This is a genomic window from Amycolatopsis sp. NPDC051061, from assembly GCF_040682935.1.
Classification (GTDB): Bacteria; Actinomycetota; Actinomycetes; order Mycobacteriales; family Pseudonocardiaceae; genus Amycolatopsis.
This window is the reverse complement of the sequence record NZ_JBFBBZ010000042.1, coordinates 1-56,656: the sequence shown is the minus strand read 5'-3', so window position 1 is coordinate 56,656 and position 56,656 is coordinate 1. Positions and strand designations below refer to the sequence as shown.

Annotated in this window: 52 protein-coding genes and 1 pseudogene (1 of these 53 cut by a window edge); 32 read left to right on the top strand and 21 right to left on the bottom strand. The window is 70.7% G+C overall.

Annotated features, from left to right (window positions below; all coding sequences use genetic code 11):
• The 3 genes from AB0N03_RS39675 to AB0N03_RS39665 all read right to left on the bottom strand — a co-directional run.
• Positions 1-1,968, bottom strand: the 5' portion of a protein-coding gene (locus tag AB0N03_RS39675) for a PQQ-dependent sugar dehydrogenase (protein WP_364383513.1). The gene continues 600 nt to the left of window position 1, outside the view; the window shows 1,968 of its 2,568 coding nt (coding positions 1-1,968); it begins with the start codon at positions 1,966-1,968; its stop codon lies beyond the left edge, outside the window.
• Between the two features lie 308 nt (positions 1,969-2,276).
• Complete coding sequence (locus AB0N03_RS39670) at positions 2,277-3,116, bottom strand: coproporphyrinogen III oxidase (protein WP_364383511.1); 840 nt, start codon at positions 3,114-3,116, stop codon at positions 2,277-2,279.
• A 40-nt stretch (positions 3,117-3,156) separates the two neighbouring features.
• A complete protein-coding gene (locus AB0N03_RS39665) occupies positions 3,157-3,594 on the bottom strand; it encodes a PPOX class F420-dependent oxidoreductase (protein WP_364383508.1) in 438 nt (145 codons plus the stop codon).
• A 62-nt stretch (positions 3,595-3,656) separates the two neighbouring features.
• Here AB0N03_RS39665 and AB0N03_RS39660 point away from each other — a divergent pair, with 62 nt between their 5' ends.
• The 5 genes from AB0N03_RS39660 (at position 3,657) to AB0N03_RS39640 (ending at position 11,547) form a co-directional block, all read left to right on the top strand.
• On the top strand, positions 3,657-5,126 hold the full coding sequence (locus AB0N03_RS39660; protein ID WP_364383505.1) for a hypothetical protein: 1,470 nt from the start codon (positions 3,657-3,659) through the stop codon (positions 5,124-5,126).
• Complete coding sequence (locus AB0N03_RS39655) at positions 5,126-5,926, top strand: hypothetical protein (protein ID WP_086860823.1); 801 nt, start codon at positions 5,126-5,128, stop codon at positions 5,924-5,926. Before AB0N03_RS39660 ends, AB0N03_RS39655 begins: the two co-directional genes overlap by 1 nt.
• 10 nt (positions 5,927-5,936) lie before the next feature.
• Positions 5,937-10,397, top strand: coding sequence for a hypothetical protein (locus tag AB0N03_RS39650; protein ID WP_364383503.1), 4,461 nt, complete (start codon positions 5,937-5,939; stop codon positions 10,395-10,397).
• Between the two features lie 413 nt (positions 10,398-10,810).
• Positions 10,811-11,224, top strand: a complete 414-nt coding sequence (locus AB0N03_RS39645) for a hypothetical protein (protein ID WP_364383500.1) — start codon at positions 10,811-10,813, stop codon at positions 11,222-11,224.
• Entirely contained in the window at positions 11,221-11,547 is a 327-nt protein-coding gene (locus AB0N03_RS39640) for a helix-turn-helix domain-containing protein (protein WP_364383497.1), read from the top strand. The genes AB0N03_RS39645 and AB0N03_RS39640 overlap by 4 nt, the downstream gene beginning before the upstream one ends.
• On the opposite strand, the gene AB0N03_RS39635 is transcribed toward AB0N03_RS39640, so the two are convergent.
• Positions 11,528-12,172: a LysE family translocator gene (locus AB0N03_RS39635; protein ID WP_364383494.1), complete on the bottom strand. Its 645-nt coding sequence runs from the start codon at positions 12,170-12,172 to the stop codon at positions 11,528-11,530. The two genes, AB0N03_RS39640 and AB0N03_RS39635, sit on opposite strands and share 20 nt — an antisense overlap.
• A gap of 72 nt (positions 12,173-12,244) precedes the next feature.
• Here AB0N03_RS39635 and AB0N03_RS39630 point away from each other — a divergent pair, with 72 nt between their 5' ends.
• From AB0N03_RS39630 to AB0N03_RS39605, 6 genes are all read left to right on the top strand, one after another.
• Entirely contained in the window at positions 12,245-13,432 is a 1,188-nt protein-coding gene (locus tag AB0N03_RS39630) for a winged helix DNA-binding domain-containing protein (RefSeq protein ID WP_364383491.1), read from the top strand.
• 397 nt (positions 13,433-13,829) lie between these two features.
• Positions 13,830-14,831 (top strand): type I glyceraldehyde-3-phosphate dehydrogenase, encoded by a 1,002-nt coding sequence (gap, locus tag AB0N03_RS39625; RefSeq protein ID WP_364383489.1) that lies wholly within the window; start codon positions 13,830-13,832, stop codon positions 14,829-14,831.
• Positions 14,832-14,836: 5 nt separating this feature from the next.
• Positions 14,837-16,051, top strand: a complete 1,215-nt coding sequence (locus tag AB0N03_RS39620) for a phosphoglycerate kinase (RefSeq protein ID WP_364383486.1) — start codon at positions 14,837-14,839, stop codon at positions 16,049-16,051.
• Positions 16,051-16,836 carry a triose-phosphate isomerase gene (gene tpiA, locus AB0N03_RS39615; RefSeq protein ID WP_364383483.1) on the top strand — a complete coding sequence of 262 codons (786 nt, stop codon included), beginning with the start codon at positions 16,051-16,053 and terminating at the stop codon, positions 16,834-16,836. Before AB0N03_RS39620 ends, tpiA begins: the two co-directional genes overlap by 1 nt.
• Before the next feature lie 127 nt (positions 16,837-16,963).
• The gene (gene secG / locus AB0N03_RS39610; RefSeq protein ID WP_086845181.1) at positions 16,964-17,194 is read left to right on the top strand and encodes a preprotein translocase subunit SecG; all 231 of its coding nucleotides are present in this window, start codon (positions 16,964-16,966) and stop codon (positions 17,192-17,194) included.
• Between the two features lie 107 nt (positions 17,195-17,301).
• Complete coding sequence (locus tag AB0N03_RS39605; RefSeq protein ID WP_364383481.1) at positions 17,302-17,646, top strand: RNA polymerase-binding protein RbpA; 345 nt, start codon at positions 17,302-17,304, stop codon at positions 17,644-17,646.
• A gap of 509 nt (positions 17,647-18,155) precedes the next feature.
• Here AB0N03_RS39605 and AB0N03_RS39600 read toward each other — a convergent pair.
• Positions 18,156-19,355 (bottom strand): histidine kinase, encoded by a 1,200-nt coding sequence (locus AB0N03_RS39600; protein WP_364383478.1) that lies wholly within the window; start codon positions 19,353-19,355, stop codon positions 18,156-18,158.
• A gap of 290 nt (positions 19,356-19,645) precedes the next feature.
• Entirely contained in the window at positions 19,646-20,734 is a 1,089-nt protein-coding gene (locus tag AB0N03_RS39595; RefSeq protein WP_364383475.1) for an NAD(P)/FAD-dependent oxidoreductase, read from the bottom strand.
• A gap of 125 nt (positions 20,735-20,859) precedes the next feature.
• Between AB0N03_RS39595 and AB0N03_RS39590 the strand changes: the two genes are divergently transcribed.
• Entirely contained in the window at positions 20,860-21,423 is a 564-nt protein-coding gene (locus AB0N03_RS39590) for a helix-turn-helix domain-containing protein (protein WP_364383472.1), read from the top strand.
• A 73-nt stretch (positions 21,424-21,496) separates the two neighbouring features.
• Here the strand turns inward: AB0N03_RS39590 and pgl are convergent, their stop codons facing one another.
• Genes pgl through tkt form a run of 6 tightly spaced genes read right to left on the bottom strand, consistent with a single transcriptional unit; the run spans position 21,497 to position 29,675 of the window.
• Positions 21,497-22,276, bottom strand: coding sequence for a 6-phosphogluconolactonase (gene pgl / locus AB0N03_RS39585; RefSeq protein ID WP_364383469.1), 780 nt, complete (start codon positions 22,274-22,276; stop codon positions 21,497-21,499).
• Positions 22,273-23,304 carry a glucose-6-phosphate dehydrogenase assembly protein OpcA gene (gene opcA / locus AB0N03_RS39580; RefSeq protein ID WP_364383466.1) on the bottom strand — a complete coding sequence of 344 codons (1,032 nt, stop codon included), beginning with the start codon at positions 23,302-23,304 and terminating at the stop codon, positions 22,273-22,275. The genes pgl and opcA overlap by 4 nt, the downstream gene beginning before the upstream one ends.
• A complete protein-coding gene (gene zwf / locus AB0N03_RS39575) occupies positions 23,301-24,824 on the bottom strand; it encodes a glucose-6-phosphate dehydrogenase (protein ID WP_364383463.1) in 1,524 nt (507 codons plus the stop codon). Before zwf ends, opcA begins: the two co-directional genes overlap by 4 nt.
• Positions 24,821-26,443: a glucose-6-phosphate isomerase gene (locus tag AB0N03_RS39570; protein WP_364383461.1), complete on the bottom strand. Its 1,623-nt coding sequence runs from the start codon at positions 26,441-26,443 to the stop codon at positions 24,821-24,823. Before AB0N03_RS39570 ends, zwf begins: the two co-directional genes overlap by 4 nt.
• Positions 26,444-26,451: 8 nt before the next feature.
• Positions 26,452-27,564, bottom strand: a complete 1,113-nt coding sequence (gene tal, locus AB0N03_RS39565) for a transaldolase (protein WP_364383458.1) — start codon at positions 27,562-27,564, stop codon at positions 26,452-26,454.
• An 11-nt stretch (positions 27,565-27,575) separates the two neighbouring features.
• Positions 27,576-29,675: a transketolase gene (gene tkt / locus AB0N03_RS39560; RefSeq protein ID WP_364383455.1), complete on the bottom strand. Its 2,100-nt coding sequence runs from the start codon at positions 29,673-29,675 to the stop codon at positions 27,576-27,578.
• Between the two features lie 295 nt (positions 29,676-29,970).
• Here tkt and AB0N03_RS39555 point away from each other — a divergent pair, with 295 nt between their 5' ends.
• From AB0N03_RS39555 to AB0N03_RS39540, 4 genes are all read left to right on the top strand, one after another.
• Positions 29,971-30,951 (top strand): heme o synthase, encoded by a 981-nt coding sequence (locus AB0N03_RS39555; RefSeq protein WP_364383452.1) that lies wholly within the window; start codon positions 29,971-29,973, stop codon positions 30,949-30,951.
• Positions 30,952-31,028: 77 nt separating this feature from the next.
• Positions 31,029-31,556 carry a hypothetical protein gene (locus AB0N03_RS39550; RefSeq protein WP_364383449.1) on the top strand — a complete coding sequence of 176 codons (528 nt, stop codon included), beginning with the start codon at positions 31,029-31,031 and terminating at the stop codon, positions 31,554-31,556.
• Positions 31,557-31,619: 63 nt separating this feature from the next.
• Positions 31,620-33,863 carry an AAA family ATPase gene (locus AB0N03_RS39545; protein WP_364383447.1) on the top strand — a complete coding sequence of 748 codons (2,244 nt, stop codon included), beginning with the start codon at positions 31,620-31,622 and terminating at the stop codon, positions 33,861-33,863.
• A 10-nt stretch (positions 33,864-33,873) separates the two neighbouring features.
• Positions 33,874-34,440: an FKBP-type peptidyl-prolyl cis-trans isomerase gene (locus tag AB0N03_RS39540; RefSeq protein WP_364383444.1), complete on the top strand. Its 567-nt coding sequence runs from the start codon at positions 33,874-33,876 to the stop codon at positions 34,438-34,440.
• A 97-nt stretch (positions 34,441-34,537) separates the two neighbouring features.
• Here the strand turns inward: AB0N03_RS39540 and AB0N03_RS39535 are convergent, their stop codons facing one another.
• Entirely contained in the window at positions 34,538-35,506 is a 969-nt protein-coding gene (locus AB0N03_RS39535; RefSeq protein ID WP_364383441.1) for a quinone oxidoreductase, read from the bottom strand.
• 93 nt (positions 35,507-35,599) lie between these two features.
• Between AB0N03_RS39535 and AB0N03_RS39530 the strand changes: the two genes are divergently transcribed.
• A complete protein-coding gene (locus tag AB0N03_RS39530) occupies positions 35,600-35,890 on the top strand; it encodes a hypothetical protein (RefSeq protein WP_364383438.1) in 291 nt (96 codons plus the stop codon).
• Positions 35,887-36,747, top strand: a complete 861-nt coding sequence (locus AB0N03_RS39525) for a hypothetical protein (protein WP_364383435.1) — start codon at positions 35,887-35,889, stop codon at positions 36,745-36,747. The genes AB0N03_RS39530 and AB0N03_RS39525 overlap by 4 nt, the downstream gene beginning before the upstream one ends.
• Here the strand turns inward: AB0N03_RS39525 and AB0N03_RS39520 are convergent, their stop codons facing one another.
• Complete coding sequence (locus AB0N03_RS39520) at positions 36,748-36,915, bottom strand: hypothetical protein (protein WP_364383432.1); 168 nt, start codon at positions 36,913-36,915, stop codon at positions 36,748-36,750.
• A 174-nt stretch (positions 36,916-37,089) separates the two neighbouring features.
• On the opposite strand from AB0N03_RS39520, the gene AB0N03_RS39515 reads away from it, so the two are divergent.
• The gene (locus tag AB0N03_RS39515) at positions 37,090-38,241 is read left to right on the top strand and encodes a hypothetical protein (protein WP_364383429.1); all 1,152 of its coding nucleotides are present in this window, start codon (positions 37,090-37,092) and stop codon (positions 38,239-38,241) included.
• Between the two features lie 39 nt (positions 38,242-38,280).
• Here the strand turns inward: AB0N03_RS39515 and AB0N03_RS39510 are convergent, their stop codons facing one another.
• The 6 genes and pseudogenes from AB0N03_RS39510 to mptB all read right to left on the bottom strand — a co-directional run bounded on the left by AB0N03_RS39510 (position 38,281) and on the right by mptB (position 43,945).
• Complete coding sequence (locus AB0N03_RS39510; protein WP_364383426.1) at positions 38,281-38,460, bottom strand: hypothetical protein; 180 nt, start codon at positions 38,458-38,460, stop codon at positions 38,281-38,283.
• A gap of 94 nt (positions 38,461-38,554) precedes the next feature.
• A pseudogene (locus AB0N03_RS39505) lies at positions 38,555-39,483 on the bottom strand (acyl-CoA desaturase).
• A gap of 48 nt (positions 39,484-39,531) precedes the next feature.
• Positions 39,532-40,497, bottom strand: a complete 966-nt coding sequence (locus tag AB0N03_RS39500; protein ID WP_364383423.1) for a COX15/CtaA family protein — start codon at positions 40,495-40,497, stop codon at positions 39,532-39,534.
• Positions 40,498-40,598: 101 nt separating this feature from the next.
• Entirely contained in the window at positions 40,599-41,384 is a 786-nt protein-coding gene (locus AB0N03_RS39495) for an ABC transporter permease (RefSeq protein WP_364383420.1), read from the bottom strand.
• Positions 41,381-42,307 carry an ABC transporter ATP-binding protein gene (locus AB0N03_RS39490; protein ID WP_364383417.1) on the bottom strand — a complete coding sequence of 309 codons (927 nt, stop codon included), beginning with the start codon at positions 42,305-42,307 and terminating at the stop codon, positions 41,381-41,383. Before AB0N03_RS39490 ends, AB0N03_RS39495 begins: the two co-directional genes overlap by 4 nt.
• Positions 42,308-42,313: 6 nt before the next feature.
• The gene (gene mptB / locus AB0N03_RS39485; RefSeq protein ID WP_364383576.1) at positions 42,314-43,945 is read right to left on the bottom strand and encodes a polyprenol phosphomannose-dependent alpha 1,6 mannosyltransferase MptB; all 1,632 of its coding nucleotides are present in this window, start codon (positions 43,943-43,945) and stop codon (positions 42,314-42,316) included.
• A 172-nt stretch (positions 43,946-44,117) separates the two neighbouring features.
• Here mptB and AB0N03_RS39480 point away from each other — a divergent pair, with 172 nt between their 5' ends.
• The 9 genes from AB0N03_RS39480 to lepB all read left to right on the top strand — a co-directional run bounded on the left by AB0N03_RS39480 (position 44,118) and on the right by lepB (position 51,425).
• Complete coding sequence (locus tag AB0N03_RS39480; RefSeq protein WP_364383573.1) at positions 44,118-44,918, top strand: metalloregulator ArsR/SmtB family transcription factor; 801 nt, start codon at positions 44,118-44,120, stop codon at positions 44,916-44,918.
• A complete protein-coding gene (sufB, locus tag AB0N03_RS39475) occupies positions 44,915-46,363 on the top strand; it encodes a Fe-S cluster assembly protein SufB (RefSeq protein WP_364383414.1) in 1,449 nt (482 codons plus the stop codon). Before AB0N03_RS39480 ends, sufB begins: the two co-directional genes overlap by 4 nt.
• A gap of 2 nt (positions 46,364-46,365) precedes the next feature.
• A complete protein-coding gene (gene sufD, locus AB0N03_RS39470; RefSeq protein ID WP_364383411.1) occupies positions 46,366-47,538 on the top strand; it encodes a Fe-S cluster assembly protein SufD in 1,173 nt (390 codons plus the stop codon).
• Positions 47,539-47,567: 29 nt separating this feature from the next.
• Positions 47,568-48,338 (top strand): Fe-S cluster assembly ATPase SufC, encoded by a 771-nt coding sequence (sufC, locus tag AB0N03_RS39465; protein ID WP_364383408.1) that lies wholly within the window; start codon positions 47,568-47,570, stop codon positions 48,336-48,338.
• 37 nt (positions 48,339-48,375) lie between these two features.
• Positions 48,376-49,704, top strand: coding sequence for a cysteine desulfurase (locus AB0N03_RS39460; protein WP_364383405.1), 1,329 nt, complete (start codon positions 48,376-48,378; stop codon positions 49,702-49,704).
• Positions 49,701-50,150, top strand: a complete 450-nt coding sequence (gene sufU, locus AB0N03_RS39455) for a Fe-S cluster assembly sulfur transfer protein SufU (RefSeq protein WP_364383403.1) — start codon at positions 49,701-49,703, stop codon at positions 50,148-50,150. Before AB0N03_RS39460 ends, sufU begins: the two co-directional genes overlap by 4 nt.
• Positions 50,147-50,548 carry a metal-sulfur cluster assembly factor gene (locus tag AB0N03_RS39450; protein ID WP_364383400.1) on the top strand — a complete coding sequence of 134 codons (402 nt, stop codon included), beginning with the start codon at positions 50,147-50,149 and terminating at the stop codon, positions 50,546-50,548. Before sufU ends, AB0N03_RS39450 begins: the two co-directional genes overlap by 4 nt.
• A gap of 178 nt (positions 50,549-50,726) precedes the next feature.
• Positions 50,727-51,059: a YnfA family protein gene (locus tag AB0N03_RS39445; protein ID WP_364383397.1), complete on the top strand. Its 333-nt coding sequence runs from the start codon at positions 50,727-50,729 to the stop codon at positions 51,057-51,059.
• A 39-nt stretch (positions 51,060-51,098) separates the two neighbouring features.
• Positions 51,099-51,425 carry a signal peptidase I gene (gene lepB, locus AB0N03_RS39440; RefSeq protein WP_364383394.1) on the top strand — a complete coding sequence of 109 codons (327 nt, stop codon included), beginning with the start codon at positions 51,099-51,101 and terminating at the stop codon, positions 51,423-51,425.
• Between the two features lie 51 nt (positions 51,426-51,476).
• Here the strand turns inward: lepB and AB0N03_RS39435 are convergent, their stop codons facing one another.
• A complete protein-coding gene (locus tag AB0N03_RS39435) occupies positions 51,477-53,411 on the bottom strand; it encodes an AarF/UbiB family protein (protein WP_364383391.1) in 1,935 nt (644 codons plus the stop codon).
• Positions 53,412-53,580: 169 nt separating this feature from the next.
• Here AB0N03_RS39435 and AB0N03_RS39430 point away from each other — a divergent pair, with 169 nt between their 5' ends.
• From AB0N03_RS39430 to AB0N03_RS39415, 4 genes are all read left to right on the top strand, one after another.
• A complete protein-coding gene (locus AB0N03_RS39430; protein WP_364383388.1) occupies positions 53,581-54,123 on the top strand; it encodes a snapalysin family zinc-dependent metalloprotease in 543 nt (180 codons plus the stop codon).
• A gap of 110 nt (positions 54,124-54,233) precedes the next feature.
• The gene (locus tag AB0N03_RS39425) at positions 54,234-55,460 is read left to right on the top strand and encodes a histidine kinase (RefSeq protein WP_364383385.1); all 1,227 of its coding nucleotides are present in this window, start codon (positions 54,234-54,236) and stop codon (positions 55,458-55,460) included.
• Positions 55,457-56,104 carry a response regulator transcription factor gene (locus AB0N03_RS39420; protein WP_364383382.1) on the top strand — a complete coding sequence of 216 codons (648 nt, stop codon included), beginning with the start codon at positions 55,457-55,459 and terminating at the stop codon, positions 56,102-56,104. The genes AB0N03_RS39425 and AB0N03_RS39420 overlap by 4 nt, the downstream gene beginning before the upstream one ends.
• Positions 56,105-56,217: 113 nt before the next feature.
• Complete coding sequence (locus AB0N03_RS39415; protein WP_364383379.1) at positions 56,218-56,565, top strand: hypothetical protein; 348 nt, start codon at positions 56,218-56,220, stop codon at positions 56,563-56,565.
• Positions 56,566-56,656: the final 91 nt, after the last annotated feature.

Below are 56,656 nucleotides of genomic sequence, written 5' to 3'. Positions count from 1 at the left end.
CGGGGTCTTCGTGACCGAGCGCAACCGGCCCCAGCGGCCGGAGAACAGCGTCGACACCGTGCCGATGCCGGTGCCCGCCGCGTTGATCTGCGTGGCGAACATCTGCTCGCCGGTGACGCCGGCGATGTAGATCCAGTCGTTGACGATCTCGAGCCCGGACGGCCCCGCCTGCGACGTCGGCCACGTCTTCTTCGGGGCGATGAAGCCGCTGCAGCTGCCCTGCGTGCCTTCGCAGCTCGGCCAGCCGAAGTTGCCGCCCTTCTGGATCAGGTTGAGCTCGTCCTGGCTGCTCTCGCCGAACTCCGCCGCCCATAGCTGGCCGCGCGAATCCCAGGCCAGCCCCTGCGGGTTGCGGTGGCCGTAGCTCCAGACGTACCGGGCGTTGCCGCCGGTGGCGTAGAACGGGTTGTCGCTCGGCGCGGAGCCGTCGGGGTCGAGCCGAAGGATCTTCCCGTTGAGCGAGCTCTTGTTCTGCGCGTTGTCACTGTTCTTCGCGTCGCCCACGGTGGCGTAGAGCTTGCCGTCCGGGCCGAACTTGATGCGTCCGCCGTTGTGGTAGCGGTTCTTCGCGATCCCGGTCAGCACCGGCGTCGACGTCGAGGACAGCGTGGTGCCGTCGTAGGTCATCTTCACGATCCGGTTGTCACCGGATGCGGTGTGGTAGACGTAAACCGCGTGGTCGCTCGCCCAGTTCGGCGAAATGGCCAGGCCGAGCAGGCCGCCTTCGCCGTTGGTGCCGACCGCGCCCGGCACCTTGCCCAGCGTGGTCTTCTGGCCGGACGGCGTCACCAGCAGGATCTCGAACCGGTCCCGCTCGGTCACCAGCGCGTTGCCGTTCGGCAGGAAGGCCACCGACCAGCCGAGGTCGACCTTCGCGATGTCCTTGTCGTACTCCGGGATGCCCCCGGCGCCGCCCGGAGCGCTCGTTTTGGCGGTGACCGCGTTGCTCGCGGCGGAGCTGTTGCCGTCGGGGTCGCGCGCCTTGACCGTGAAGGTGTACGAGGTGTTCGGGTTCAGGTTGGTGACGGTCGTCCCGAGCGACGTCGTGGTCGCGACCTTCGTGGTGCCCTGGAAGACGTCGTACCCGGCGACCGTGCCGCCGTTGTCGGTGGAAGCGTTCCACGCCAGGGAAACGCTGTTCGCGGTGACCCCGGTGGAGCGCAGGTTGCCCGGCACGGTGGGCGGGGTGGTGTCGTCGCTCGGCGGCGTGGTGAAGGTGACCACGTTGCTCTGCTGCGACGGGTTGCCCGCGGCGTCGAACGCGCCGATCGAGATGTCGTAGGCGGTGTTCGGGGTCAGGTTGTCGACGGTCGCGCTCGTCGTGGTCCCGTCGACGGTCTCGAGGATGTTGCCGCCGCGGTTGATCTCGTAACGCACGACACCGACGTTGTCGGTCGCGGCGGTCCAGGAGAACGTCGCCGCGGTCGGAAGGATGGTGCTCGCCTTGAGGTTCGACGGCGGCGACGGCGGTTCGCTGTCGCTCGGCGCGGTGAACGTGTCGGTGAGCTTGTCCGCGTTCGGGCCGCCGTTGGCGGTGGTCGCGGTGGTGCGGATCTTGTTGACCCCCGCCGTGAGCTGCACGCTGGCGGTGACGGTCTTCCACGTCGTCCACGCGCCGGTGCCGGGGAAGTCGATCGCGCCCTTGTCGCCGCCGTCGACGACGAGCTGCACCGGCCGGTTGTCGGCGGTTCCGTTGGCGTAGCGGAAGGTCAGGGTGTGCGTGCCCGCCTGCGCGGCGTTCACGGCGTATTCGACGTAGCTGCCGGCGACGTTGTCGAAGTTGACGAACCCGGTGCCGGAGTAGCCGGCGTGGTTCGACTCGACGACGCCATGGGAGATCACGGCGTTCTCGGACTCGTAATCCGTTGCGGCGGCCGCGAAAGCGCTTACCGGGCTGAGCGCGGTCAAGCCGAGCGCCGCGACGGCGGTACCGGCCAGGACCACGCGCCACGGGGGACGGGGTGCCACTGGGAGCCTCCTGCGTGGGTCGGGGGACAGGGGGTGACCGGGGCGGAACTGGTCGGCGGACCACCGGAACTGGACGTAATAGTTAGGAAAGTTTCCTATCTATAGGAGGGATCTCACACCCTTCGAGCGGGCCGTGTCAATACTCGACACGGGCGCTCACCCTTGGTGAAGAAGGGTTTCCCGCTCAGCGGTGCGTGCACCCGGCGCCAGACCCGAGCGCCCCAATGTGGCCTTCGGTGCGTTCAACGCACCCAAGGCGGCCTTCGGTGCGTTCAACGCACCCAATGTGGCCTTGGGGCGCTCGGGTCTCAGCCGACCGGGGCGGCGGTTTCGGCCGCCCAGTCGCGCGGCACGAGGAAGGACGCCAGGTCCGCTTCCGGGCTCCCCGGCTCCGGCGCGAAGCCGGACTCCCACCGGGCCGACGGCGGCAACGCCAGCAGGATCGCCTCGGCGTCGGCCCGCGTGGTGGACGCGGCGTGGAAGAGGGCGGCTTCGACGTACCGGCCGCGGCGGTGCAGCTGCCACTGCCGCTCGCGCTCGCCGTGCGGCAGGTCCCGTCGCCGTCGCACGATCGGGAGGTACGCCGGTGCGATCGTGGCGATGCCCGCCGCCGTGAACGCGGCCCCGCGCCGCCAGCCGTGCGGACCGGACGGGCGCAGGTGGTCGAACGCGATGCCGCCGAGCCCGTGCGCCTCGTCGCGGTGCGGCAGCCGGAACCGGTCGTCGGCGGTCCGCTTCGCCTGCGCGTGGAACGCCGGGTCGAGCGTGTCGCAGTGGTTCCTGAGCGCGCGGTGGAAGTGCGCCGCGTCCTCGGCGAAGCCGTAGCACGGGATGAGCTCCGCGGCGCCGCCGAACCACCAGGTGTCCCCGGCTTCGCCGTACCGGAAGTGGGCCTGGAAGGCCGGGACGCAGGGGTTGCGCGGGTGGACCACGACCGACAGCCCGCTGGTGAAGAACGCGCCGTCGTCCGCCGACGTCACGCAGACGGCGGCGCGTTCGAAGACGTCACCGTCCTCCAGCAGCCGCGCCCGGCCCCGCCCGAAACGGGCCCCACCGTCGAGCCGTTCCAGCTCGGCGACCAGCTCACGCTGGCCGGAATTCAGGATCGCCTTGACGGCGTCACGTCTGTCGTCCTCACCCGGAAGCATGTCCCCCACCCCCGTGGGCGAGGGTACCGTGAAACCGAGGTCAACCGGCGATTTCGGCCCGCGCGATGACCTTCGTGATCTTCGCCCGGACGAGCGACTCCTCGGGCACGGCGTTCCGCTTCCCGTACTCCTCGGCCCGCTCGGCGCCCATGTACCGCGCACCGAGGCGGGTCGCCCAGGCGAGCATGTCGTCGTAGTCGTGGGTCAGCCGCGCCTCGGCCGTGAACTGGACGTACGAGTACGGCGGCTCCTGGTCGTCGACGACCAGGGAGATCCGCGGGTCGCGGGCGATCGCCTTGCCCTTGAGGGTGTCGGTGCCGGTGGTGAAGACCAGCTCGTCGCCGTCGGAGGTCTCGTCCAGCACGAACCAGATCGGGGTGACGATCGCGGCGCCGTTGGCCCGGACCAGGCCGAGCTTGCCCGTCCGGGTCCCCTCCAAAGCGAACTTCCACCACTCTTCGCGGCTCATCTCACGCATGCGAGCGACGTTAACGTGTCACCCGCGCGTGCGCAGAGGGTGGCCGACTAGCCTGGCCTGCTGTGCGAGACGACGACACCGGGGGCTTGGCCGACGAGGGGCTGACGCGCCGCCTCAAGGCGCTGGCCTGCACCGCGCCGCTGCACGACCTCGACGCGCGGAAGGCGAAGCTCGACTGGGCCGACGCCACGATCTACCAGATGGCCGAGATCGCGCTGCACACGATCGACCAGGTCACCATCGCGATGGACTTCGACACCGGCGCCGGCCACGACGAGGTCATCGACCGGCTGCTGCCGTTCATCGCCGCGCAGGCGCCGTCGCGGATGCCGGACGAACACGTCCGGGTCGCGAAGTGGGTCCTCGACAACCTGATCAACGTCGGCACGACCGACCGCGGTTTCCGGCGCGTCTACGGCTCGATGGGCCCGGGCGGCTACCAGCGCCGCCAGTTCGACTTCAAGCTGCTCGTCGAGCTGGCCGCCCGCGACGGCGAGGTCTACCTCCGCGCCACCGACGAGGCGATCAACGTCCTGGTCGGCGCCCTCGACACGGATGTCGAGTCGGCGCAGATCGCGGCCGAGGTCAAGCTCGAGAACCTGATCGCGCGGGGTCGTCTGGCCGACGCGAAGCTGGCCGCCGAGCAGGCCCGCTACCGGACCGTCCAGTACGGCGAGACCCTGCGCGCCAAGCTCGACGCGACCCGCCGCGACGTGCGGTCGGTCGACTGGGAACGCGAGGTCCCGGAGCTGCTCGACAGCGCGCTGAGCCACATCGAAGCGCGGTTCCGCGCCGAGAACGCCATCCTCAAGAACATCACCACCGCCCGCGACGAGACCGAGGACCTCGGCCGCAAGCGCCGCGCCGCGGAGCTCGTCGACATCGTCGGCGACTGCATCGGCCGCCACACGCGCCTGCAGTCGCGGCTGGCCGACGCGGGCGCGGTCTTCCGCGCCGAGCAGGACCGCCAGCAGTTCTCCGGCCCGCCCCAGCGCGCGACGCTCGACCTGTTCGGCCAGCTCCTCGTGCCGACGCTCGGCCTGCCGCTGGCCGACGCCGTCGCGCCCGTCGAACACTTCTTCCACGCCGCCGCCGGCATCACCGCGCCGGTCGTGCCGTCGCTGTCGTCCCTGGTCTCGCTGCTGCTGCGGCCCGCGCCGGAACGCGACCACCTGGTCGGGGAAATCCCCGAGCCGGAGCTCATGCCTGCGGAAACAACCGATCGCTTCGGCGACGACGTCTGGCGCCGCGCCGACGAGCTGCTCGACCTGCCCGAGGTGCCGCGCCGGCTCTCCGGCCTGCTCGAAGAAGCCCGCCGCAGCCGCCAACCCGGCCTCGCCGCCCTGGTCGCGCTGCGCGCGGTCCACGCCTACAGTCCCGGGGTCGGCGCGGCCCGGCGCCAGGGCGACCGCTCGGTGCTGCTGGCCGTCGACGACGGCACGCTGCTCGACGACCCGGAGTTCGGCGGCGCCGACCTGCTCCTGTCCACCGCCGCCGTAGAGCGTGCCGACGAAGAAGAGGAAGTCGCGTAATGGCGCTGTCCCACAGCAGCGTGGACGCCGAAGCCGCGGCCCGGCTGGTCGCGTTCGGCATGCGGCCGAAGCAGCTTCCCGCGCGTGACGTCGTCTACGGCGACCTCGTGCGCCGCTACGGCGAGGACAACGCGTTCAAGGCGCTCACCCACGCCGTCGCCGCCGGGCTCGGCCTGATGGTCCTCGAGGTCAACCAGCAGGCCGGCGCGGTCCTCGCGGCCACCGACGAGTCCGTCTTCGAGATCAAGATGGACTCCTACGCCCGCCAGGCCAAGATCCGCGAGCGCCGCGAGACCGAGAAGGTCCTGCACGGCCTCATCCACCTCGCCACCGCGGCGCTCGGCTACCCGCGCCCGGACGACCTCGCCAACGACACCTACATCGGCCGAGTCAGCGTCGAGCAGGTCGACGCGATGGTCCGCGAAGCCGCCCGCATGCTCGACGAACGCGCCGCCGCGGCCGAGGCCAACAACGACCCGCTCGCCGACGCGCCCGAGCTGGAACAAGCCTGGCGCGCCTACGCCCGGCGTCCCGCCGCGGCCGCGACCAAGGACGGCCGCCTCGCCGCCGACACCACCCGCGGCATGGTCAGCCGCGCCCTGCGCTTCCTCGCCGACCAGGGGTTCCTGGTCCCGGTGAGCGACGAGCAGGGCGGCACCTACCGGACCACGCCGCGCTACCAGATCCAGGTGCGCGAACTCGCCGCCGACGCCGCCTTCGACGACCTGCTCGCGCTCGACGTCGTGGCCGTCGCGAACGCGGGGGGCACGCTGCGCGCGGCGTCCTCCGACACGCTGTAGAGGGGAATCGATGTACGAGCTTTCGCGGGTCCGCCTGCACTCGGTGGGCCCGGCGGGTGCCCGCTACCAGGACGTCGTGCTCGACTTCAGCGGCGTCGGCGCCAAGATCACCGCACCCCAGCAGGACGCCCTGTTCAGCGCCGGCATCCACGCGACCGGCCCGGCCGAGCTGCGCCGCCCCTCGCCGGCGAGCGTGCTGTTCCTCGAGAACGGCGGCGGCAAGTCCGTCCTCATCAAGCTGATCTTCTCGGTCATGCTGCCCGGCCGCCGCCAGGTCGTCGGCACCACCAGCACCAAGGTCCTCGAGAAGTTCGTCGCCGCCAAGGACGTCTCGCACGTCATCCTGGAGTGGCTGCACGTCGAGAGCGGGCACCGGATCATCACCGGCAAGGTCTCCGAATGGCGCGGGCACGTCGTGTCCGCCGACTCCGAAAACCTCGCCGACTCCTGGTACTGCTTCCGCCCGACCGCCGCGCTGGGGCTCGATTCCCTGCCGATGACCCAGGACGGCCGGCTGCTCACCATGTCCGGCTTCCACGACAAGCTCGCCGCCGCCCAGCTGGCCGAGCCCGAACTGGAGCTGTCCTGGACCCGCCGCCACCACGAGTGGACCGGCCGGCTCGACTCCCTCGGCCTCGACACCGAGCTGTTCCGGTATCAGCGCGCGATGAACGCGGGCGAGGGCGAAGCGGCGGACGCGTTCGCCTTCGGCACCGACGACGCGTTCGTCGACTTCCTGCTGCGCGCGGTGATGTCCGAGGACGAGCCGAAGGACCTCGCCGAGGTCGTCTCGACGTATGCGCACAACCTGGCGCAGCGCGGGGACCTGTTGTCCGAGCGCGACTTCGTGGCGGGTGCCCTGGATCTGCTCGGTCCGCTGGCCGCCGAGGAAGGCGTCGCCGCCGAGTCGCGGAAGATCGCCGAGTCGGCCAAGGCCGCCATGGCCGAGCTGGCCGGGCGCGTCGTCGCGCGCGACGAGCTGGAGAACGCGCGGCTGTCCGGGCTCGAAGAGCACGTCACCGAGGTCAAGTCCGCGGAGAAGCTCGCCGAGGGCGACCACCGGCGGCTCGCCGCGGCCGTCACGGAGCTGCGTCGCCTGGTCGCCGTGCTGCGCCTGGACGAGTCGCAGGAGGCTCGCAAGCGCGTCGACGCCGAGCTCGCTTCGGCGAAAACCGAGGCGGAGGCCTGGCGTGAGACCGCGCGGGTTCTCAACCAGCTGAACGCGGCCCGCAAGGCGAAGGACCTGCGCGAGCTCGTCGGCAGCCGCGAGGAGAAGGCGCGTCCCGCGTTGCAGGCGCGCAACGACGCCGCTTCGGCGCTCGCACGCGGGCTGCACTCGCTGGCGCAGGACGCCCAGCGTCAGGCCGACAAGGCCGAGGCGCACGCGGGTGCGTTGCGCGCCGAGGCGGAGAAGGCCCAGACCGAACGCGACGAGGCCGCCAACCTCGCGGCCGGGCGGCGAGCCGAGGCGCGCGGGCTGACCGCGCGGATCACCGAGCTGCGCGAAGAGGTCCAGAACGCCGTCCGCGCCGGGCTGCTGCCCTCGGGCACCGACGTCGCGGAGGCCTCGCGGGCGGCCCGGAGCGCGGCCGAAGCCGCCACTGCCGAACTCGCCCGGCGCGAGCAGGAGCTGGACCGCGTCGCGACGGATCTCCAAGCGGCGCAACGGGCCGTGAACGAGGCGCACCAGCTGGCGGGCACCACCCAGGACCGCTTCGAGCGCGCCACCGAGGACCTCGACCGCGCCCACCGCCGCACCGACGCGCTCGCCGCCGAGGGGCGCCTGGTCGAGCTGCTCGGCGCCGACGACGTCGCCCTCGAAAGCGACTTGCCGGTGCTGCTGGAACGGCTGCGCGAAGCGAGCGCGTCCGTCGAGAAGGAGCAGACCGCGCTGCGGATGGAGGAGTCCGCCGACGAACGGGCCCTGTCCGCCCTCGGTTCCGGCGGGTTGCTGCCGCCACCGGAGGACGTCCAAGCCGCGCTGGACGCCCTGGAGGAAGCCGGCATCACCGCGTGGTCCGGCTGGCGCTATCTGTCCAAACTGGACGCTTCCCGGCGCGCCGAGGTGCTGGAAAGCCTGCCGCAGCTGGTGTCCGGCGTCCTGCTCAACGACGCCGCGCACGTGGACCGCGCCCGCGAGGTGCTCACGAAGCGGCGGCTGCTGCCGTCCGCGACCATCGCCGTCGGCACCACCGAAGCGCTGCTGGCCGAGGTGCCCGCCGCGCCCGGCGTCGAGTTCCTCGTGCCGCCCAACCCCGCGATGTACGACGAAGAAGCCGCCGACGCCGAGCGCGAAGCCGTGGCCCGGCGGCACACCGAGCGGCAGCGGCGCCTGGAAGCCCTGTCCGCCAAGCTGTCCGCGGACGGCGCGTTGACGTGGAAGCTCACCACCTGGCGCGAGGACTACCCGCCCGGCGCCGTCGCGACTTTGGCCGAGCAGGCGCAGGCGGCCCGGACCGCGCGCGAGACCGCCCGCGCGGCCCTGGAACAGGCCGACGCGGAGTTCGCGCGGCTGAGCGAAAAGGCCGCGTCGTTGCGGGAACGCGTCCCGGAGCTGCGGGCGGCCGCGACCGAAGCCGAGGAGCGGGCCCGACGGCTCGGGGAGCTGGGCGCCCGCAGCGCGCGGATCGCCGAGTGGACCGAAGACGTCGAGCGCGCCACCGAGGTCGCCGAACGCGCCGACCTGCAGGCCGCCGACGCCGCGGGCAAGGCCGCGCGGCTGCGCGAGCAGGCGGGGGAGGAGCAGCGCACCGCCGACGGCCACCGCCGCACCGCGACCACCGCCCGCGCCGAACTGGCCGAGGTCCCGGGCGCGGCCGAAGCGGCGGACGGCCCGGTGCCGGCCGAGCCCGTCGACGCGCTGCGGCGGACCTACCTGTCGGCGTCCGAGTCGTACGCGAAGGTCGAGGTCGGCAGCGACCTGCGGGCCGAGCTGGAGCAGGCCGAGTCCGCCGAAGCCGCCGCCGGGTCGGCCGTCGAGTCCCTCGAGGAAGCTGTCCGGGTCCGCGCCGCCGAACTGCTGGAGACGCCGGACGGTTCCGACGCCTCGGCCCGCGCGGCCGCCTTGGCGCGCGCTCGCCGCGTCGTCGACGGCCTGGAAGACGAGCGCACCGAAGCCATCGGGCTCGTCTCGACGCGACGGGCCGAACTGGACGCGTTGCCGCTGCAGAACGGCGTCAACGGCGAGAAGCCGCGCGACATCGAGCACGGTCTCGAGCTGATCGACGCCGCCGGCTTGGAGGCGTCGGCAGCCGCGCGGAAGTGGGAAGAGCTGCAGGAACGCCGGGCCGCGGCGGAAGCGACGCTGGAATCGGCCCGCAGTTCCGCCTCGGGTTTCTCGCTGCTCGCCGAGTCGATGGCGCACCTGGTGACCGACACCGACGCGGCCGCCTACGACGGCGACGTCGACACCGCCCGCGCCCAGCACGGCCGCCTCAACGCCACCTTCGCCGAGGCGCAGGAGGCCGCCGACGCAGGGGACCGGCGGGTGCGCGCGGCCGCCGACCAGCTCGCGCAGTACGCGACGGAGAAGCGGTTCGAGAAGCTGAGCACGCCGGTGCGCCAGCAGGTCATCTCGGTCAAGCGCGACCAGCTGCCCGCGCACGCCGCCGAGTGGGCCGAGGCGCTGCGGCCGCGGCTGCGGTCGCTCACCGACGACCTCGCGCAGATCGACCGCCACCGCGGCGGCATCATCACGCGCCTGCAGGGCATGGTCGACGGCGCGCTGCGGACGTTGCGCTCGGCCCAGCGCGTCTCGCGGCTGCCCGACGGCCTCGGCGATTGGTCCGGGCAGGAGTTCCTCCGCATCCGCTTCACCGAGCTGGAGGACAACGCGCTCACCGAGAAGCTCGGCGAGGTCGTCGACGAGGCCGCCGTCGGCAAGACCGCGGACGGCCGGGACGTCAAGCGTGACGGGCTTTCCCTGGTGCTGCGCGGAGTCCGGGCCGCCGCGCCCAAGGGCTTCCGCGTCGACATGCTCAAGCCGGACTCGGTGCTGCGGACCGAACGCCAGCGCGTCTCGGAGATCCGGGACGTCTTCTCGGGTGGCCAGCAGCTGACCGCGGCGATCATCCTGTACTGCACCCTCGCCGCGCTGCGGGCCAACAACCGCGGCAAGGCCCGCAACCGGCACTCGGGCGTGCTCTTCCTGGACAACCCGATCGGCCGCGCGTCCGCCGGGTACCTGCTGGAGCTGCAGCGGGCGGTGGCCGAGGCGCTGGGCGTGCAGCTCATCTACACGACGGGCCTGTTCGACGCGGGCGCGCTGTCGGAGTTCCCGCTGATCGTGCGGCTGCGCAACGACGCCGACCTGCGGGCGGGCCGCAAGTACCTGTCGGTGGACGCGACGATCCGCACCTCACTGGACGACCTGGGCGACCCGGACGGCGTCGCGCGGCTTTCGGCGACGCGGATGTTCAGCCGCCCGGCCGAAGAGCCCGCGGATTCCGCTGAGGACGAACAGACGGCGTAACGGGAACATCTCCCGGTGTTCGGTGGTTGCCGGGCGCATGACGAACCTGGGGGCGCTGGGCGCCACGTTGGGCACGACCGGGCCGGAGACCGTCACGGCCGCCGCGGAGCTGGACGAGCTGGGGTACGCCACGCTGTGGCTGCCGGGCGGGCAGGGCAGCAACCTGCCGCTGATCGCCGACGTGATCCACGGGACCGCGAAGATCCCGGTGGCGAGCGGCATCCTCCCGGTCGACCGGGTGCCCGCCGCCGACATCGCCCGGGCGTACGCGGACCTGCCGGCCGGGCGGTTCGTCGTCGGCCTCGGCGGCGCCCACGGCCCGCGTCCGCTGGCCACGCTGAACGACTACCTCGACGAGCTGGACGACACCGTCCCCGCGTCCGAGCGCATCCTTATCGGCGCTGGGCCCGAAGATGCTGGAGCTGGCGCGGGACCGCGCGTCCGGTGCCTACCCGTTCCTCGTGACGACGGACTACGTCGCTTCGGCGCGCGAGATCCTCGGCGCGGGAAAGCAACTGGTGGTGCTCCTGAGCGTCGTCCCGGGTGCCGACGCCGCCGCGACCCGCGAGCGCGCCCGCGAGGGCTCGCTGCGGTTCCTGGCCGGGATGCCCGGCTACGCGAACAACTTCCGCCGCATGGGCTTCACCGACGCCGACATCGCGGACCTCTCGGACCGGCTGGTCGACGGGCTCACGGTGCGCGGCGACCTCGACGCGGTCGTGGCCCGCCTGCGCGAATACCGGGCGGCCGGGGCGGACCAGGTCGTCGTCCCGGCCGGCGACCTGCCCCGCGAGTGGTGGCCGGCGTTGGCGGAGGCCCTCCGGTGACCACGGCGCGGGCGCGCGCGCTCACGCACGGCGTCCCGGCGGAGGTGTCCCTGCAGGACGCCCTCGCCGCGGTCGCCGATCCCGTGCGCCGCAGCATCCTGCGCTCGCTCGCCGAGGTGCCGGAGTGGACGAAGGCGTGCGGCACGTTCGACCTGCCGGTGGCGAAGGCGACGCTCAGCCACCACTTCTCGGTGCTGCGCGCGGCGGGCCTGATCGAGCAGCGCGACGCGGGCCCGCGGCGGCTGAACCGCTTGCGGCGCCCGGAGTTCGACGCGGCGTTCCCGGGGTTGCTGGACCTGGTGCTCAGTCACCCCGGCCGGTGAAGGCGAGGGTCGTGCCGAGGCCGATCATGACGAGGCCGCCGGTGCCGCCGACCATTTCGAGGCGTTTCGGTGAGCGGGCGAACCACGTCCGCGCGGTGCCCGCCACCAGCGCCCACGCGCTGTCGGTGGCCAGCGCGATCGCCGGCAGGCACAGGCCGAGCAGCAGCATCTGGAGTGGCACGGACCCGGCTGCCGGGTCGACGAACTGGGGGAGCAGCGCGGCGAGGAACACGATGGACTTCGGGTTCGCGAAGCCGACGACGAACCCGTCGCGCAGCACAATCAGGACGCGGCCGGGGGTCGTCGGGACCTTCGCGGCCATGGCGTCGGAGAGCTTCCGCCGGTGCCGGAAGGCCTGGACGCCCAGGTACACGAGGTAGATCGCGCCGGCGACCTTGATCGCGGTGAACACCGCGGCCGACGTCGTCACGAGCGCGCCGAGGCCGAACGCGACCGCGACGACCTGGGTGTAGACGCCCGCGGAGTTGCCCAGGACGGTGAGCAGCGCGTCGCGCCGCCCGACCGTCAGCGCGCGGCTGATGGTGAAGAGCACGCTCGGACCGGGGACGACGACCATGAGGAACGTCAGCGCGGCGAAGGCCGCGAATTGCGCACCGGAAACCATTTTGTGAGGCTAGCGCCTGGCCGGGCTCGGCGACCAGGCGTTTTTGTCGGTGCCGGGTGGTATCAACAGCGGGTGCCTCAGCCGACGATCAAGATCAGCACCGAACAGCGCCGGGCCCGCCTCGCGGTCCGGCACCACCTGGCCGCGCCCGCGGCCGCGGCCTCCGACGCGGTGGCGGGGGTGGTCGCCCTGCACGCCACGGACCCGGCGACCGTCCACCTTTCGGCGTGCGCGCGGCTCGCTTCACCGGCGATCGCGGAGGTGGAGCGAGCGTTGTACGAAGACCGCACCCTGCTGCGGCTGCTCGGCATGCGCCGCACGGTGTTCGTCACCGGCCTGGACACCGCGGCGCTCGTGCAGGCCGGCTGTTCCGCGGACATCGAGGTCAAGCAGCGGAAGCTCCTGGAGCAGCACCTGGGTCAGCAGGGGCATCCGGCGAACGTGCCGGAGCCGGGGAAGTGGCTGGCCGACGTCGAAGCGTCGGTCGAGGCGGCGCTGCGGGCCCGCGGCTCGGCGACGGCGCAGCAGCTCAGCGAAGACGAGCCACGGTTGCGGCAGCAGCTGCTGATGGCGGCGGGGAAGCCGTACGAGGCGATCGGGAACGTCACCAGCCGGGTGCTGTTCCTGCTGGCGGCCGGCGGCCGGATCGTCCGCGGCCGCCCGCGCGGGAGCTGGATCAGCACGCAGTACGTCTGGCATCCGATGGATTCCTGGGCGCCCGGGTTGTCCCAGTGGGACGCGGAGGAGGCGCGGGTCGAGCTGGCCCGGCGGTGGCTGCGGGCGTACGGCCCGGCGCCGGTCTCCGACCTGCGCTGGTGGACGGGCTGGACGGCCGGCCAGACGAAGGAGGCGCTGGCGGCGGTGAAGCCGGCGGAGGTCGACCTCGACGGCGTGCCGGGGGTGGTCCTGCCCGGCGACGTCGCGCCGGTGCCGTCGCCCCCGCCGTGGGTGGCGTTCCTGCCGGCGCTGGACCCGACCCCGATGGGCTGGCAGGACCGCGACTGGTTCCTGGGCGCGCACCGCCCGGCGCTGTTCGACCGCAGCGGCAACATCGGCCCGACGATCTGGCTGGACGGCCGTGTGGTCGGCGGCTGGGCCCAGCGCGCGTCGGGGGAGATCGCGTTCCGGCTGCTGGAGGAGGTGGGGAGCGAGGCGTCGGCCTTGGTCGAGGCGGCGGCGGACCGCTGCGCCGGGTGGTACGGCGAGGTCCGGGCGGTGCCGCGGTTCCGGACGCCGCTGGAGCGGGAGCTGACGGGGTGAAGATGCGTCGCCGGATCGGTGGAGTCATGGACCTCACGCCGGCTCGTGGTCGCCTCGAACCACGCTCGAAGCAGTGTCCGGAAGCCCTTGTCGCGCAAGATCCACTGAATCGATCCACTTCACGGCGCAGGGCGGCGCTCGCACAAACCCAGCACCCATCCCTGCCTGCGCTGACCGCCGGACCGCGGGCCGCGCCGGTCCGCCGTGGTCCGGGTGTCGGCCGCAGGAAGGCGACCCCACATTCGGCCCCGGCTTCTTAATCGATTCTTGACCCGTTCGCCAAGTGGTGGAAGTCTCGTCAGGGCAGTCAGGGACGCGCATGCCCGCACGCTAGGGTGGCCGCGAGCCCGCAAGTCACGGCCGGGCCTCCCGGCCGATCCTCAGAGGAGTGGCAGCAGTGACCGTTCGCGTAGGTGTCAACGGCTTCGGCCGCATCGGCCGCAACTTCTTCCGCGCCGTGCAGGCCAGCGGCCACGACATCGAGGTCGTCGCCTTCAACGACCTCGGCGACGTCGCGACCATGGCCCACTTGCTGAAGTACGACTCCATCCTGGGGCGTTACCCGGGTGAGGTCAGCGTCAGCGACGAGGGCATCGTCGTCGACGGCAAGACCATCAAGGCCCTCGCCGAGCGCGACCCGGCCAACCTGCCCTGGGGCGACCTGGGCGTGGACGTCGTCGTCGAGTCGACCGGCTTCTTCACCAACGCCGACGCCGCCAAGGCGCACATCGCCGGTGGGGCCAAGAAGGTCATCATCTCCGCGCCCGCCAAGGGCGAGGACCTGACCGTCGTCCTCGGCGTCAACGACGAGAAGTACGACGGCTCGCAGAACATCATCTCCAACGCCTCCTGCACCACCAACTGCCTGGGCCCGCTGGCCAAGGTCCTCAACGACGCCTTCGGCATCGAGCAGGGCCTGATGACCACGATCCACGCGTACACCCAGGACCAGAACCTGCAGGACGGCCCGCACAAGGACCTGCGCCGCGCCCGCGCCGCCGCCCTGAACGTGGTCCCGGCCTCGACCGGCGCCGCGAAGGCGATCGGGCTGGTGCTGCCGGAGCTGCTGGGCAAGCTGGACGGCTACGCGCTGCGCGTCCCGGTGCCGACAGGCTCGGCGACCGACCTCACGGTGACCCTGAAGAAGGCCGCCACCGTCGACGAGATCAACGCCGCCTACAAGGCCGCCGCCGACGGCCCGCTGGCCGGCATCCTGCGCTACTCGGTCGACCCGATCGTGTCCTCGGACATCGTCACCGACCCGGCGTCCTGCATCTACGACTCGCCGCTGACCAAGGTCATCGGCAACCAGGTCAAGGTCGTCGGCTGGTACGACAACGAGTGGGGCTACTCCAACCGCCTCGCGGACCTGATCAAGCTCGTCGGTTCGAAGCTCTGAGCCGGATGACCGTCAAGAACCTCGACGACCTGCTGGGCGAGGGCGTTCAGGGCCGCTACGTACTCGTGCGTTCCGACCTGAACGTCCCGCTCGACGGGTCCCGCATCACCGACGACGGCCGGGTCCGCGCCGCGCTGCCGACGATCAAGAAGCTCGCCGAGGCGGGCGCGAAGGTCGTCGTCACCGCGCACCTCGGCCGCCCGAAGGGCGAGCCGGACCCCAAGTACACCCTCGCGCCCGTCGCCCAGCGACTTTCCGAGCTGCTCGGCGCCGAGGTGACGCTGGCCGGTGACCTCGTCGGCGAGTCCGCGAAGGCGCTGACCGGCGGCCTGGCCGACGGCGGGGTCGTCCTTCTGGAGAACGTGCGCTTCGACGCGCGCGAGACCAGCAAGGACGCCGTGGACCGCTCGGAGCTGGCCGCCGAGCTGGGCGCGCTCGTCCCCGGCGGCGCGTTCGTCTCCGACGGCTTCGGCGTGGTCCACCGCAAGCAGGCCTCGGTCTACGAGGTCGCTTCGGTGCTCCCGGCGTACGCGGGCGGTCTGGTGCTGGCCGAGCTGGACGTGCTGAAGAAGCTGACCGACGACGTGCAGCGGCCCTACGTGGTCGTGCTCGGCGGTGCGAAGGTGTCCGACAAGCTCGGCGTCATCGCGAACCTGCTGACCAAGGTCGACCGGCTGCTCATCGGTGGCGGCATGGCGTACACCTTCCTCAAGGCCCAGGGCCACGAGGTCGGCAATTCGCTGCTGCAAGCCGACCAGCTCGACCAGGTGAAGGGCTTCCTCGCCGAGGCCGGGAAGCGCGGCGTCGAACTGGTGCTGCCGGTCGACGTCCTCGCCGCGACCGGGTTCTCGGCCGACGCCGAGCACGAGGTCGTCGAGGCCACGGCCATCCCGGCCGACCGCGAGGGCCTGGATATCGGCCCGGAAACCCGCGAGCTGTTCGCGGGCAAGCTGGCCGACGCCAAGACCGTGTTCTGGAACGGCCCGATGGGCGTGTTCGAGTTCGAGGCGTTCTCCGGCGGCACCCGCGCCGTCGCGGAGGCGCTCGTGAAGAGCGACGCGTTCACCGTGGTCGGCGGCGGCGACTCGGCCGCCGCGGTGCGGCAGCTGGGCCTGCCCGAAGACGGCTTCTCGCACATCTCCACCGGCGGCGGTGCCTCGCTGGAGTACCTCGAAGGCAAGGAACTGCCGGGCGTGACCGCTCTGGAGGAGAAGAACTAGTGGCACGCAAGCCGTTCATCGCCGGCAACTGGAAGATGAACCTGAACCACCTCGAGGCGATCGCGCTGGCGCAGAAGATCGCCTTCGCGCTGCCGGAGAAGTACTACGCGAAGGTCGATGTGGCGGTGCTGCCTCCGTTCACCGACATCCGCAGCGTGCAGACCCTGGTCGACGGCGACAAGCTGTCGCTCACCTACGGCGCGCAGGACATCGCGCCGCAGGACTCCGGCGCCTACACCGGTGACATCTCGGGCCTGATGCTGGCGAAGCTGGGCTGCAAGTTCGTCACCGTCGGGCACTCGGAGCGGCGCGAATACCACGCCGAGACCGACGAGCTGGTCAACAAGAAGGTCAAGGCCGCGCTCAAGCACGGCATCACGCCGATCCTCTGCATCGGGGAGAAGCTCGAGGTCCGCGAGGCCGGCGAGCACATCCACCACACCACGACGCAGCTGATCGACGGCCTGAAGGGCCTGAAGGCCGAGCAGGTCAAGGACGTGGTCGTCGCGTACGAGCCGGTCTGGGCGATCGGCACCGGCAAGGTCGCCTCCTCGGCCGACGCCGAAGAGGTCTGCAAAGCCATCCGGGCCACCCTCCAGGAGAAGTACGGCGACGACATCGCTTCGTCCGTCCGGGTGCTCTACGGGGGATCGGTGAAGTCGGGCAACATCGGCGAGCTGGTGGGCTGCGAGAACATCGACGGTGCCCTGGTCGGCGGAGCGAGCCTCGACGGCGAGGAGTTCACGAAACTCTGCGCACTCGCCGCGGGCGGGCCGCTGCCCTGATCGAGGCCACGACCGGGTAGCCTGTGTATCCGGTCCGTCACACAGCAGTGGACGAGTCCAGGGGTACGGTGGTGGTCGGAAGCGACCATGCCGTACCCCTGCATTCTCCTAGAGCCCAGAGGATGACATGAAGCTGTTCCTGCAAATCCTGTTGATCGTCACCAGCGTCTTCCTGGTGGTCGCGGTGCTGCTGCACCGGGGCCGGGGCGGTGGCCTGTCGTCGCTGTTCGGCGGCGGGATGCAGTCGAGCCTGGCCGGGTCGAGCGTGGCCGAGAAGAACCTCGACCGGATCACCCTGCTGCTGGGCGCGGTCTGGCTGATCAGCATCGTGGGCCTGGGTCTGCTGCTCAAGGTGTGAGGCGTCCGGCGCCCCGCCGTCCGATCGCGACCGGGTACGGCGGCAGGGTGCAGTGATTCGGCGTGCCTATTGGGGGGCGCGCCGCCGATTCCTAGGTGTGAGGATTCATGGTTGGCGGTAACGCGATTCGAGGCACCCGGGTGGGTGCCGGTCCTACAGGCGAATCGGAACGAGGTGAATCGGCGCCGCGGCGCCGGGTCGGCTACTGGTGCGCCAACGGGCACGAAGCCCGCCCGTCGTTCGCGCTCGAGGCGGACATCCCGGACGAGTGGGACTGTCCCCGCTGCGGGCTCCCGGGCGGGCAGGACGAGAAGAACCCACCGGCCGCACCCCGGACCGAGCCTTACAAGACGCACCTGGCTTACGTGAAGGAGCGACGCAGCGACGCCGACGGCGAGGCCATCCTGGCCGAAGCTCTCGAGCGCCTGCGCCAGCGCCGGGAGATCATCTAAGCGTTGCCGGCCGAAAGCCACCCCGGGAGCCCTCGGGGTGGCTTTTCGCGCGTCCGGCCGGGGCTCCGAGCGTGACCAGGGCGCCAACTCACGTGATCCCAGGGTCAACACGAGACTCGACGCCGTGTCGACCCCTCAATCACGCGTGTCGACCTTCCAGACACGTGAGCCGACCCTCCAGGTACGCGACCTGACTGTCCGGGTACGCGAGCCGACCCTCTGGGTACGTGAGCCGACTGTCCGGGTACGTGAGCCGACCCTCCAGGTTCGCGAGCCGACTGTCCGGGTACGCCCGCACGCCCTTCCCTGCGGAAGTCCGCGACTCCCCGCATCTGAGCAGCCCCCGTTTTCCACGCTACGGGAGAACACCGACGATTCCGGGGGCGAGAAAGTCGCGAACGGCGGATTCCGGGCCGTATTGGCCCGAAATCCGCCGCTCGCGGCTCCTGCACATCCGAAAACGTCAGCCACCGCCGGTAAAATGGACACCGGGGGCCGGACGGCCGCCCTCAGCGATCCAGCGGGTAGCGGGCTCGCACCCGGAAGCCGCCGTCCTCCATCCCGGACGTCTCGAAGCTCCCGCCCAGCAGGCGGGCCCGCTCGGCCAGCCCGGTCAGCCCGTGCCCGCCCGAAGGCAGCAGCTCCGCCGGCCGGTTCGCGCGCTCGTTGCGGACCTCGATCTTGAGCGCTCCGTGCTCACCCTGGATGCGGATCGTCGCCGTCGCGCCCGGGGCGTGCTTGTAGACGTTCGTCAGGCACTCCTGCACCGTCCGGTACGCCGCCGCCGACACCTGGTTCGGCAGGGCCTCCGGCAGGTGCTCCACTGACAGGTGCACCGGCACCTCCGACGTCCGGATCAGCCGGTCGAGGTCGTTGATCCCGGGACGCGGGCCGTCGTCGTCGGCGCCCGCGCGCAGCACGCTCAGCAGCGAACGCAGCTCCTCCAGGGTCCGCTTCGACAGCGTGCGGATGACCTGCGCGGTCTCCTGCGCGTGGTTGTCGGTGGTCTGGGCCTGCAGCGCGCCGGCCTGCATCGCGATCAGCGTGATCTGGTGCGAGACGACGTCGTGCATCTCGCGCGCCAGCCGGGCGCGCTCCTCGGCGCGGACGGCGTCGGCGTGGAAGCGGCGCTCGCGGTCGCGGCTCGTGGCCAGCTCGGCGAGCTTGTTCGAAACCTCGGCCCGCGCTCCGATGAGCAGGCCGATCGCGATCGGCATGCCCGCGACGAGCACGCCGTAGATGCCGTCGAGGATGTGCTCGCGCCAGCTGAGCTCGGCGAAGTCCTCCAGGGGCCACTGCACGAACCGGCAGCACCACACCAGCGCCGCGCCGACCCACACCTGCCAGTGCAGCTGACGGCGGGTGGCGAGCATGCCGAGCGTGATCATCGACGCGAGCTGCGCCCAGCCGGCCAGGAAGCCGGGGACCGCGACGAGCACGGCGAGGAACGGGAACTTCCGGCGGAACACGACCGCGAGGCAGGCGGCGCCGGAGAGCCAGATCGAATACGGCTGGGCCTTCTCGGGGATCACCAGCCAGACGTCGAGCACGGCCAGGATGACCGCGGCCGCCTCGATGGCGAACGTGACCACGGCGGGCCGGGGCACCGAGCCGAACAGGCTCAGCCCGCGCTTGCGCACCCGCTCGGCGGCCGATGGCCCCGAGCCGGCGATCGAGATGCCTGGAATCGAGAGTCCCTCTGTACTCATCGCTGGCGACCCCATTCGTCTTGTGGACTTACTGATGAGAGGTGCTCAGGGCCCGATCGGGACGCGCAGCAACGGACAAATGTGCGGATGCTAACGAGGTGGCGTACGAAGACGGTAAGTTTCACCCGTTGTCGGAGTTCCGGCGTCCGAATTCCGTAGTCGACTACTCCGTCCGGGGGATAGCCGCGGAGGGGTGCTACCGAGAGTGGGAGAGTTGCTCCCCGCTGTGCACCGAGACGACCACATCGTGGGAATCATGTTACCCACGTGTGGGCGCCGGCGATAGGTCGTCAGGCCACCATCGACCTGAGGTCGTCGCTGAGCAGGTCGTGCAGGCCGGTGGCGCAGGCCTTCGCCGTCTCGATCGACCGCGGCAGCATGCCGGCTTCGTACGTCCGGACGGCTTCGTCGACGCTCGGCGCGGTGGCCAGCGCGGTGGCGAGCTCGGTGCCGTCCAGCAGGGCCAGGTTCGCGCCGACGCCCAGCGGAGGCATCAGGTGTGCCGCGTCGCCGAGCAGCGTGAGCCCGGGCGTGTGGGTCCAGGCGTGCGGTACCGGGAGGACGTGCAGCGGCCGGTGCGTGAAGCCGCCGTCGAGGTCGTGCAGGAACCCGAGGAGGCTCGGGTGCCAGCCGGCGAAGCGCTCCAGAAGGTTCGCGCGCACCGCCGCGGTGTCGGCGAAGTCGAGGTCGGCGGCCCAGCCTTCCGGGGCGTAGAAGACGGCGTAGCAGCGGATGTGGCCGTTGCTGTTGCGCTGCGCGACGAGCGCCTTGCCGTCGATCTTCGTCATCATTGTCCCTTGGCCGGTCAGCGCGGCCAGGTGCGGGTGGCAGCGGTCGGCGTCGTCGAGGCCGAGTTCGACGAACGTCACCCCGCTGTACTCGGGCCGGACGCCGGTGAGGGTCTGGCGGACGCGGGACCACGCGCCGTCCGCGCCGATGACCAGGTCGAAGTCCGCCGTGCCGCCGTCGCCGAAGCTCAGGCGGCTGGGGGAGACCTCGGTGATCGAGCGTCCCCAGCTCACGGTGCCGGGCTTCAGCGACTCGAGGAGGAGGCCGCGGAGCTGGCCGCGGTCGATCTCGGGGCGGAAGTCGTCGCCCTCGGCGGGGACCTCGTCCATGACGACGTCGCCGCTGAGCGGGTCGAGGGCGCGCATCTGCTGGCCTTCGGGGCGGGCCAGCTCGCGGAATCGTTCGTACAGGCCGGCGGTGCGCATGGCGACCTGGCCGGTGTCGCCGTGCAGGTCGAGCGTGCCGCCCTGGCCTCGGGCGCCGGCTGAAGCTTCTTGTTCGAAAACGGTGACGTCGAGGCCGTGGAGCTGCAGGACGCGGGCACAGGCGAGTCCGCCCAAGCCGGCGCCGGCGATCGCGATGGAGTTCATGACTTCCCCCTGGAAGTTCGGTGCCGCCGGCGAGTCCGGTGGCCTTAACTCAGAAAAGCACAGTGACTCAAAAAGTGCAACGACTCAACTTTTGAAGTGAGTCCACCATCACGTAGGCTGAGGCTATGACCGAAGTGATCGGGCGCCGCGAGCGCAAGAAGGCGCAGACCCGCCAAGCGCTGGCCGACGCCGCGCTGGAGCTGTTCCTCGAACGCGGCTACGACGAGGTCGGGGTGAAGGACGTCGCGGACGCCGCCGACGTTTCGGTGACGACGTTGTTCAAGTACTTCCCCAGCAAGGAGGCGCTGCTGTTCGACCAGGACGACGACATCGAGGCGGCGCTGGTCCTGGCGGTCCGCGGCCGGCCACCGGGGCACACGATCGTGGACGCGCTGCGGGAGCACATGCTGGCGGACAGCGCGGACGGCGGCCCGAGCGCCGAGTTCATCCGGCTGATCGAGAGCACGCCGGTGCTACGCGACTACGGCCGCCGCATGTGGATGCGCCACGAGACGGCGCTGGCCCGCGCGATAGCGGAGGAGATGGGCGCCCCCGAGGACGATGTGTCGTGCGCGGCCTTGGCGCGGTTCGCGCTGGCGTCGCGGGAGCTGATCGTGGCCCACGAGAACCCGCGGCGGGCGGCGGAGGAGATCTTCGGCAACTTGGGCCGCGGCTGGCGGGTGAAGTAGGCCGCCCGAAAGCCGTGAAGGCCACCTTGAGGAACTACAAGTTCCTCAAGGTGGCCTTCACGAACCATCGAAATCAAGCCGTAGGCGGCTGATACACCTTCGTCAGCTTCCCGGCCGCGGCGCGATCCAGCAGCCACAGCGTCCGCCGGTGTCCGCGAGCCCCGGCCACCGGCAGCTGAACCTCACCGGCTCCCGACAACGCCAACGCCACCGCGTCCGCCTTCGCCGAACCAGCCGTCATCAGCCACACATCCCGAGCCCGGCGGATCGCCGGCAGCGTCAGCGAAATCCGGGTCGGCGGGGGCTTGGGGCAGTTGCGCACCGCCACCACCGACCGGTCGGTCTCGTACACCGCCGGGGACTCCGGGAACACCGATGCCGTGTGCCCTTCGCCGCCCAGACCCAGCAGCATGATGTCGAACGACGGCACGTCGCCGTGGTCCTCCGGGCCGGCCTGAGAAGCCAGCACCGAAGCGTACGAAGCAGCCGCCGCGTCCACGTCCGAGCCGAACTCGCCGTCCGACGGCGCCATCGCGTGGATGCGCTTCGGGTCCAGCGGGACGTGGTCGAGCAGGGCCTCGCGGGCCTGCTTCTCGTTCCGCTCGTCCGAGTCCGCCGGGACGAACCGCTCATCGCCCCAGTAGATGTCCAGGCGCGACCAGTCGATCGCGTCGCGGGCCGAGGACTGCCGCAGCTCCGACAGCACCGCGATGCCCGTGCCGCCGCCGGTGAGGACCAGCGACGCCGACCCCTTGGCCGCCTGGACGTCCACCAGCCGCGTGACCAGCCGGGCGGCCGCCGCGGCCGCCAGCAGGTCCTGGTTCGCGTAGACGACGACCTCGGTCTTGCTCATGAACCGCTCTTCTTGCCGTTGGCGCCCGCCTTCGCCGGTGCCTTGGCCGCGGCGGCGGCCGCGGGAGACGTGACGTCGGCCTTGGCCGGCGCGCCCGTCTTGCCGTTGGTCCCGGACGTGATCTTGCCGAGACCGTGCAGCGAAGCCTCGTACACCTCGTCCGGGTCGAGCCGGCGCAGCTCCTCGACCAGGCAGTCCTGGGTGCTGCGCCGCTGCAGGGCGATCCGCCGGGTCGGCTGGCCCGGCTGGGTCAGCGTGCCGACGCGCCCGTCCGGCCGGTGCAGCTCCACCGCTCCCGAGCGGCGCTCGAGGTTGACCGAGATGATGCCGGCCGCGCCCGAGCTCTTGACCCGCTTGACCGGCACCTTCAGGTACTCGGCCAGCCAGGCGGCCAGCAGCTCGGTGGATGGCGAGTCGGCCTCGCCGGTCACGGTCGCGGCGGTCACCTTCTCGTACGGCGGCAGGTCCAGCGCCGAGACGAGCTGGGCGCGCCAGTGGGTCAGGCGCGTCCAGGCCAGATCGGTGTCGCCCGCCGTGTAGGCCTTCGCCCGCGTGGTCAGCGCCTTGACCGGGCTCTTCTCCGCGGCCGAGTCGGTGATCCGGCGCTGGGCCAGCTCACCGAGCGGGTCCTTGTCCGGGTCCTTCGGACCGGTCCCGGGCCACCAGGTGACGATCGGCGCGTCCGGCAGCAGCAGCGGCACGACCGCGCTCTGGCCCTGGGCGGCCAGCGGGCCGTAGAGCCGCAGCACGATGACCTCGCTCGCGCCGGCGTCGCCGCCGACCCGGATCTGGCCGTCGATGCGCGGCGCCGCGGTGCGGGCGCCCTTGGCCACCACGATCACCCGCGACGGGTGCTCGCGGCTCGCGCCGTTGGCCGCCTCGATGGCCTCTTCGAGGTTGGCGTCGTCGTCGGCCACGATCACCAGCGTCAGGACGCGTCCGAGCGCGACTTGCCCGCCTTGTTCGCGGATCTCCACCAGCTTCTTGTTCAGTGCCGAAGTCGTGGTGGACGGCAGGTCGATGATCACGGGCGCCTCCATTTCCGGCCGGTGCGCTCCAGCATTTCGTCGGCGGACGGCGGGCCCCAGGTGCCCGGCGGGTACTGCTCCGGCGCCCCTTCCTTGGCCCAGTTCTCCAGGATCGGGTCGAGGATCTTCCAGGAGAGCTCGACCTCCTCGTTCACTGGGAACAGCGACGGCTCGCCGAGCAGGACGTCGAGGATCAGGCGTTCGTAGGCCTCGGGGGAGGACTCGGTGAACGCGTGCCCGTACCCGAAGTCCATCGTGACGTCGCGGACCTCCATCGTGGTCCCCGGCACCTTCGAGCCGAACCGCAGCGTGATGCCCTCGTCCGGCTGGACCCGGATGACCAGGGCGTTCTGCCCCAGCTCCTCGGTCGACGTCGAATCGAACGGCAGGTGCGGCGCCCGCTTGAACACGACGGCGATCTCGGTGACGCGGCGGCCGAGCCGCTTGCCGGTGCGCAGGTAGAACGGCACCCCGGCCCAGCGGCGGCTCTGCACCTCCAGGGTCACTGCGGCGTAGGTCTCGGTCTTCGAGTCCTTCGCGAAGCCCTCTTCCTGCAGCAGGCCGGGCACCTTCGTGCCGCCCTGCCAGCCGCCCGCGTACTGACCGCGCGCGGTCGTCTTGCCCAGCGGCCCGAGCGGCTTGGTGCCCGAGAGCACCTTGATCTTCTCCGCGCGCAGGGCCCGCGGGTCGAACGACAGCGGCTCCTCCATCGCGGTGAAGGCCAGCAGCTGCAGCAGGTGGTTCTGGATGACGTCGCGGGCCGCGCCGATGCCGTCGTAGTACCCCGCGCGGCCGCCGAGGCCGATGTCCTCGGCCATGGTGATCTGCACGTGGTCGACGTAGTTGGCGTTCCAGATCGGCTCGAACAGCTGGTTCGCGAAGCGCAGCGCCAGGATGTTCTGCACCGTCTCCTTGCCGAGGTAGTGGTCGATGCGGAACACCGACTCCTCGGGGAAGACGTCGTTGACGATCGCGTTCAGCTCTTCGGCGCTCTTGAGGTCGTGCCCGAACGGCTTCTCGATGACGACGCGCCGCCAGGTCTTCTCGTCGGCGTTCGCCAGCCCGGAGCGGGCCAGCTGCTTGGTCACCACCGGGAACGCGCCGGGCGGGATCGACAGGTAGAACGCGGTGTTGCCGCCGGTGCCGCGTTCGTGGTCGAGGTCCTTGACCGTCTGCGCGAGCCGGTCGAACGCGTCGTCGTCGTCGAAGGTGCCCTGGACGAACCGGATGCCTTCGGCGAGCCGGTTCCACACCGACTCCTTGAACGGCGTCCGCGCGTGTTCCTTCACCGAGTCGTGCACGAGCTCGCCGAAGTCCTGGTGCTCCCAGTCGCGCCGGGCGAAGCCGACGAGCGAGAAGCCGGCGGGCAGCAGCCCGCGGTTGGCCAGGTCGTAGATGGCGGGCATCAGCTTCTTGCGGGCCAGGTCGCCGGTGACCCCGAAGATCACCAGGCTGGACGGCCCGGCGATGCGCGGGAGGCGCTTGTCCCGCGGATCGCGCAGCGGGTTGCTCCAGGTCATGCGTCCCCCTCCTGTACCGCGCGGACGACCGCCGCGAGCCCCGCGGCCCGGTCGGTCAGGTGCAGGCGCAGCACCGGGCGGCCGTGCTCGGCGAGCACCTGCCCGTCACCCAGGGCCTGCGCGTGCTGCAGCTGGCCGAGCGTGTACGGCCGCTCCGGGACGTCGAGGTCCTGCTCGACCGCGCCGGTGAGCTGCAGGAACACGCCGTTCTGGTGCCCGCCCTTGTGGTACTGGCCGGTCGAGTGCAGGAACCGCGGGCCCCAGCCGAACGTCGTCTGCAGGCCGGTGTGCTTGGCGATCTCGCCGCGCAGCAGCTCTGTCGACGCGTCGTCGAGGCGGTCGAGGTAGGCCTGCACGGCGATGTAGCCGGCTTCCGGCGCCGAAGCGAAGAACGCGCGGAGCACGTCCACGAGCTTCCCGTCGGTGGAAACGCCGTCGCTGCCGAAGATCTCGACCGGACCGTCCACATTGGACGCCGTCTCGCCGCCCTTGAGCTTCTCCGGGTCGTCCAGCAGCGCGCGCGTCGCCTTCTTCGCGGTCTCGACGTCGGGCTGGTCGAACGGGTTGATCCCGAGCAGCCGCCCGGCCAGCGCCGTCGCGAACTCCCAGAGCAGGAGCTGCGCGCCGAGCGAGCCGGTGACGGCGACCTTCGCCGCGCCCTGCGGGCTGCCGATGGCGACCGCGGTGGCGTCGGACTTCGCATCGGCGAAGCCGGGGGCCTCGGTGCTCTCGACCGCGACCGGCAGCAAGCCGGTGCCCTGCTTGCCGGTGGACTCCGCGATCAGCTGCTCCGCCCAGTCGGGGAAGCCCTTGATCCCGGAACCGGAGTCGGCCAGGACGACCTTCTCCGCGCCCGCTTCGTGCGCGGCGGCCCACGCGGCGGCCAGCTTGACCGCCGGGTTCGCCGCGTCGTCGGCCGCGAGCTCCTCGGCCGCCGAAGCGGCCTGGTCGAGCAGCCGGGCGACGTCCGCGCCGGCCAGCCCGGCCGGGACGAGCCCGAACGCGGTCAGCGCCGAGTAGCGGCCGCCGACGTTCGGGTCGGCGAGGAAGGTCTTGCGGTAACCCTCCTTTTCGGACAGTTCCTGAAACGGCGAGCCCGGGTCGGTGACGACCACGATCCGCCGCGCCGCGTCGATTCCCGCGTCGGTGAAGGCCTTCGCGAAGATCCGCCGGTGGCTGTCGGTCTCGACGGTGCCGCCCGACTTCGACGACACCACGATCACCGTGCGCTCGAGGTCACCGGCCAGCGCGTCGGCGACCTGGCCCGGGTCGGTGGTGTCGAGCACGGTCAGCGCGACGCCGTCGGTGGCGGTGATCACCTCCGGCGCCAGCGACGAGCCGCCCATGCCGGCCAGCACGACGCGGTCGACGCCCTCGGACCGCAGTTCGGTCCGCAGCGCCTCGATCTCGCCGATCAGCGGCCGGGACGACTTGTGCAGCGTCGTCCACGAAAGCCGGATCGACGCCTCGGATTCGGCGTCGGCTCCCCAGAGCGTCGCGTCCTGCGCCGCCAGCTTCGACGCGGCCTGGTCGGCGACCAGCCGCTCGGCCAGCGGCGCGGCGCGTTCCGCCAGTTCGGCGTCCACGATCTCGACGCCGGTCTTTTCGCCTGTCGTCATGTCGTGCTTCAGCCCTTCGCCTTTTCGAGCTGGCCGTTCACGGTCTCGAGCAGTTCGGTCCAGGACTTCTCGAACTTCTCGACGCCCTCGTTCTCGAGCGTGAGGAACACGTCGGTGATGTCGATGCCGACGGCCGTGAGCTTGTCGAAGACCTGCTGCGCGTCCTTGCCGTGGCCGCTGACCCGGTCGCCCTTGAGGTCGGCGTGCTCGGCGACCGCGTCGAGGGTCTTCTCCGGCATGGTGTTGACGGTGTTCTTGACGACCAGGTCGTCGACGTACAGCGTCGGGGAGTAGTCCGGGTTCTTCACGCCGGTCGAGGCCCACAGCGGGCGCTGCGCGTTCGCACCGTCGGCGGCGAGGGCCTTCCAGCGGTCCGTCGAGAAGAGCTCTTCGAAGGCCGCGTAGGCGAGCCGGGCGTTGGCGACGGCCGCCTGGCCGCGCAGCGCCTTGGCCTCGTCGGTGCCGATCGCGTCGAGCCGCTTGTCGATCTCGGTGTCCACGCGGGAGACGAAGAACGACGCCACCGAGTGGATGCCGCGCAGGTCGTGGCCGTTGGCCTTGGCCTGCTCGAGCCCGGCGAAGAAGGCCTCGATGACCTTCTTGTAGCGCTCGACGGAGAAGATCAGCGTGACGTTGACGCTGATGCCCTCGGCCAGCGTGGCGGTGATCGCCGGCAGGCCCTCTTCGGTGGCCGGGATCTTGATCAGCACGTTCGGCCGGTCGACGGTCTTCCACAGGTCCTTCGCCTCGGCCACCGTCTTCTCGGTGTCCTTGGCCAGGCGCGGGTCGACCTCGATGGAGACGCGGCCGTCGACGCCGTTCGTGGCGGTGTAGACGTCGCGGAACAGGTCCGCGGCGTTGCGCACGTCGGTCGTGGTCAGGTCCCGGATGGTCGCCTCGACGTCGGCGCCCTGGGCGGCGAGTTCCTTCGTCCGCTCGTCGTAGGCGTCACCCTTCGACATCGCGTTGGCGAAGATCGTCGGGTTGGTCGTCACGCCGACGACGTGCTTGTCGCGGACGAGCTCGGCGAGGTTGCCGGTGTTCAGGCGTTCGCGCGAAAGGTCGTCCAGCCAGATCGATACGCCGGCCTCGGACAGTTGCGCGAGCTTGTCGGTGCTCATCTATGTCCCTCTCAGTTCTTGGTGTTGGCGATCGAGCGGCGGGCCGCCTCGACGACTGCTTCCGCGGTGAACCCGAACTCACGGAACAGGGTGGCGGCATCGGCGGAGGCGCCGAAGTGCTCGATCGAAACGTTCACCCCGGCGTCACCGGTGAAGCGGTGCCACGACTGGGCGATGCCCGCCTCGACGGACACGCGGGCCTTCACACCGGCCGGGATGACGGATTCGCGGTAGGCCGCGTCCTGCGCGTCGAACCACTCGACGCACGGCATCGAGACGACGCGCGCCTTGACGCCGTCGGCCTCGAGGGTCTTCTTCGCCTCGACGGCGAGCTGGACCTCCGAGCCGGTGCCGATCAGCACCACGTCCGGGGTGCCGTCCGAATCGGCCAGGACGTACCCGCCCTTCGCGACGCCCTCGGCGGTGGTGCCCTCGAGCACCGGCACGTTCTGGCGGGTGAGCGCCAGGCCGGACGGGTGGTGGATGTCCTCCAGCACGGCCTTCCACGCGTACGCGGTCTCGTTGGCGTCCGCCGGGCGGACGACGTTGAGGCCCGGGATCGCGCGCAGCGCGGAGAGCTGCTCGATCGGCTGGTGCGTCGGGCCGTCTTCGCCGAGCCCGATCGAGTCGTGCGTCCAGACGTAGGTGACCGGCGCCTTCATCAGCGCGGCCAGCCGGACCGGCGGGCGCATGTAGTCGGAGAAGATGAGGAACGTCGCGCCGTACGGGCGGGTGCCGCCGTGCAGCGCGATCCCGTTGAGGATCGAGCCCATGGCGTGCTCGCGGATGCCGAAGTGCAGCGTCCGGCCGTACGGGTTGGCCTGCCACATGTCGGTGGCGGCCTTCTCGGGACCGAACGAGTCGGCGCCCTTCATCGTGGTGTTGTTGCTCTCGGCCAGGTCGGCCGAGCCGCCCCACAGCTCCGGCAGGGGGTCGGCGAGGGCGTTGAGCACCTCGCCGGAGGCCTTGCGGGTCGCGATGCCCTTGGCGTCCGGCTCCCACTTCGGCAGGTTGTCGGCGAAGCCCTCGGGCAGCGTGCGGGTGGACATGCGGTCCGCGATCTTCTTGCGCTCCGGGTTGGCCTTGCCCCACGCGTCGAACTTCTCGGTCCACTCGGCGTGGGCGCTCTTGCCGCGGTCCAGGGCCTGGCGGGTGTGCTTGATGACGTCGTCCTCGACCTGGAACGACTGCTCCGGGTCGAAGCCGAGGATCTTCTTGACCGCGGCGACCTCTTCGCCGCCCAGCGCGGCGCCGTGCGCCTTGCCGGTGCCCATCTTCTTCGGGGCCGGGTAGCCGATCACGGTCTTCACCGCGATGAACGACGGGCGGCCGGTCTCGGCCTTCGCGTTCTTGATGGCCTCTTCGATCGCGACGACGTCTTCGCCGCCTTCGACGACCTGGGTGTGCCACCCGTAAGCCTCGTAGCGCGCGACGGTGTCCTCCGAGAGGGCGATGTTCGTGTCGTCCTCGATGGAGATCTTGTTGTCGTCCCAGAAGAGGATCAGGTTGCCCAGCTCCTGGCGGCCCGCGATGGACGAGGCCTCGGAGGTGACGCCCTCTTCGATGTCGCCGTCGGAGGCGATGGCGTAGATGTGGTGGTCGAAGATGCTCTCGCCGGGTGCCGCGTCCGGGTCGAGCAGGCCGCGCTCGCGGCGGGCGGCCATCGCCATGCCCACGGCGTTCGCCACGCCCTGCCCCAGCGGGCCGGTGGTGGTCTCGACGCCGTCGGTGTGCCGGTACTCCGGGTGGCCCGGGGTCTTGGAGCCCCACTTGCGCAGCTGCTTGAGGTCCTCGAGCTCGAGGCCGTAGCCGGCGAGGAACAGCTGGATGTAGAGGGTCAGGCTGCTGTGCCCGGCCGACAGCACGAACCGGTCGCGGCCCGGCCAGTTCTGGTCGTTGGGGTCGTGACGCAGCGTGCGCTGGAACAGTGTGTAGGCCAGCGGCGCCAGGCTCATCGCGGTGCCGGGGTGGCCGCTGCCACAGTTCTCCACCGCGTCCGCGGCGAGCACCCGGACGGTGTCCACGGCGCGGGTGTCGGTGTCGGTCCAGTCGGCGGGGACGTTACGCCGGAGGAGTGGGTTGTTCTCGCTGGTAGGGGCAGTATCGGACACTGAACTCCAACTCCCGGTCATGATGGTTGCGGCTGGTCTTCCTCGTACCGGTTACCCGTGCGCGGGGTCATCTATCTCAATCGATCCCGAAGGGACGATATTCCTGCTCGCGACCCAGCGCAGGGGCAATCGCGGCCCGACCCGGCCAGCCTAGTGCTTGGACCCGTTCCCGACCCGCGATCACCCACGGGATTCACCACGTCTAACATCGTTCGAGGGTTCAGTTCGGCAGGTTTGCGCGGCACCACCACTGCCTACCCGGACTTGCCCGCCCGAACCTGACGCAGGGAGTGAAATGTCGTTGGTGAACGCTGCGCACGGACGCAGTGACGACACCAGCGCCGTGCACCCGACCGGTGAGCGACCGCACGGTGACCGGCGAAGCATCCGTCAGGTCCTCGGCGCCTACGCCGCACTGGCGAAACCGCGGGTGATCGAGCTCCTCCTGGTGACCACCATCCCGGCGATGTTCCTCGCCGGCCGTGAAATCCCCTCGCCGTGGCTGGTCCTGGCCACCCTGGTCGGCGGGACCATGGCCGCGGGCAGCGCGAACGCGCTCAACTGCGTGATCGACGCGGACATCGACAAGGTGATGAACCGCACGAAGCGCCGTCCGCTGGTGAAGGACTCCGTGCCCCGGCGCGGTGCGCTGATCTTCGGCTTGGTCATGGGCGTCGCGTCGGCCGTGGTGCTCTATTTCACGGTCAACATGCTGTCGGCGATCCTGGCGGTCGCGACGATCCTCTTCTACATCTTCGTCTACACGCTCGGGCTCAAGCGGCGGACGTCACAGAACGTGGTCTGGGGCGGCGCGGCGGGCTGCATGCCGGTCGTCATCGGCTGGGCCGCGGTCACCGGCACCGTGCAGTGGCCGGCGTTCGTGATGTTCGGCGTCATCTTCTTCTGGACACCGCCGCACACGTGGGCGCTGGGCATGAAGTACCGCGACGACTACGAGCGCGCGGGCGTCCCGATGCTCCCGGTCGTCGCCACCGCCCAGCACGTCGCCAAGCAGATCGTCATCTACTCGTGGGTGATGGTGGCGTGGACGCTGCTGCTGCTCCCGGTGACGTCCTGGCTGTACGGCACGTTCGCCATCCTGGCGGGCGGCTGGTTCCTCTTCTACGCGCACAGCCTGCAGACCGCGGTGCGGCGCGGGGAAGAGACGAAACCGATGGCGCTGTTCCACCGGTCCAACACGTACCTGATGATCGTGTTCGTGGCGCTGGCGGTCGACTCGGCCATCGGTTTGCCCACCCTCGGCCTGCCGTTCTGAGACGGATCGGGATCGCGGTCGCCGCGGTCGTCGTCCTGGGCCTGCTCGTCCTCCTCGGGCGGGGCAGGTTCCCGGCCTTGGACGACAGCCTGCTCACCGGCGGTTGTGCCATTCCCGCCCGGATCACCGCGGTCCCGGGCGCGGCCGACGCCGCTCCCGGCGGCGGCGGTCTCCGCGTCGCCGACCACGGGACCAGCGCCGTCGTGCTGGAGAACACGAGCGCCCAGATCGCGTACCGCATCCCGGTGACTTCCGGCGCTCGGACGGTCGAGGTGCCGCTGCTCACCCCGGGGGAGCGAATCGGCGTCGCGCTCGAGCGGCCCGTACTCGGCCCGGTCACCTGGCTGACCCCGGAGTCGCTCGGCGGCTTCACCCCGGTGACCGCGACCGTCGTCCCCGGCGGCGTCCGCTACCGCTCGGCGAACTGCCGGGCGCTGACCAGCCGTGGAGCCGCGGTGCTCCACCGCGACGCGAGTGGTCGGATCGTCGGCGCGGAGCAGTTGCCGACGGCGAGCGTGTCGTGCGCGGTGGGGGAGAAGGAACTGCCGGTGGCCCTCGCTCCCGGCGCCGAGGTCTACCCGTACTGCGCCCTCGGGCCGGAATGATCCCGCCGGGGCGGCCGTTAGACTGGTTCGGCTCTTTTCCTTGTAGGCGAAAGCAGGATCCTCTTGTCCGTGTCCTCGGACGGCTTCTCCGCCGAGCTCGCCCGCGAGCAGGCGTACGTCACCACCCTCTACGCGAAGCTCGACGCCGAACGCGTCGAGGCCCAGCGGCGCCTCGACGAGACCCTCCGCCAGACCGGCGGCACCCCGCAGGCCCGCACCGAACGCGACGTCGCCACCACCCTCTACACCGACCGGCTCGCCCAGCTCGGCTCGGTCGAGCAGGGGCTGGCCTTCGGGCGCCTCGACTTCGTCCCCGGCAACGCCGAGGAGACCACCTACATCGGCCGGCTCGGGCTGTTCGACGAAGACGACGACTACCGGCCGCTGCTCGTCGACTGGCGGGCGCCGGTCGCGCGGCCCTTCTACCTCGCCACCGCCGCGTCGCCCGACGGCGTGCGGCGGCGCCGGCACCTGCGGTCGCTGACCCGCAAGGTCACCGGCTTCGACGACGAGATCCTCGACCTCACCGCCGCCGACCAGGGCCAGGACCTCGGCCTGGCCGGCGAGGCCGCGCTGCTCGCCGCGCTCGAGCAGCGGCGCACCGGCGAGATGAGCGACATCGTCGCCACCATCCAGGCCGAGCAGGACCGCATCATCCGCGCCCCGCTCGGCGGCGTCATGGTCGTGCAGGGCGGCCCGGGCACCGGCAAGACCGCGGTCGCGCTGCACCGCGCGGCCTACCTGCTCTACACGCACCGCCAGCAGCTCACGACCCGCGGCGTGCTCGTCGTCGGGCCGAACAGCACGTTCCTGCGCTACATCGGCCAGGTGCTGCCCTCGCTCGGCGAGACCGGCGTGCTGCTCGCCACGATCGGGCAGCTCTACCCGGGCCTGGACGCCGTCGGCGTCGAGCCGCGCGAGACCACCGAGGTCAAGGGCCGGCTGGTGCTGGCCGAGGTGCTCGCCAACGCCGTCCGCGACCGCCAGCGCGTGCCCGAGCCGGTCCTGGAGATCGAGTACGAGCACGACGTCCTCAAGCTGGACCGCAAGACGTGCACCGACGCGCGGACCCGCGCCCGCCGCTCGCGGCGCCCGCACAACCCGGCGCGGCGCCTGTTCGTCTCCGACGTCCTCGACGCGCTGACCCGCCAGGCCGCCCGGAAGCTGGGGGACGACCTCCTCGACGGGCAGGACCTGCAGGACATCCGCGCCGAGCTGGCCGCGGACGAAAACATCGCCGCGGCGCTGAACGGGCTGTGGCCGGTGCTGACGCCCGAAGGCGTGCTCGACGACCTGTTCGCCGACCGCGAACGGCTCTCCAGCGCGGCGCGGAAGCTGCTGTCGGAGGAGGACCGGGCGCTGTTGGAGAGCAGCCGTGACGCTCGCTGGACGCCGGCGGACGTGCCGTTGCTCGACGAGCTGGCCGAGCTGATCGGCGTCGACGACACCGAGGCCCGCGTCGAGCGCAAACGCCGTGAGCGCGAGGACCGCGCGTACGCCGAGGGCGTGCTCGACATCCTCGAACAGGACGAGGAGATCATCGACGAAGAGCTGCTGCGCGTCTCCGACGTCCTCGACGCCGAGCTGTTCGCCGAGCGCCAGGTGGAGCGCAGCGAGCTGACCGCCGCCCAGCGCGCCGCGCAGGACCGGGCCTGGACGTTCGGGCACGTGATCGTCGACGAGGCCCAGGAGCTCTCGGCGATGGACTGGCGGCTGCTCATGCGGCGCTCGCCGAACCGGTCGATGACGCTGGTCGGGGACGTCGCGCAGACCGGCGCGGCCGGGGGCGCGCGGTCGTGGGGCGAGGCGCTCTCGCCGTACGTCGCCGACCGGTGGCGGCTCGAGCAGCTGACCGTGAACTACCGCACGCCCGCGGAGATCATGGCGGTCGCCGCGCGGGTGCTCGCCGAGGTCGATCCGGCGTTGTCGGCGCCGTCTTCGGTGCGGGAGACCGGGGTGCCGCCGTGGTCGGCGCGCCCGGCTTCCCTCGCCTCGGAGCTGCCCGGGCTGGTGGAACGCGAACTGTCCGAAGTGGACGGTGGCACGGTGGCCGTCCTGGTGCCCTCGGCCTGGTTCGACGAGGTGTCGTCGTGGCTTTCGGAACACGACGAGCGGCTGAGCGTGCTGACGGTCGAGCGGGCGAAGGGCCTGGAGTTCGACTCGGTGGTGCTGATCGCGCCGGACGAGGTCGTGGCGGGCTCGCCGCGCGGGTTGAACGACCTGTACGTGGCCTTGACGCGCGCTACGCGGCGGCTCGGCGTCGTCGCCACGGGTGACGACGTCCCGGCACTCTCCGTGCTTGGCTAGGGTGCCCGGCATGCAGAAGATCGGGAAGATCGTGGTCGTCGCCGCGGCGGCGCTGTCCCTGGCCGCGTGCGGCCAGGACGCCAAACCCCAGACGGCCGCCCCGGCAGGGCCGCCCGTCCCGTCGTCCGGTGCCGCCCAGGCGACCCAGAGCAAGGGCCGCGAGTGCACCGCGGACAACATCAAGACGACGGGGAAGTTCGGCGAGGTGCCGACGATCACCATTCCCGACGACTGCGACCCGCCGAAGAAGCTGATCACCAAGGACCTGTCCGAGGGCACCGGCAACCCCGCCAAGGCCGGACAGAAGCTGAAGATGAACTACCTGCTGGTGACGTGGTCGGACAAGCGGAAGCTCGACAGCTCGTTCGACCGCGGCGAGACGTTCGACCTGAACCTCGGCGCGGGCGAGGTCATCCCGGGCTGGGACCAGGGCCTGGAGGGCATCAAGCAGGGCGGGCGCCGGCTGCTGATCATCCCGCCGGACCTCGCGTACGGCGAGGGCGGCCAGGGCATCAAGCCGAACGAGACGCTGGTCTTCGTCACCGACGCGGTTTCGGTCCCGACCGACAAGGGCTGACTTCAAGCGCCCCAATGTGGCCTTGGTTGCGTCTGACGCACCCAAGGGGCCCTTCGGTGCGTCAGACGCACCGAAGGCCACCTTGGGGCGCTTGAAGTCAGGGGATGAGCAGGAGCTTGCCGGTGGTGCGGCGGCCCTGCAGGTCCTCGTGGGCCTTGCGGGCGTCGGCGAGCGGGTACTTGCCGCCGACGCGGACGGTGAGGTCGCCCGCGAGGATCGCGTCGAACAGCTCCTTCGACCGCCAGTCGATCTCCTCGCGGCTGCGCGTGTAGTGCGCCGACGTCGGGCGGGTCAGGTACAGGGAGCCGCCGGAGTTGAGGCGCTGCGGGTCGATCGGCGGGACCGGGCCGCTGGACGCGCCGAACAGCGCCAGCAGGCCGCGGATCTTGAGGCTGGCCAGGCTGCCGTCGATGGTGTCCTTGCCGACGCCGTCGTAGACGACGTCGACACCGTCGCCGCCGGTCAGCTCGCGGGTGAGCTTCGCGAAGTCGTCCCGGTCGTAGCGGATCACCTCGTCGGCGCCGGCTTCGCGGGCGAGCTTCTCCTTCTCCTCGGTCGACACCGTGCCGATCACGCGGGCGCCGCGCGCCTTCGCCAGCTGCACCAGCAGCAGGCCGACGCCACCCGCGGCCGCGTGCACCAGCACGTCGTGCCCGGGCTTGACCTCGAACGTCGAGGCGACCAGGTAGTGCGCGGTCATGCCCTGCAGCATGGTCGCGGCGGCCGTCTCCAGCGTCACGCCTTCGGGTACCTTCACGGCGATCTCCGCCGGCACGATCTTGCGGGCCGCGTAGCTGCCGAGTGAACCCTGCCAGGCGACGCGGTCGCCGGCCTCGAACCCGGTGCCGGGTACGGCCTCGACGACCGTGCCCGCGCCTTCGAGGCCGAGCACGAACGGCAGGTCGATCGGGTAGATGCCCTGGCGCTGGTAGGTGTCGATGTAGTTGACGCCGGCCGCGGCGACGTCGACCAGCAGTTCGCCGGCCTCCGGGGCGCGGACGTCCACTTCGGCCGCTTCGAGCACTTCCGGGCCGCCGGTCTTCGTCACCTGCACTGCGGTGGGCATGCGTCCTCCTGGGGTCGGGTTCTCCCTGGGTGCAACTATGGCCGACGCCACGCTGTTCCGCGTTCCGCCGGGTTGTTGGTTATCGTTCGGGACGTGGAAGAGACTGTTTCGCCGACCAGCGCGCAGCTGGGCGCGGCGCGCAAGTTCGTGAAGACGCACGGCAAGCCGTCCCGGGCGGTGGTCGAGAACATCGGCCGCGCGGGCGCGCGCGTCGTGCTGGTCGGAGCCGACGGCGCGCTCGGCGACGTCGTGGTGCCCAGCGTCGCGACCGGTGAGGCCCTGGTCGAGGCGGTCGAGGACCTCTCACCGGCAACCTGGGATGCGGAGACGGTGAAGGCCACGAAGATCGGCGCGGAGCACCGGCGCAAGATGGCGGGCCGGTGAGCCGCGGCGCGATCCTCGTCAGCTGCGCGGAGCTCCCCACGGGCGACGGTGACGACGACGCCGTGGTGCCGGCCCTGGAGTCGCTGGGCTTCTCGGTGTCGTGGGCGCCTTGGGACTCTTCGGTCGATTTCTCCTCGGCGGACGCGGTGATCCTGCGGGCGACGTGGGACTACCCGGAGCGGCGGGCCGAGTTCCTTTCGTGGTGCGAGTCGGTTCCCGCGCTCTACAACCCCGCCGCGGTGATCCGCTGGAACACGGACAAGTCGTACCTGGCCGAGCTGCTCGACGCGGGCGTCGCGGTGGTCCCGACGGTCCTGGTTCCGCCCGGTGACGCTGCTCGCTTTCCCTCGTCGGACTTCGTGGTGAAGCCATCGGTGGGCGCGGGTTCCCGCGGCGCGGCCAAGTTCGCCGGCGGCGCGGACGCCACTTCTCACGTCGAGGCCCTGCACGCCGAGGGGCACACGGCGCTGATCCAGCCGTACCAGTCCAGTGTGGACACTTCGGGCGAGCTGGCGTTGGTTTACCTGGGCGGGATCTACTCGCACGCGTTCAGCAAGGGCGCAATGCTCGGGTCCACAATGGACGACTCGGGACTGTACCTTTCCGAATCGTTGGCCGCAGCCTCACCGTCCCCGGACGCGATCGCCTTGGCGGAGGACGTCCTGGACGCGGCGTCGGCTTTGCTGGGGATCTTGCGGGCCGAGCTGCTCTACGCGCGGGTGGACCTGGTGCGTGGTGCGGACGGGAAGCCGTTGCTGCTGGAGCTGGAGTTGACGGAGCCGTCGTTGGGCTTCCGCCAGACGGACCCGGCCGCGGCGATGCGGTTCGCCTCGGCGGTGCGGCAGCAGCTGGCGTAGTCACCGGGACGCTCGCTGCACCGCGGCGAGCGCGAGTGCGACCACGGCTCCGATCGTGGTCACGGCGAGGGAGCCGGTGATCAGGTAGAGGCCGCCGATCCCCGTCAGGCCGGTCTTGACCAGTTTCCGCAGATCGCGGCCCGGTTTGCTTGTCTTACGCTTGGTCACTGTGCTACCCCTTCAATGGTGTACTAGTACGCCACAGGCAATGGTGACCGGCGGTGGGCCGGGCCGGAACTGATCTTTTGTTTCCGAGTCGGTTTTTTTGTTGCCGGAGTTTTGTCGCCGCAGATCTCGCCGTTGTCGGGAATTGTCGATCTTCGTCGGGGAAGCGGAGGCGCCATGACCATCTGGGAGCACGTCGACGAGGTAGCGTCGGCCGCTGAGGTCGAGGCCGCGCTGCGCTGGCTGGCGAAACGCGCGAGCGGTGGTGGTCCTCGTGCGGTTCTCGGTGAGGCGATCAACGAGCCGGCGAGCGAGCCGGCGAAGGCGCTCCGCTCTCTGGTGGCACCGACCGTGTCGCTGCCTGCCGGGTCGGTCGGCTCGCGAGCGTTCGCCCTGTGGGGCCTGATCGTCGACGAGATCGGGTCCACCGGAGACGCTCGTCACCGCCACACTCTGATCGCGGCGTTCCGGGTCCCGCCGTCGCCGGGCGGGACCGGCTGGAAGGCGACGTTGGGCGCCCGCTTCGAGCAGTTGTTGCCGTTGCCGGTCGTTTTCGGAGACCCACCGCCCACCACTACGACTCCGATGAACAAAGCCTGGCGGTCGGCGCCCCGAGCGCTGGCTGTCCGCCTCGCGGAGAAACTCGTTTCGCTGGACGGGCCGGGCTGGCAGCGGTACATCGATATCGGCCGCGCGGCCGTGGAGGTCCCGGACGGCCGCGACGCCTGGCGGGCTCGGCCGGCTTCGAACGGGGCACAGCCGGTGTTCGTGGAGCGCATGCTCATCACGGCGGTCATGCACCGCCGGACAGTGCGGCGCCGCATCACCGAACGCGACATCATCGCCTGCGAGGACGGTGTCGACGGTTTCGACGTCCACTCGGCGACCGGCTGGACGTACGATCCGGCAGACTTACCTGTGACGGCCTTGTGGGCCTGCCGGGCGGTCGCTTCACCCAGGGAGCACCCCGGCGCGCCGGTTATGACGCGTCTGCGTTTTCGCGGGACGCTGCGCAAGGGCGAGCGCTACACGTTCGTGTCTGAGGCGCTCGACGGGCAACTCGAGGAAGAACGCAGGTGGCTCAACGTCGAAGTGGATCACCACGGTATCGCGCCCGGCGGCCTGACCATCCAGCTGAACTTCGACCCAGAGCATCTTCCCGAGGCGTGCTGGTGGTATGCCGAACAGTTCGAGGTCGAGCAGACTCGGCAACCGCCCGATGGTGCCCCGCATTTGCTCCCCGTCGGGGACGGTTTCGTCCGGCACACTTTTGTCGAAGGGTGCCACCCGCGGGAGAATTACGGTGTAGCCTTCAGGTGGAAATCCTAGTGACCGATGCGACTCACATCGGTCACTAGAGATCCATCCTTATTCGATGGCGATTTGGTTACCGGTGTTCCCGCCGCCGCCACCAACTGCGGTGTCAGCCGTCGGTTTGTGGACGCCTGGCGCCAGAGCGATCGCTATGGTCGCCGCGAGTACCAGCGCGCCTGCCGCGGTGATCCACGGCTTCCTCCTGTGCGCGTCTTGAGTGCTGTGCTTGCCCATGAGTCTCCTTCGGTGTAGGAATTCGGTTCACCGTAAGGGGTAGCAATCGACACGATCGAGCGCGTCTTCTCTCTTTTGTGTCGGTGTTGGTGCGCTAAGCGCTCGCCTCTGTCCGCTTGGCGGCCAGCCTGTCAGCCCTCGGCCACCGGACATCGGTAGCCCATCCGAGTTGCTCGAAAGTCCTGATCACCCGAGCCGAGATATCCACCTGACCCCGCAGCACCCCGTGCCGCGCACAAGTCGGATCCGCATGGTGCGAGTTATGCCAAGACTCGCCCATGGAAAGCACCGCCAACGGCCAGAAGTTCGCCGCCTTGTCACGGCTGGCGAACGGCCTTTCCCTGATCAGGTGACAAACCGAGTTCACCGACCAAGACACGTGGTGAAGGAAAGCGATCCGCAGCAAACCGGCCCAGAAGAACGCCGTCACCGCGCCCCACCACGACCACGTCAGCAGGCCACCCAAAAGAGCCGGCAGAGCCAGACTCAAAGTGATCCACAGCCAGAAGTACCGATTGACCACCCGAAGATCGCCGTCAGCCACCAGGTCCGGGGCGAAGCGATCAGCGTTCGTCACCTCGCGGGAAAACATCCACCCCATGTGCGCGTGCCAGAAACCGCGCAGGAGCGCCGACGGGGACGTGCCGAACAGCCACGGCGAATGCGGGTCGCCTTCCCGGTCGGCGAACGCGTGGTGGCGGCGGTGGCTCGCCACCCAGAAGATCACCGAACCCTGCACCGCCATGCTGCCCGCCACCGCCAGCGCGATCGCAGGGGGCGCGACGCCTTGAACGCGCCGTGCGTGAAGTAGCGGTGGTAGCCGACCGTCACCCCGAGCGTCGCGAACACGTAGAACGCCGCCGCCAGCGCCAGGTCGATCCACGTCATGCCCCAGCCCCACACCAGCGGGACCGCGACGAGGAGTGCCGCGAACGGCACCAGCAGGAACGTCTTCAGCACGAGCATCTCGCCGGTGCCCCGGCTGTGGGAGATCAGCGGCTTGGGCGCGGAGCGCGTCGTCATGCGCAAACCCTATGAGGTGCGCGTTAAGGCGGCGTGACCGGCGGTTGCTCAGGCGGTGGCGAGTTCCTTAGGCGCTGCCCTCAGCGACACGACCGGGCCGCGGTCGCGGCTGCCCGTCCACAGCGTCGCCGTCGCGATGATCACCGCCATCGCGCCGAGGACGTGGAACGACACCATCGCCTCCGGCACGCCCAGCGCGTACTGCAGTGAGCCGAGCCCGCCCTGCGCGAGCGCGATCACCCAGACCCACGTGTAGCGCTGCCACAGCCCCTTCGGCGCGCCGACGCGCAGCAGCTGGAGGCCGAACACCGCGAGCAGCAGCATGTACAGCACCAGCAGTCCGCCGTGGACCTGGGCGAGCGTCTCGACCGGGACGGCCAGGCGGTGGGTGTTGATGTCGCCGCTGTGCGGGCCGGCGCCGGTCACCGTCGTGCCCGCCGCGAGCACCAGCCACAGCACGACGGCCAGCGCGACCAGGATCCCGCGGCCGGCCGCGGGGACCAGCGGGCGCGCGGGTTCGTCGCCTTCGCGGAACGCGCGCAGCAGCAGGACCGCGAGCCAGACGAGGGGAGTGGTGGCGAGGAAGTGGATCGCGACGGTCCACCACTCGAGCTTGGCCAGCACGGTCATCCCGCCGACGACGGCCTGCAGCACGACGCCGCCGGGCATCGTCCAGGCCAGCTTGACCAGGCGGGTGCGGCCCGGGTGGTCGATCTGCACGCGCCACGCGGTGATGACCGCGACCGCGGCCACGGCGATGACGACGCCGGTGAGCAGCCGGTTGCTGAACTCGATCCACTGGTTGAGCGCGTCGATCCCGGAATCGTGCTTCGGCACCAGGCTGCCGGCGACGCACTGCGGCCAGGTCGGGCAGCCGAGGCCCGAGCCGGTGACGCGCACGATGGAGCCGGTGACGCCGATCAGCGCCTGCGCGAGGACCGCGGCGATCCCGACGGCCCGCTGCACGGCGGCGGACGGAAACGGCAGGCGGGCGACGAGGCTGGTGAACGGCACCCATCGATGGTAGAGCGCCCGGAAATCCGGCTTTCGGCAGGTCCCGGCGCCCAGAACACCGGCGTGGCCGCAAGGGACCTAGGTCATGCCCGGCCCGGGACTCAGGTGAGTTTCGTCGTGCGGGAAGCCAGCGCTCCCGCCAGGACCGCCCACACCGCCAAGACCAGCATGGGCCCGGGTGCGAACGCGCCGTCGACCAAAGCGGAACGCAGTCCCTCGGCCAGCGCCCCGGACGGCAGCAGTTCCACCACCCGAGCCAGCCCCGAAGGCAACGCCGACGGCGCGAGCAGGATGCCGCCCGCCAGCAGCAACACGAACCACACGATGTTCGCCAAAGCCAGCACGGCTTCCGCGCGCAACGCGCCACCCAAGAGAACGCCGAGAGCCCCGAACGCCAGCGTCCCCAGCACCAGCAGCAACACCGCCGAAGCCAAGCCGGCAAAAGAAGGCGACCATCCCAAGAATGCCGCCACCACACCGATGATCACCGACTGCAGAACCACCACCACGACGGCCGCCGCGAGCCGGCCGGCCACCAGCAGCCACCGGGGCAACGCCGTCGCCGAGAGGCGCTTCAGCACCCCGTAGCGCCGGTCGAAGCCCAGGGCGATCGCCTGGCCCGTGAACGCCGATGACATCACCGCCAGCGCCAGGATGCGCGGCGTGATCCAGTCCACTTTGGACGTCGAACCGAGCTGGGCCGCCGGCAGGACGTCCAACAGGGACAACCCGATGAGCAGCGCCAAGGGAATGAGCAGCGTCAACAGCACCTGCTCGCCGTGGCGCAGCGTCAGGCTCACCTCCACCCGCGCGTGCGTGCGCAGCATGCGGCCCAGGGACCCGCGTCCGGGGGCGGGGGTGAACGTCCCGGCGGGAAAAGTGCTCATGCCCGCAGCTCCCGTCCGGTCAGCTCCAGGAAGACCTCTTCGAGCGTCCGCTTGCCGACCTGCAGCTCCTCCGGCAGCACGCCCTGTTGCGCGCACCACGCCGTGACCGTCGACACGACCTGCGGGTCGACCGGCCCGACCACCACGTACGTGCCCGGCGCCGACTCGCGCACCGCGTAGCCCTCCGGCAGCGCCGCCGTCAGCAGCGCCGTGTCCAGCCGCGTGCGCGCCTTGAACCGCAGGCCCGCGTTGCCGCTCTCGTCCACCGTCAACGACTGCGGCGCGCCCGAGACGACGACCTTGCCGTGGTCCACGATCACCACCGTGTCGGCCAGCGCTTCGGCCTCCTCCATCAGGTGCGTGGTCAGCAGCACCGAGACGCCGTCGCGGCGCAACGCGCCCAGCAGGTCCCACACCAGGCGCCGGGCCTGCGGGTCCATGCCCGCGGTCGGCTCGTCGAGGAACACCAGCTCGGGCCGCCCGACCAGGGCGCAGGCGAGCGAAAGCCGCTGCTGCTGCCCGCCGGAAAGGCGCTTGAACGGCGTCCGCCGCACCGATGCCAGCCCGAGGACGTCCAGCAGCCAGGCCGGATCCAGCGGGGAGGCCGCGCAGGAGGCCACCAGCCCGAGCATCTCGTCGGCGCGGACACCGGGGTAGGCGCCGCCGCCCTGGGGCATGATCCCGATGCGGGGGCGCAACTCGGCCGACTCGCGCACGGGGTCGAGGCCGAGCACGCGCACCGAACCGGCGTCAGCGCGGAGGAAGCCCTCGCAGACCTCGACGGTGGTGGTCTTGCCGGCCCCGTTCGGGCCGAGCAGGGCGAGCAGGCTGCCGCGCTCCATCCGCAGGTCGAGACCGTCGACCGCGCGGGTGGAGCCGTAGCTTTTGACCAGCCCGGTGATCTCGACGGCGGGGGCACTCACATCGGGTCACGATACGGCGTCGACCCGCACGGGCACCCGCGGGGACGGCCTGGAGAGCAAGACGGGAGCGAGCCGCCGCACGATGAGCATCCCGCCGCCGCACACGACGATCGCCGCGACGTAGGCGAAGGGGAGCACGTACGGGCGGCCGTCGAAGGTGCTGCCGGTCGGCGGCAGCAGGAACGGCAGAGCGGCGGACAACACCGCCGCGGCCACCCGGAACCGGGACGTCCCGGCCGCGGCGGCCAGCGGGATCACCGCCCACAGCACGTACCAGGGCTGCAGGTTGATCTGCAGGATCATCACCGCGCCGAGGGAGACGCCGAGGCCGATGATCGGCCGGTAGCGCCACTTGAAGCTGTCCCACAGGAACTTGAACGTGATGGCGACGGCGATCAGGTAGCCGAGCGCGCCGAGGATCGGTACGAGCCCGTTGGTGTGGTTGCCGAGGCCGAGCGCGATGCCGAGGACGCCGGAGAGGTTGGCCAGCTCGGCGGTGGGGGAGATCCAGGAGCGGACCAGGCCGGGGGTGTCGAACGTCGCGCCGACCCAGCCGAAGCCGAGCCCGGTGCCGAAGCAGACGGCGACCAGCACGGCGCCGAACCACAGCGCCATCGGCGCCCCGGCGAGGAAGAGGTCCTTGAGCCGGCCGTGCCAGCGCCGCGCCACCATCACGGCGAAGAACGGCAAGGCGAACAGCGCCGGCAGCTTCACCGCGACACCGAGGGTGATGATCGCCACGCCCAGCCCGATGTAGAGCAGCTCCCCGTGCGCCAGGGGTGGTGGCGTGTCGCCCTTCACCCGGATAGGCAGCCGCCGGATGCCGACCTCCAGCCCGGCGAGCATCAGGCCGATGGCGAGCGCGTCGTTGTGGGCGCCGGCGATGAAGTGGAAGATCAGCAGCGGGTTGAGGGCGCCGAGCCACAGCGCGGTCGCGGGCTGGACGCCGAAGCGGCGGGCCAGCCGGGGCAGCGCCCAGACGATGAGGACCACGCCGGCCAGGGCGAGCACGCGCTGCAGGAGCACGCCGACGGCGATGCTGTTGCCCGCCAGCGGGGCGAGCCAGCCGCCGAGGCGCAGCACCAGGGGGCCGTACGGCGCCGGCGTCTCGCGCCACATGTTCGACACGCCCGCGGTGAACGGGTCGGCGACGCCGAGGGCCTGCGCCGGGCCGAGGACGTAGGGGTCCATGCCGCGGTGCACGATCTCGCTCTGCGCGAGGTAGCTGTAGACGTCGCGGGAGAACAGCGGCGGGATGACCAGCAGCGGCAGCACCCACAGCGCGATGGTGCGCGCGAGCTGGCCCTGCGACGCCAGCCGGGCGCGGTCGGGCCGGGCGAACTTCCCGAGCATCAGCCAGCTGAGCACGAGGATGCCCATCCCGGAGATCGCGATGGCCAGCGAGACCGTCGGGATCCGGGTGAACAGCCGCAGCACCGGGATCTCCTGCACCGGGTTGATCACCGGGGCGGCGCCGGCGCCGAGGGAGCCGAGCGCGAGGAAGAGCGAGCCGACCGTGCCGAAGCGGCGGACGACGTTCAGGCCGCGTCGCTCGTCGGCCTCGAGGGGCAGCGGGTCCAGCGGGTGGACGGGCGAAAGCGTGACGGGGTGAGCACTCCCGGTGGAGAGATCCGCCACTTGCCGTTCCTGCTGCGCAGGGTGTTCGCCGACTGCCACGCGTGCAGGGTATCGGGGCCGCCTTCGAGTGAGTCGGGTCACTGCCGGACACCCCGCCTTTGCCGACCGCCGGGAAATAAGACACACTTGTGTTGTGAAAAAGACGGAGGCGGGTGATCCGGCGGGTGGCGACATGCCCCGCGCCCTGATCGACGCTGTCCCGTCGCAGGTCAGCGCCGAGGGCAAGACCCGGCACGAGGTCGCCCGGCTGCTCCTGGAACAGGGTCCCATGACCGCCGCCGTGGTCGCCGAGCAGCTCGGGATCAGCCCGACAGCCATCCGCCGGCACCTCGACGCGCTTCTCGCGGACGGCGAAGCCGAGACTCGGGACGCGCCGCGCCGCGGACCCCGAGGCCGGGGTCGTCCGGCCAAGCTCTTCCTGCTGACCGAGGCCGGCCGTGCCCGGTTCGGGCACGCCTACGACGACCTGGCCGTGTCCGCCATCCGCTTCCTCGCCGAGCACGCGGGCGAAGACGCCGTACGCGCCTTCGCCGAGCGTCGGGTCGCGTCGCTGGTCGAGCCGCACCGCGCGGCGATCACCGGTTCGAGTGATCCGGCGACGCGCGCGGCGGTCCTCGCGACCGCGCTGACCAGGGAGGGCTACGCTGCGTCGACCCGTCAGGTCGGCGCGCCCGCCCCAGGTCAGAACGTCGGCGCGCAGCTCTGTCAGCACCATTGTCCGGTCGCCCACGTGGCCGCGGAGTTCCCGCAGCTGTGCGAGGCCGAGACGGAGGCGTTCGCGCGGCTGCTGGGCACCCACGTCCAGCGGCTGGCGACCATCGCGCGCGGTGACTCCGCGTGCACCACTCACGTACCCGTTACGACGGGTCACCCGGCCCATCCCGAGCCGGGAAGCACAGAGCGTCCGAGGGTGGCGGAGCCGCAGCCCGCCGGGCGCGAAGCACGGATCCCGAATGGAGGGAAACCCGCATGACTGCCGCTGCCGAGCAGCGCACTCCCACCACCGCGCCCTTGAGCCAGGAAGAGACCATCGAGTCCCTGGGCAAGTACGCGTTCGGCTGGGCCGACTCCGACGAGGCGGGCGCCAGCGCCCGTCGCGGGCTGAACGAAGATGTCGTCACCGACATCTCCGGGAAGAAGTCCGAGCCGGAGTGGATGCGCGAAGCGCGACTGAAGGCGCTCAAGCTCTTCGAGAAGAAGCCCATGCCCAACTGGGGTGCGGACCTCTCCGGGATCGACTTCGACAACATCAAGTACTTCGTCCGCTCCAGCGAGAAGCAGGCTGCGAGCTGGGAAGACCTTCCCGAGGACATCAAGAACACGTACGACAGGCTGGGCATCCCCGAGGCGGAGAAGCAGCGTCTCGTCGCCGGTGTCGCGGCGCAGTACGAGTCCGAGGTCGTCTACCACTCGATCCGCGAGGACCTCGAGGCCCAGGGCGTGCTCTTCCTGGACACCGACACCGCGCTCAAGACGCACCCGGAGCTGTTCGAGGAGTACTTCGGCTCGGTCATCCCGGCCGGTGACAACAAGTTCTCCGCACTGAACACGGCGGTGTGGTCCGGCGGTTCGTTCATCTACGTGCCCAAGGGCGTCAAGGTGGACATCCCGCTGCAGGCCTACTTCCGGATCAACACCGAGAACATGGGCCAGTTCGAGCGCACCCTGATCATCGTCGACGAAGACGCCTACGTGCACTACGTCGAGGGCTGCACGGCGCCGATCTACCAGTCCGACTCGCTGCACTCGGCGGTCGTGGAGATCATCGTCAAGAAGGGCGCCCGCTGCCGCTACACGACCATCCAGAACTGGTCGAACAACGTCTACAACCTGGTCACCAAGCGCGCCAAGTGCGAAGAGGGCGCGACCATGGAATGGATCGACGGCAACATCGGTTCCAAGGTGACCATGAAGTACCCGTCGGTCTTCCTCATGGGCGAGCACGCCAAGGGTGAGGTCCTCTCGGTCGCGTTCGCGGGCGAGGGCCAGCACCAGGACGCGGGCGCCAAGATGGAGCACCTCGCGCCGTACACCTCCTCGACGATCGTGTCGAAGTCGGTGGCGCGCGGCGGCGGCCGCACCTCGTACCGCGGCCTCGTCCGCGTGGCGAAGCGCGCGCACCACTCGCGCTCCAGCGTCGTCTGTGACGCGCTGCTGGTGGACACCATCTCGCGGTCGGACACGTACCCGTACGTGGACATCCGCAACGACGAGGTGTCCATGGGTCACGAGGCCACGGTGTCGAAGGTCAGCGAAGAGCAGCTGTTCTACCTGATGTCGCGCGGTCTCGACGAGGCCGAGGCGATGGCGATGATCGTGCGCGGGTTCGTCGAGCCCATCGCGCGTGAGCTGCCGATGGAGTACGCGCTCGAGCTGAACCGCCTGATCGAGCTCCAGATGGAAGGGTCCGTCGGCTAGACATGTCGGTTACCGAGAACAACGTTTCGGAAGCCCTTCGCGAGGGGGCCGTCGTTCCGGCGGCCTCCCGCGCGGAGCGCTTCACCTCCTACGACGTCGAGGCCTTCGAGGTCCCGGGCGGCCGTGAGGAGAACTGGCGCTTCACGCCGATGAAGCGGCTGCGCGGCCTGCACGACGGCAGCGCGGTCGCCACCGGTGAGATCACCCTCGAAGCCGACGCCGCGCCCGAGCTGACCATCGAGACCGTCGGCCGCGACGACTCGCGCCTCGGCCAGGCCGGCGTCCCGAGCGACCGGATCGCCGCCCAGGCCTACTCGTCGTTCACCAAGGCCACCGTCGTCACGGTGCCCAAGGAGACGAAGGCGTCCAAGCCGTCGGTGCTGCGCATCCACGGCCCCGGCGTGGATCAGGTCGCCTACGGGCACCTGCAGGTCCGCGCCGAGGCGTTCGCCGAGGCCGTGGTCGTGCTCGACCACGTCGGCTCCGGCACCTACGCCGACAACGTCGAGTTCGTGATCGGCGACGGCGCCAAGGTCACTGTCGTCAGCGTCCAGGACTGGGCCGACGACGCGGTGCACGTCTCCGAGCAGCACCTGAAGCTGGGCCGCGACGCCGCGCTGCGGCACACCGTCATCACCCTGGGCGGTGACCTGGTCCGCGTCTCGCCGACGGCGACCTTCGCCGACAAGGGCGGCGACGTCGACATGCTCGGCGTCTACTTCGCCGACGGCGGCCAGCACCAGGAGCACCGCCTCTTCGTCGACCACGCGGTGCCGAACTGCAAGTCGCGGGTGGGCTACAAGGGCGCGCTGCAGGGCGAGGGCGCGCACACGGTGTGGATCGGCGACGTGCTGATCCGGGCCGCGGCCGAGGCCACCGACACCTACGAGTTCAACCGCAACCTGGTGCTCACACCAGGTGCCCGCGCGGACTCCGTGCCGAACCTCGAGATCGAGACCGGTGAGATCGAAGGCGCCGGCCACGCGAGCGCGACGGGAAGGTTCGACGACGAGCAGTTGTTCTACCTCCAGTCGCGTGGGATCGCCGAAGAAGCCGCCCGCCGCTTGGTCGTGCGCGGGTTCTTCCACGAGATCCTGGTGAAGATCGACGTCCCCGAGGTGCGCGAGCGCCTCGAAGCCGCGATCGAGGCCGAGCTCGAAGCCGTTGGCGCCTGACGCCGTCCACAGACTTTAGGAAACGAAGAATGGCTACCCTGGAAATCAAGGACCTGCACGCCTCGGTCAACACCGACGAAGGCGCCAAGGAGATCCTCAAGGGCGTCAACCTGACGATCAAGTCGGGCGAGACGCACGCGATCATGGGCCCCAACGGCTCCGGCAAGTCCACCCTGTCCTACGCGATCGCCGGTCACCCGAAGTACCAGGTGACCTCCGGCGAGGTGCTGCTCGACGGCGAGAACGTGCTCGAGATGAGCGTCGACGAGCGCGCGCGGGCCGGGCTGTTCTTGGCCATGCAGTACCCCGTCGAGGTGCCGGGCGTGTCGATGTCCAACTTCCTCCGCACCGCGGCCACCGCGGTCCGTGGCGAGGCTCCCAAGCTGCGCCACTGGGTCAAGGAGGTCAAGGAGGAGATGGGCAAGCTCGAGATCTCGCAGGAGTTCGCCGAGCGTTCGGTCAACGAGGGCTTCTCCGGCGGCGAGAAGAAGCGCCACGAGATCCTGCAGCTGGCGCTGCTCAAGCCGAAGTTCGCCATCCTCGACGAGACCGACTCCGGTCTCGACGTCGACGCGCTGCGCGTCGTGTCCGAGGGCGTGAACGCGTACAAGGCTTCGAGCGAGGTCGGCGTCATGCTGATCACGCACTACACCCGGATCCTGCGGCACATCACGCCGGACTTCGTGCACGTCTTCGCCGGCGGCAAGATCGTCGAGTCGGGCGGCAAGGAGCTGGCGGACGAGCTGGAGGAGAACGGCTACGTCAAGTACGTCGGCAAGCCCGAGCCGGCCGCGCTCTGACACGTCTTATTACACCGAGAAGAGAGGAGTCGGCCCGATGACCACCACCTCGGCCAGCTCTGCTGGTGCCACCTCGGCGGGAAAGCGTGCCTCGGCGGGTGTGCCACTCGACGTGGCGGCCCTGCGGGCCGACTTCCCCATCCTGTCGCGCACCGTCCGCGACGGGAAACCCTTGGTGTACCTGGACTCCGGGGCGACGTCGCAACGCCCGACCGCGGTGTTCGACGCCGAACGCGACTACGTCTTCACGTCGAACGCCGCCGTCCACCGCGGTGCGCACCAGCTGTCCGAAGAGGCCACCGACGCCTACGAGTCCGCGCGCGCGAAGATCGCGGAGTTCGTCGGCGCGGACCCCGAGGAGCTGGTGTTCACCAAGAACGCGACCGAGGGCATCAACCTCGTCGCATACTCGATGAGCAACGCCGCCACGGCCGGTCCCGAAGCCGCGCGCTTCGTCGTGGGCCCGGGCGACGAGATCGTCATCACCGAGATGGAGCACCACGCCAACCTCGTGCCGTGGCAGCAACTGTGCCAGCGCACCGGGGCGACGCTGAAGTGGTTCAAGGTGACCTCCGAGGGCAGGCTGGATCTGTCCGATGTGGACGAGCTGATCACGCCGCGCACCAAGGTGGTCGCGTTCGCGCACCAGTCCAACGTGCTCGGCACGGTCAACCCGGTCTCGCTGCTGGTCGAGAAGGCCAAGGCCGTCGGTGCGCTGACCGTGCTCGACGCCTGCCAGTCGGTGCCGCACTTCCCCGTCGACTTCCACGCTCTCGGCGTCGACTTCGCGGTGTTCTCGGGGCACAAGATGCTCGGCCCGTCCGGCATCGGTGTCCTCTACGGCCGCACCGAGTTGCTCGAAGCGATGCCGCCGTTCCTCACCGGCGGATCGATGATCGAGATGGTCCGCATGGAGGGCTCGACCTTCGCGCCGCCACCGCAGCGGTTCGAGGCCGGCGTGCCGATGACGTCGCAGGCCATCGGCCTCGGCGCGGCCGTCGACTACCTCTCGGCCATCGGCATGGACCGGATCGCCGCCCACGAGCACGAGCTGGCCGCGGCCGCGCTCGAATGCGTCGGCGCGATCCCGGGTGTCCGGATCATCGGGCCGACCGACCTGAAGGACCGCGGCGCGACCGTGTCGTTCGTGATCGACGGCGTGCACCCGCACGACGCCGGCCAGGTGCTCGACAGCCTCGGCATCGCCGTCCGCGTCGGCCACCACTGCGCGTGGCCGCTGCACCGGGCCTGCAACGCGCAGGCGACCGTGCGCGCGTCGTTCTACCTCTACAACACGCTGTCCGAGGTGGACGAGCTGGTGGCGGGCGTGCGCGAGGCACAGAAGTTCTTCGGGGTGGCCCAGTGAACCTGGAGAACATGTACCAGGAGATCATCCTGGACCACTACAAGAACCCGCACGGCCGCGGCCTGCGCGACCCGTTCGACGCCGAGTCGTTCCAGGTCAACCCGACCTGCGGCGACGAGGTGACCCTGCGGGTCAAGCTCGACGACGGGAAGGTCGCCGACGTCTCCTACGACGGCCAGGGCTGCTCGATCAGCCAGGCCTCGACTTCGGTCTTGACGGATCTCGTCGTCGGCCACACGCTTGAGGAGGCGTTCACCACCATGGACGCCTTCGTGGAACTGATGCAGGGCAAGGGAAAGATCGAGCCGGACGAGGACGTGCTGGAGGACGGGATCGCTTTCGCGGGCGTCGCGAAGTACCCCGCCCGCGTCAAGTGCGCCCTCCTCGGCTGGATGGCTTTCAAGGACGCCGTCGCCCGGACCACCAGTGGAGCTGAGAAAGCATGACCGAAGACACCGCCACGGACGCTCGTGAGGGCCGGACCGCCGCCGACCTCGACGCCGAGACCACGGCCACGCAGGACCTCGACCTCGCCAAGCTCGAGGACGTCGAGGAAGCCATGCGCGACGTCGTCGACCCGGAACTCGGCATCAACGTCGTCGACCTGGGCCTGGTCTACGACATCCGCGTCGAGCCGGACAACACCGCCACGATCGACATGACGCTCACGTCGGCGGCCTGCCCGCTGACCGACGTCATCGAGGACCAGACGAACGCCGCGCTGACGTCCGGCGGCCTGGTCAAGGACTTCCGGATCAACTGGGTCTGGATGCCGCCGTGGGGCCCGGAGAAGATCACCGAGGACGGCCGCGAGCAACTGCGCGCCCTCGGCTTCACCGTCTAGTACAGCTTCGTGCCGTCAAGGCCACCTTACGGCGTCTGACGCCCGTAAGGTGGCCTTAACGGCATCTGTATAACGGTCTATACCGCGCGTGCCCCTGGCGACGAGCGCGGAGGGCACCAGCGGTCGTCTCGCCAGCGGGATGACTCAGCGTGAACGGCACGGGAGCTAGTATCCCGGGGTGGTCCTGCGGTCGATCCTCCTGTTCCTGGCCGCGGCGGTCTGCGAGATCGGCGGCGCGTGGCTGGTCTGGCAGGGCGTCCGCGAACACCGTGGCTGGCTGTGGATCGGCGGCGGACTGCTGGCGCTCGGCGTGTACGGCTTCGTGGCGACGCTCCAGCCGGACGCCCACTTCGGCCGCATCCTCGCCGCGTACGGCGGGGTGTTCGTGGCGGGGTCGCTGGCTTGGGGGATGATGGCGGACGGTTACCGCCCGGACCGCTACGACGTGCTCGGCGCGCTGCTGTGCCTGGCGGGGGTCGCGGTGGTCATGTACGCGCCCCGGACGGGGTAACGACCGCGGTGGCGGGCCGACGGGATCAGCGTCGTCCGTGTGGTCGGGCTGGCCGGGGACACGGTCGCCTGCTGCGCTGACGAACGTCTCTCGGTCAACGGCAAGCCGATCACCGAGCCCTACATCACTCCCGGCTTCGAGGGCCTCTTCGCGTTTTCGGCCAAGGTTCCCGAGGGAGCGATCTTCGTCGAGGGCGACAACCGCGGCAATTCCGACGATTCGCGCTTCGGCGGCCCGGTGCGGTTGTCCGGCGTCGTCGGAGTCGTGGTCGCCACCGGCACGGTCGTCACCCCGAAGCCACTGACCCGGTCACCTCGTTCGCGGACGCGGGTTTGCCGGGAACGCCGTACTCCGACGGGAGTTTGACCGGCCTGCGGTGGTGGATCCTCGGCGGGTTCTTCCTGTTCGTCACCGGGCTCATCGGGCTGATCGTGACCGCCGTCCGGAGCGCCGGAAGACGACGAAGAGCAGCCGCAGCCCCACCAATGCGCTGATCACCAGCAGGTTGTAGCCGAACACCTGGTGCAGCGTCAGGTCCGCCGCGATGCGCGGGCCGCCGGTGCAGGTCAGCAGGAGTACCGCCATCAGCCCGGTCGCCGCGCCGACGAACGCCAGCAGGACCTCGTGGACCAGTTCGGTGACCACGGACCGGTCGCGCTCGTCGGAGAACAGCCGGACGTTCACCGACAGCCGGCCCTCCTCCAGGGCCGCGCCGATGCGGTCGACGCGGCGGGGGAGCCGGCGCAGCACCGGCAGCAGCGCCATGACCTCGGTGAGCGCGGTGTGGCGAAGCGAGTCCGGCCGCAGGCGGGCGCCGACCTGCTCGACGGTGAACGCGCGCGACTCGGCCACGACGTCGAACGCGGGATCCAGCGCGGCCAGCGTGCCCTCCACCGTGGCGAGCGCGCGGAACACCGCGGCGACCGGCGGCGGCACGCTCAGCCGGAAGTCCGCGACCACCCGGAACAAACCGGTGAACAGGTCGAGGCCGGCGGCCCGGCCCGGCCCGAAGTGCTTGGCGACCAGCGCGCCGAGAGCGCGTTCGAGGCGCTGCTCGTCGATGTCGTCGGTGCGGTCGACGATCTCCAGCAGCCCGTCGCGCAGGGCGGCCGGGTCGCCGCGGTCCAGCGCCAGCACCAGGTTCTGCAGGCCGCCGCGCAGCCCGGCGTCGAGCCGGCCGACCGAGCCGAAGTCGAGCAGCCCCAGGCGGCCGTCGGGCAGGACCATGAGGTTGCCCGGGTGCGGGTCGGCGTGGAAGACGCCGCCGATCATCACCTGGTCGAGCAGGCACCGCAGAAGTGACCGCGCGAGCCGCTTGCGGTCGGCCGCCGGCGCCGTCTCCAGAGGCTTGCCGGCCAACCGGGACATGACGAGGACGCGCTCGGTGGACAGTGCTTTGTGGACGGTCGGCAGGACGACCTCCGGGCACGAAGTCGCGGCGACGGCGGTGATGTTGCGGGCTTCGATGGTGAAGTCGAGCTCCTCGGCCAGCGCCTCGGCGAACCCGTCGGCGAGCTCGGCGACCCCGAGGGAGCGCGCCCAGTCCGCGCGGTCCTCCAACGCGGCGGCGACGCGCCGGACGATGTCGACGTCGCGTTCGGCCTGCTCCCGCACGCCCGGGCGCTGGACCTTGACCACGACGTCCTCGCCGCTGTGCAGCCGGGCCCGGTAGACCTGCGCGACCGACGCGGCGGCCAGCGGTTCGGGATCGAACTCGGCGAAGACGTCGTCGGGCGAGCCGCCGAGTTCGGCCGTCAGCACGGCCCACACGGCGTCGGCCTTCGCGGGCGCCACCTGGTCCTGCAACTTGCCGAGCTCGTCGACGAACACCGGCGGCAGCAGGTCCGCGCGCGTCGAAAGCAGCTGGCCGAGCTTGACGAACGTCACGCCGCCCTCTTCCAGCGCGCGGCGCAGCGACCGGGCGAGCTTGGCGTGCCGTCCCGGCGCGAGATCGGGGTCGCGGCGGCCGGCGAGGTAGCGGCCGAGGCCGTGCTTGACGGCGATCCGGCTGATCTGCGAATACCGGCGGGCGCGGGAGACCTTGGCGCGCAGCGAGCGCGGCCGGAACCCGCTCGGCAGGGCCATCTCGGCGACGAACAGGAAGATCAGCGTCGCGAGGAAAGCGCTGCCCGCCAACGGGATCAGCAGGCCGACGGCCGCGCCGCCGTTGTGCAGCAGGGATACCGGGAACGCCTGGCCGATGCCGCCCGCGACGAGCCAGCCGAACCCGGCGCCGCACAGCGCGCGGACAGCGCCGATCCGGACCCCGAGGACCCGCCGCGACGCGACCACGAGCGGCCACAGCACGAGCGCGTACAGCGGAAGGGTCAGCAGGCCCAGCAAGACGTCCATGCCGCGAAGCAGACCACGGCGGCTGGGCCGGACGGCTCATGCGGCGGCGGGATGCGGCTCCCTCTCGCGAGGGAACTACTTTCGGCCGTGGCCCGGATCGGCCGTGGACTTCTAACCTGACCGCGCGAACCACGGTGAAGTGTTCTCTAAACCGGACGAAGGAGACACGATGAACGGACGCGCGATCGGCCGGGTCGTGGCACTCGCCACGGCCCTCGCGGCCCCGCTGGGCCTGGGGCTCGCGGTGGCGCCCGGCGCTTCGGCGGCTGCGGTCACGACGCTGTACTACAGCTCGTCGGGCGCGCCGGACTACCTCGCCCAGATCGACCAGGGCGCGGCCAACTGGAACGCGGTCGTCACCGACGTGAAGCTGGTCAAGCGCACGTCGGGCGCGACGATCAAGTTCCACGAGATCCACAGCGGCGGTTCGTACACGAACACGAACGGCCACGGCCGCGGCGACATCTACCTGGACACGAGCCAGGTGGCCGAAGGCTTCGACCCGACCCGCATCGCGGCGCACGAACTGGGCCACAACCTGGGCCTGCCGGACCACTACACGGGGCCGTGCACCGAGCTGATGTCCGGCCACGGCCCGGGGACGGCGTGCAAGAACGCGAAGCCTTCCGCGGGCGAGGCGGCGAAGGTGCAGTCCTTGTGGGTGAACGGCTTCACCGCGACCCGCACGGAAACCCGCAGCGTCGCGTACTGAGCCGGTGCCGGTCGTGAGTGGGAAACCGGGTTGGAACACTGTTTCCCACTCACGACGTGGTCCACCGCGAGGGGGAGGCGCGCACCGGGGCCGCCTGCGAAGATCGGCCGGTGCGCGTACTCCGCCCCTTGACCGGCAAGGCGACCTACCGCCGCTGGGTGTACCTCGTCCTCGGCGGGGCCATCAGCGTGCCCTACCTGCTGTTCTCCGCGGTCGCCGTGCCGTCGTTGCTGCCCTTCGTCACCACCATCGAGCGCGCGACCCTCATCGGCGGCCTGCTCACCCTGGTCGTGCTCGCCGGGACCGCCTTCCTGCCCGCCGTGCACGTCCTCGAGTCCACCGCCGTCCGTGAACTGCTCGACGACCCCGTGCCGGACGCCCCCGCGAAACCCCGCACCCGGCCGGGCCGCCGGCGTGCCGCCGCGATGTTCGTGCTGCACGTCGTCGCCGGGTTCGTGGTCAGTTTCTTCAGCCTCGCCGCGCCCGTCGCCATCGGGGTCTCGATCAGCGCGGTGTTCACCGGGCACCTCGTCCAGACCGCCGACGGCGCCGAGGTCACCGTGCCGACCGGCTGGCCTTCGGTGTGGCTGCCCGTCGTGTTCGCGCTCGGTGTGGTGCTGCTGGTCTACGCCGTCGCGGCGATCGGCGGCGGGCTGCGCCGGGCCGCGGGCCGGCTGCTCGGCATCACCGCCGCCGACCGGATCGCCCGGCTGGAACGGCGGACCGGGCAGCTCGCCGAGCGCAACCGCCTGGCCCGGGAGCTGCACGACTCGGTCGGGCACGCGCTGAGCGTCGTCACCGTCCAGGCGGGCGCCGCCCGGCGGACGTTGCGCACCGACCCGGACTTCACCGAACGCGCGCTCGGCGCGATCGAGGAGTCCGCCCGCACGGCCCTCGACGACCTCGACCACGTCCTCGGGCTGCTGCGGGACGAGGCGGCGGGCCGGACACCGCAACCGGGGCTGACCGGCTTGGAGACGCTGCTCGAAACGACCCGGCTCGCCGGCACCGACGTCACCGCGGAGATCGGCGGCGACCTGGCCGCGGTGCCCGCGGTGGTGTCGCGCGAGGTGTACCGGATCCTGCAGGAATGCCTGACCAACGCGGTGCGGCACGCCGGTAGGGTCCCGGTGACGGTGGTCGTCGACGTCGCGGCGCACGGCCTGACCGCCCGGGTCACCAACCCGCTGGGGACCGGCTCCGGCCGCGCCGGCGGCGGCCGCGGCCTGCGCGGGATGACCGAGCGGGTCGAAGTACTCGGCGGCGAGCTGTCGGCCGGGCCGGTGGACGAGCGGTGGGAGGTCGTGGTGCGGGTGCCGTGGGGGAGCGGGCGATGAGGGCCGGCGTGCTGCTGGTCGACGACGAGCCGCTGATCCGCGCCGGGCTGCGGGCGATCATCGACAGCGAGGACGACCTCTCGGTGGTCGGCGAGGCCGCCGACGGCGCCGAGGTACCCGGCCTGGTGGCCCGGCTCCGCCCGGACGTCGTGCTGATGGACGTGCGGATGCCCGCGGTGGACGGGATCCGGGCCACGACCCACCTGATGTCCACTCTGGACGATCCGCCGAAGGTGATCGTGGTGACCACGTTCGAGAACGACGACTACGTGTACGACGCGCTGGTCGCGGGCGCCAGCGGGTTCCTCCTCAAGCGGGCGCGGCCGGCGGAGATCGTGGCGGCGATCCGGACGGTGGTGACGGGCGAGTCGCTGCTGTTCCCGGCGGCGATCCGCCGCCTCGCGGCCCGCCACGCACCGTCCGGTGACGGGCTGGCGGGCGCGGGCCTGACCGAGCGGGAACGCGAAGTGCTGCGGCTGATGGCGGCCGGGTTGGCCAATGGGGAGATCGCGGGGGAGCTGTACCTCGGGATCCAGACGGTGAAGACGCACGTGGGGAACGTGCTGGCGAAGCTCGGGGCGCGGGACCGGACGCAGGCGGTGATCCGGGCGTACGACTCGGGCTTCGTGACGCCGGCGGGTTGACGCGGAGTTGTGGACGCGCCATCCACGACGTCGAAGTTCGCACCATGAACGGTGTAACAAAGCCAATGTTGAACCGACTTGGTTGACGAGGTTCGAAGCCTGGAGGGAGTGGGATGGCGGTCTCCGATGAGGAAGTGGATGTCGAGTCTTCCGACGTGAACGACATCATCGGTGACGCCGGGTTCGCGCGTGACCTTCTTCTGGCGGAGTATCGGACGCTGCGTGACGAAATCCTGAAGAAGATGGATCACAGAACTTCGTTGGTGGTCTGCTCGGTCACGGTGAGCTCTGCTGTACTGGGTTTCGGCATCGAGCGCAAAAGTGCGTCACTGCTTCTGGTGTCACCCCTGGTTTCGCTGCTCCTCGGTATTCTCATCGCCTTCTACAACATGCAGATCGGAATCGCTTCGGAGCACCTTCGGAGGCACTACGAACAACCGGTCGCTCGTCGATTCACGTAACTGTTCAGGGCATTTCGGTGTTCGTTGGCAGCCAGGGGTTTCCGGTGATGGCGTCGCGTAGCGCGGTGATGATGTGGAGGCCGTTCTTGCG

Bases quoted from the DNA above. Each gene is read 5' to 3' on its own strand.
- AB0N03_RS39670 (WP_364383511.1), bottom strand. From the start codon at position 3,116: ATGCTTCCGGGTGAGGACGACAGACGTGACGCCGTCAAGGCGATCCTG.
- AB0N03_RS39665 (WP_364383508.1), bottom strand. From the start codon at position 3,594: ATGCGTGAGATGAGCCGCGAAGAGTGGTGGAAGTTCGCTTTGGAGGGG.
- AB0N03_RS39655 (WP_086860823.1), top strand. From the start codon at position 5,126: ATGGCGCTGTCCCACAGCAGCGTGGACGCCGAAGCCGCGGCCCGGCTG.
- AB0N03_RS39650 (WP_364383503.1), top strand. From the start codon at position 5,937: ATGTACGAGCTTTCGCGGGTCCGCCTGCACTCGGTGGGCCCGGCGGGT.
- AB0N03_RS39645 (WP_364383500.1), top strand. From the start codon at position 10,811: ATGCTGGAGCTGGCGCGGGACCGCGCGTCCGGTGCCTACCCGTTCCTC.
- AB0N03_RS39635 (WP_364383494.1), bottom strand. From the start codon at position 12,172: ATGGTTTCCGGTGCGCAATTCGCGGCCTTCGCCGCGCTGACGTTCCTC.
- AB0N03_RS39620 (WP_364383486.1), top strand. From the start codon at position 14,837: ATGACCGTCAAGAACCTCGACGACCTGCTGGGCGAGGGCGTTCAGGGC.
- secG (WP_086845181.1), top strand. From the start codon at position 16,964: ATGAAGCTGTTCCTGCAAATCCTGTTGATCGTCACCAGCGTCTTCCTG.
- AB0N03_RS39605 (WP_364383481.1), top strand. From the start codon at position 17,302: ATGGTTGGCGGTAACGCGATTCGAGGCACCCGGGTGGGTGCCGGTCCT.
- AB0N03_RS39600 (WP_364383478.1), bottom strand. From the start codon at position 19,355: ATGAGTACAGAGGGACTCTCGATTCCAGGCATCTCGATCGCCGGCTCG.
- AB0N03_RS39595 (WP_364383475.1), bottom strand. From the start codon at position 20,734: ATGAACTCCATCGCGATCGCCGGCGCCGGCTTGGGCGGACTCGCCTGT.
- AB0N03_RS39590 (WP_364383472.1), top strand. From the start codon at position 20,860: ATGACCGAAGTGATCGGGCGCCGCGAGCGCAAGAAGGCGCAGACCCGC.
- pgl (WP_364383469.1), bottom strand. From the start codon at position 22,276: ATGAGCAAGACCGAGGTCGTCGTCTACGCGAACCAGGACCTGCTGGCG.
- zwf (WP_364383463.1), bottom strand. From the start codon at position 24,824: ATGACCTGGAGCAACCCGCTGCGCGATCCGCGGGACAAGCGCCTCCCG.
- AB0N03_RS39570 (WP_364383461.1), bottom strand. From the start codon at position 26,443: ATGACGACAGGCGAAAAGACCGGCGTCGAGATCGTGGACGCCGAACTG.
- tal (WP_364383458.1), bottom strand. From the start codon at position 27,564: ATGAGCACCGACAAGCTCGCGCAACTGTCCGAGGCCGGCGTATCGATC.
- AB0N03_RS39555 (WP_364383452.1), top strand. From the start codon at position 29,971: ATGTCGTTGGTGAACGCTGCGCACGGACGCAGTGACGACACCAGCGCC.
- AB0N03_RS39540 (WP_364383444.1), top strand. From the start codon at position 33,874: ATGCAGAAGATCGGGAAGATCGTGGTCGTCGCCGCGGCGGCGCTGTCC.
- AB0N03_RS39535 (WP_364383441.1), bottom strand. From the start codon at position 35,506: ATGCCCACCGCAGTGCAGGTGACGAAGACCGGCGGCCCGGAAGTGCTC.
- AB0N03_RS39515 (WP_364383429.1), top strand. From the start codon at position 37,090: ATGACCATCTGGGAGCACGTCGACGAGGTAGCGTCGGCCGCTGAGGTC.
- AB0N03_RS39510 (WP_364383426.1), bottom strand. From the start codon at position 38,460: ATGGGCAAGCACAGCACTCAAGACGCGCACAGGAGGAAGCCGTGGATC.
- AB0N03_RS39495 (WP_364383420.1), bottom strand. From the start codon at position 41,384: ATGAGCACTTTTCCCGCCGGGACGTTCACCCCCGCCCCCGGACGCGGG.
- AB0N03_RS39480 (WP_364383573.1), top strand. From the start codon at position 44,118: ATGCCCCGCGCCCTGATCGACGCTGTCCCGTCGCAGGTCAGCGCCGAG.
- sufB (WP_364383414.1), top strand. From the start codon at position 44,915: ATGACTGCCGCTGCCGAGCAGCGCACTCCCACCACCGCGCCCTTGAGC.
- sufD (WP_364383411.1), top strand. From the start codon at position 46,366: ATGTCGGTTACCGAGAACAACGTTTCGGAAGCCCTTCGCGAGGGGGCC.
- sufC (WP_364383408.1), top strand. From the start codon at position 47,568: ATGGCTACCCTGGAAATCAAGGACCTGCACGCCTCGGTCAACACCGAC.
- AB0N03_RS39460 (WP_364383405.1), top strand. From the start codon at position 48,376: ATGACCACCACCTCGGCCAGCTCTGCTGGTGCCACCTCGGCGGGAAAG.
- AB0N03_RS39450 (WP_364383400.1), top strand. From the start codon at position 50,147: ATGACCGAAGACACCGCCACGGACGCTCGTGAGGGCCGGACCGCCGCC.
- AB0N03_RS39435 (WP_364383391.1), bottom strand. From the start codon at position 53,411: ATGGACGTCTTGCTGGGCCTGCTGACCCTTCCGCTGTACGCGCTCGTG.
- AB0N03_RS39430 (WP_364383388.1), top strand. From the start codon at position 53,581: ATGAACGGACGCGCGATCGGCCGGGTCGTGGCACTCGCCACGGCCCTC.
- AB0N03_RS39420 (WP_364383382.1), top strand. From the start codon at position 55,457: ATGAGGGCCGGCGTGCTGCTGGTCGACGACGAGCCGCTGATCCGCGCC.
- AB0N03_RS39415 (WP_364383379.1), top strand. From the start codon at position 56,218: ATGGCGGTCTCCGATGAGGAAGTGGATGTCGAGTCTTCCGACGTGAAC.